The 54,980-nt window shown below is 68.7% G+C and carries 58 protein-coding genes, 2 tRNA genes and 1 other RNA gene (2 of these 61 only partly in view); 38 read left to right on the forward strand and 23 right to left on the reverse strand.

Annotated elements, in window-relative coordinates; translation table 11 throughout:
- The 3 genes in view from OIE13_RS30875 to OIE13_RS30885 are tightly spaced (at most 59 nt apart) and all read left to right on the forward strand, a layout consistent with a single transcriptional unit that may run on beyond the window.
- Positions 1 to 1,198 carry the 3' portion of a transglycosylase domain-containing protein gene (locus OIE13_RS30875; RefSeq protein WP_326829083.1) on the forward strand. Its footprint begins 1,529 nt before the window's first position, so the window shows 1,198 of its 2,727 coding nt (coding positions 1,530–2,727); its start codon lies beyond the left edge, outside the window; the stop codon is at positions 1,196 to 1,198.
- Positions 1,198 to 2,505 (forward strand): glycosyltransferase family 87 protein, encoded by a 1,308-nt coding sequence (locus OIE13_RS30880; protein WP_326646202.1) that lies wholly within the window; start codon positions 1,198 to 1,200, stop codon positions 2,503 to 2,505. The genes OIE13_RS30875 and OIE13_RS30880 overlap by 1 nt, the downstream gene beginning before the upstream one ends.
- 59 nt (positions 2,506 to 2,564) lie before the next feature.
- Entirely contained in the window at positions 2,565 to 3,698 is a 1,134-nt protein-coding gene (locus OIE13_RS30885; protein ID WP_326646201.1) for a hypothetical protein, read from the forward strand.
- A 95-nt stretch (positions 3,699 to 3,793) separates the two neighbouring features.
- On the opposite strand, the gene OIE13_RS30890 is transcribed toward OIE13_RS30885, so the two are convergent.
- Positions 3,794 to 4,552, reverse strand: coding sequence for a deoxyribonuclease IV (locus OIE13_RS30890; protein WP_326646200.1), 759 nt, complete (start codon positions 4,550 to 4,552; stop codon positions 3,794 to 3,796).
- Between the two features lie 94 nt (positions 4,553 to 4,646).
- On the opposite strand from OIE13_RS30890, the gene OIE13_RS30895 reads away from it, so the two are divergent.
- Entirely contained in the window at positions 4,647 to 4,829 is a 183-nt protein-coding gene (locus OIE13_RS30895; RefSeq protein ID WP_030919717.1) for a hypothetical protein, read from the forward strand.
- Positions 4,830 to 4,869: 40 nt separating this feature from the next.
- Here the strand turns inward: OIE13_RS30895 and OIE13_RS30900 are convergent, their stop codons facing one another.
- Positions 4,870 to 5,145 carry a hypothetical protein gene (locus OIE13_RS30900; RefSeq protein WP_326646199.1) on the reverse strand — a complete coding sequence of 92 codons (276 nt, stop codon included), beginning with the start codon at positions 5,143 to 5,145 and terminating at the stop codon, positions 4,870 to 4,872.
- A 258-nt stretch (positions 5,146 to 5,403) separates the two neighbouring features.
- Between OIE13_RS30900 and rpsF the strand changes: the two genes are divergently transcribed.
- The 7 genes from rpsF to OIE13_RS30935 all read left to right on the forward strand — a co-directional run bounded on the left by rpsF (position 5,404) and on the right by OIE13_RS30935 (position 9,941).
- A complete protein-coding gene (rpsF, locus tag OIE13_RS30905) occupies positions 5,404 to 5,694 on the forward strand; it encodes a 30S ribosomal protein S6 (RefSeq protein WP_326646198.1) in 291 nt (96 codons plus the stop codon).
- Between the two features lie 77 nt (positions 5,695 to 5,771).
- Positions 5,772 to 6,329, forward strand: a complete 558-nt coding sequence (locus tag OIE13_RS30910) for a single-stranded DNA-binding protein (RefSeq protein ID WP_326646197.1) — start codon at positions 5,772 to 5,774, stop codon at positions 6,327 to 6,329.
- 83 nt (positions 6,330 to 6,412) lie between these two features.
- Positions 6,413 to 6,649, forward strand: coding sequence for a 30S ribosomal protein S18 (gene rpsR / locus OIE13_RS30915; RefSeq protein WP_012895699.1), 237 nt, complete (start codon positions 6,413 to 6,415; stop codon positions 6,647 to 6,649).
- A 14-nt stretch (positions 6,650 to 6,663) separates the two neighbouring features.
- On the forward strand, positions 6,664 to 7,110 hold the full coding sequence (gene rplI / locus OIE13_RS30920; protein ID WP_326646196.1) for a 50S ribosomal protein L9: 447 nt from the start codon (positions 6,664 to 6,666) through the stop codon (positions 7,108 to 7,110).
- 225 nt (positions 7,111 to 7,335) lie between these two features.
- Positions 7,336 to 8,217 carry an ABC transporter substrate-binding protein gene (locus tag OIE13_RS30925; protein WP_326646195.1) on the forward strand — a complete coding sequence of 294 codons (882 nt, stop codon included), beginning with the start codon at positions 7,336 to 7,338 and terminating at the stop codon, positions 8,215 to 8,217.
- Between the two features lie 67 nt (positions 8,218 to 8,284).
- Positions 8,285 to 9,151: an amino acid ABC transporter permease gene (locus tag OIE13_RS30930; protein WP_326646194.1), complete on the forward strand. Its 867-nt coding sequence runs from the start codon at positions 8,285 to 8,287 to the stop codon at positions 9,149 to 9,151.
- 46 nt (positions 9,152 to 9,197) lie between these two features.
- Positions 9,198 to 9,941, forward strand: a complete 744-nt coding sequence (locus OIE13_RS30935; protein ID WP_326646193.1) for an amino acid ABC transporter ATP-binding protein — start codon at positions 9,198 to 9,200, stop codon at positions 9,939 to 9,941.
- Between the two features lie 70 nt (positions 9,942 to 10,011).
- Here OIE13_RS30935 and OIE13_RS30940 read toward each other — a convergent pair whose 3' ends face one another.
- Positions 10,012 to 10,803: an amino acid permease gene (locus OIE13_RS30940; RefSeq protein ID WP_326646192.1), complete on the reverse strand. Its 792-nt coding sequence runs from the start codon at positions 10,801 to 10,803 to the stop codon at positions 10,012 to 10,014.
- 172 nt (positions 10,804 to 10,975) lie between these two features.
- Entirely contained in the window at positions 10,976 to 12,295 is a 1,320-nt protein-coding gene (locus OIE13_RS30945; RefSeq protein WP_326829084.1) for an MATE family efflux transporter, read from the reverse strand.
- Between the two features lie 338 nt (positions 12,296 to 12,633).
- On the opposite strand from OIE13_RS30945, the gene dnaB reads away from it, so the two are divergent.
- Together dnaB and OIE13_RS30955 are read left to right on the forward strand one after the other, a co-directional pair.
- The gene (gene dnaB, locus OIE13_RS30950; RefSeq protein ID WP_326646190.1) at positions 12,634 to 13,989 is read left to right on the forward strand and encodes a replicative DNA helicase; all 1,356 of its coding nucleotides are present in this window, start codon (positions 12,634 to 12,636) and stop codon (positions 13,987 to 13,989) included.
- Between the two features lie 259 nt (positions 13,990 to 14,248).
- Positions 14,249 to 14,614: a DUF5335 family protein gene (locus tag OIE13_RS30955; protein WP_326646189.1), complete on the forward strand. Its 366-nt coding sequence runs from the start codon at positions 14,249 to 14,251 to the stop codon at positions 14,612 to 14,614.
- 58 nt (positions 14,615 to 14,672) lie between these two features.
- Here the strand turns inward: OIE13_RS30955 and OIE13_RS30960 are convergent, their stop codons facing one another.
- The 3 genes from OIE13_RS30960 to OIE13_RS30970 all read right to left on the reverse strand — a co-directional run bounded on the left by OIE13_RS30960 (position 14,673) and on the right by OIE13_RS30970 (position 16,582).
- On the reverse strand, positions 14,673 to 14,834 hold the full coding sequence (locus OIE13_RS30960) for a hypothetical protein (protein WP_326646188.1): 162 nt from the start codon (positions 14,832 to 14,834) through the stop codon (positions 14,673 to 14,675).
- A gap of 117 nt (positions 14,835 to 14,951) precedes the next feature.
- Positions 14,952 to 15,677, reverse strand: a complete 726-nt coding sequence (locus tag OIE13_RS30965; protein ID WP_326646935.1) for an ABC transporter permease — start codon at positions 15,675 to 15,677, stop codon at positions 14,952 to 14,954.
- A 5-nt stretch (positions 15,678 to 15,682) separates the two neighbouring features.
- A complete protein-coding gene (locus OIE13_RS30970) occupies positions 15,683 to 16,582 on the reverse strand; it encodes an ABC transporter ATP-binding protein (protein ID WP_326646187.1) in 900 nt (299 codons plus the stop codon).
- Between the two features lie 156 nt (positions 16,583 to 16,738).
- On the opposite strand from OIE13_RS30970, the gene OIE13_RS30975 reads away from it, so the two are divergent.
- The 3 genes from OIE13_RS30975 (at position 16,739) to dnaN (ending at position 20,126) form a co-directional block, all read left to right on the forward strand.
- Complete coding sequence (locus tag OIE13_RS30975) at positions 16,739 to 18,268, forward strand: sensor histidine kinase (RefSeq protein WP_326829085.1); 1,530 nt, start codon at positions 16,739 to 16,741, stop codon at positions 18,266 to 18,268.
- Entirely contained in the window at positions 18,265 to 18,924 is a 660-nt protein-coding gene (locus OIE13_RS30980; RefSeq protein WP_326829086.1) for a response regulator transcription factor, read from the forward strand. The genes OIE13_RS30975 and OIE13_RS30980 overlap by 4 nt, the downstream gene beginning before the upstream one ends.
- Before the next feature lie 104 nt (positions 18,925 to 19,028).
- Entirely contained in the window at positions 19,029 to 20,126 is a 1,098-nt protein-coding gene (gene dnaN / locus OIE13_RS30985; protein ID WP_326646184.1) for a DNA polymerase III subunit beta, read from the forward strand.
- 69 nt (positions 20,127 to 20,195) lie between these two features.
- Here the strand turns inward: dnaN and OIE13_RS30990 are convergent, their stop codons facing one another.
- The 5 genes from OIE13_RS30990 to upp form a co-directional block, all read right to left on the reverse strand.
- Positions 20,196 to 20,894, reverse strand: coding sequence for a FadR/GntR family transcriptional regulator (locus OIE13_RS30990; RefSeq protein WP_326646183.1), 699 nt, complete (start codon positions 20,892 to 20,894; stop codon positions 20,196 to 20,198).
- Between the two features lie 109 nt (positions 20,895 to 21,003).
- Entirely contained in the window at positions 21,004 to 22,362 is a 1,359-nt protein-coding gene (locus OIE13_RS30995) for a helix-turn-helix domain-containing protein (RefSeq protein ID WP_326646182.1), read from the reverse strand.
- Positions 22,363 to 22,503: 141 nt separating this feature from the next.
- A complete protein-coding gene (locus tag OIE13_RS31000) occupies positions 22,504 to 23,034 on the reverse strand; it encodes a PH domain-containing protein (protein WP_030919774.1) in 531 nt (176 codons plus the stop codon).
- 326 nt (positions 23,035 to 23,360) lie between these two features.
- Positions 23,361 to 23,591, reverse strand: a complete 231-nt coding sequence (locus tag OIE13_RS31005; protein ID WP_326646181.1) for a hypothetical protein — start codon at positions 23,589 to 23,591, stop codon at positions 23,361 to 23,363.
- A 184-nt stretch (positions 23,592 to 23,775) separates the two neighbouring features.
- Entirely contained in the window at positions 23,776 to 24,414 is a 639-nt protein-coding gene (upp, locus tag OIE13_RS31010) for a uracil phosphoribosyltransferase (RefSeq protein ID WP_326646180.1), read from the reverse strand.
- A gap of 179 nt (positions 24,415 to 24,593) precedes the next feature.
- Between upp and OIE13_RS31015 the strand changes: the two genes are divergently transcribed.
- The 4 genes from OIE13_RS31015 (at position 24,594) to OIE13_RS31030 (ending at position 26,186) form a co-directional block, all read left to right on the forward strand.
- Positions 24,594 to 25,103 (forward strand): tRNA adenosine deaminase-associated protein, encoded by a 510-nt coding sequence (locus OIE13_RS31015; RefSeq protein WP_245651776.1) that lies wholly within the window; start codon positions 24,594 to 24,596, stop codon positions 25,101 to 25,103.
- Positions 25,104 to 25,119: 16 nt separating this feature from the next.
- Positions 25,120 to 25,611, forward strand: coding sequence for a tRNA adenosine deaminase-associated protein (locus OIE13_RS31020; RefSeq protein WP_326646179.1), 492 nt, complete (start codon positions 25,120 to 25,122; stop codon positions 25,609 to 25,611).
- Positions 25,612 to 25,628: 17 nt separating this feature from the next.
- Complete coding sequence (gene tadA, locus OIE13_RS31025) at positions 25,629 to 26,072, forward strand: tRNA adenosine(34) deaminase TadA (RefSeq protein ID WP_326646934.1); 444 nt, start codon at positions 25,629 to 25,631, stop codon at positions 26,070 to 26,072.
- A 24-nt stretch (positions 26,073 to 26,096) separates the two neighbouring features.
- Positions 26,097 to 26,186, forward strand: a tRNA-Ser gene (locus tag OIE13_RS31030).
- A 131-nt stretch (positions 26,187 to 26,317) separates the two neighbouring features.
- Here the strand turns inward: OIE13_RS31030 and OIE13_RS31035 are convergent.
- The 3 genes from OIE13_RS31035 to OIE13_RS31045 all read right to left on the reverse strand — a co-directional run bounded on the left by OIE13_RS31035 (position 26,318) and on the right by OIE13_RS31045 (position 27,169).
- The gene (locus OIE13_RS31035) at positions 26,318 to 26,620 is read right to left on the reverse strand and encodes a type II toxin-antitoxin system VapB family antitoxin (protein ID WP_326646178.1); all 303 of its coding nucleotides are present in this window, start codon (positions 26,618 to 26,620) and stop codon (positions 26,318 to 26,320) included.
- A 105-nt stretch (positions 26,621 to 26,725) separates the two neighbouring features.
- Complete coding sequence (locus OIE13_RS31040) at positions 26,726 to 27,007, reverse strand: neutral zinc metallopeptidase (RefSeq protein WP_326829087.1); 282 nt, start codon at positions 27,005 to 27,007, stop codon at positions 26,726 to 26,728.
- A 73-nt stretch (positions 27,008 to 27,080) separates the two neighbouring features.
- Positions 27,081 to 27,169, reverse strand: a tRNA-Ser gene (locus tag OIE13_RS31045).
- A gap of 82 nt (positions 27,170 to 27,251) precedes the next feature.
- Here OIE13_RS31045 and ffs point away from each other — a divergent pair.
- The 7 genes from ffs to OIE13_RS31080 all read left to right on the forward strand — a co-directional run bounded on the left by ffs (position 27,252) and on the right by OIE13_RS31080 (position 33,980).
- Positions 27,252 to 27,347, forward strand: an RNA gene (ffs, locus tag OIE13_RS31050) — signal recognition particle sRNA small type.
- 31 nt (positions 27,348 to 27,378) lie between these two features.
- On the forward strand, positions 27,379 to 29,538 hold the full coding sequence (locus tag OIE13_RS31055) for a DNA polymerase III subunit gamma and tau (protein ID WP_326829088.1): 2,160 nt from the start codon (positions 27,379 to 27,381) through the stop codon (positions 29,536 to 29,538).
- A gap of 529 nt (positions 29,539 to 30,067) precedes the next feature.
- The gene (locus OIE13_RS31060) at positions 30,068 to 30,421 is read left to right on the forward strand and encodes a YbaB/EbfC family nucleoid-associated protein (protein ID WP_326646175.1); all 354 of its coding nucleotides are present in this window, start codon (positions 30,068 to 30,070) and stop codon (positions 30,419 to 30,421) included.
- A gap of 3 nt (positions 30,422 to 30,424) precedes the next feature.
- Positions 30,425 to 31,024: a recombination mediator RecR gene (recR, locus tag OIE13_RS31065; protein ID WP_326646174.1), complete on the forward strand. Its 600-nt coding sequence runs from the start codon at positions 30,425 to 30,427 to the stop codon at positions 31,022 to 31,024.
- Positions 31,017 to 31,550 (forward strand): DUF5063 domain-containing protein, encoded by a 534-nt coding sequence (locus tag OIE13_RS31070; RefSeq protein ID WP_030919805.1) that lies wholly within the window; start codon positions 31,017 to 31,019, stop codon positions 31,548 to 31,550. Before recR ends, OIE13_RS31070 begins: the two co-directional genes overlap by 8 nt.
- Positions 31,551 to 31,641: 91 nt before the next feature.
- On the forward strand, positions 31,642 to 32,916 hold the full coding sequence (locus OIE13_RS31075) for an aspartate kinase (RefSeq protein WP_326646173.1): 1,275 nt from the start codon (positions 31,642 to 31,644) through the stop codon (positions 32,914 to 32,916).
- On the forward strand, positions 32,913 to 33,980 hold the full coding sequence (locus OIE13_RS31080; protein ID WP_326646172.1) for an aspartate-semialdehyde dehydrogenase: 1,068 nt from the start codon (positions 32,913 to 32,915) through the stop codon (positions 33,978 to 33,980). Before OIE13_RS31075 ends, OIE13_RS31080 begins: the two co-directional genes overlap by 4 nt.
- A 65-nt stretch (positions 33,981 to 34,045) precedes the next feature.
- Here the strand turns inward: OIE13_RS31080 and OIE13_RS31085 are convergent, their stop codons facing one another.
- Complete coding sequence (locus OIE13_RS31085) at positions 34,046 to 34,804, reverse strand: hypothetical protein (protein ID WP_326646171.1); 759 nt, start codon at positions 34,802 to 34,804, stop codon at positions 34,046 to 34,048.
- 565 nt (positions 34,805 to 35,369) lie between these two features.
- Between OIE13_RS31085 and OIE13_RS31090 the strand changes: the two genes are divergently transcribed.
- Entirely contained in the window at positions 35,370 to 35,990 is a 621-nt protein-coding gene (locus OIE13_RS31090; RefSeq protein ID WP_326829089.1) for a TetR family transcriptional regulator, read from the forward strand.
- 81 nt (positions 35,991 to 36,071) lie between these two features.
- Positions 36,072 to 36,839, forward strand: coding sequence for a bestrophin-like domain (locus tag OIE13_RS31095; protein WP_326646169.1), 768 nt, complete (start codon positions 36,072 to 36,074; stop codon positions 36,837 to 36,839).
- Positions 36,840 to 36,917: 78 nt separating this feature from the next.
- Here OIE13_RS31095 and OIE13_RS31100 read toward each other — a convergent pair whose 3' ends face one another.
- Positions 36,918 to 37,751 (reverse strand): hypothetical protein, encoded by an 834-nt coding sequence (locus OIE13_RS31100; RefSeq protein WP_326829090.1) that lies wholly within the window; start codon positions 37,749 to 37,751, stop codon positions 36,918 to 36,920.
- Between the two features lie 196 nt (positions 37,752 to 37,947).
- Here OIE13_RS31100 and OIE13_RS31105 point away from each other — a divergent pair, with 196 nt between their 5' ends.
- The 3 genes from OIE13_RS31105 to OIE13_RS31115 all read left to right on the forward strand — a co-directional run bounded on the left by OIE13_RS31105 (position 37,948) and on the right by OIE13_RS31115 (position 40,843).
- Positions 37,948 to 38,916: an LLM class F420-dependent oxidoreductase gene (locus tag OIE13_RS31105; RefSeq protein WP_326829091.1), complete on the forward strand. Its 969-nt coding sequence runs from the start codon at positions 37,948 to 37,950 to the stop codon at positions 38,914 to 38,916.
- A 3-nt stretch (positions 38,917 to 38,919) separates the two neighbouring features.
- Complete coding sequence (locus OIE13_RS31110) at positions 38,920 to 40,335, forward strand: amidase (RefSeq protein ID WP_326646166.1); 1,416 nt, start codon at positions 38,920 to 38,922, stop codon at positions 40,333 to 40,335.
- A gap of 169 nt (positions 40,336 to 40,504) precedes the next feature.
- Positions 40,505 to 40,843, forward strand: coding sequence for a YkvA family protein (locus tag OIE13_RS31115; protein WP_326646165.1), 339 nt, complete (start codon positions 40,505 to 40,507; stop codon positions 40,841 to 40,843).
- Here the strand turns inward: OIE13_RS31115 and OIE13_RS31120 are convergent.
- Positions 40,824 to 42,020: an amidohydrolase family protein gene (locus OIE13_RS31120; RefSeq protein ID WP_326646164.1), complete on the reverse strand. Its 1,197-nt coding sequence runs from the start codon at positions 42,018 to 42,020 to the stop codon at positions 40,824 to 40,826. The genes OIE13_RS31115 and OIE13_RS31120 overlap by 20 nt on opposite strands.
- Before the next feature lie 148 nt (positions 42,021 to 42,168).
- On the opposite strand from OIE13_RS31120, the gene OIE13_RS31125 reads away from it, so the two are divergent.
- Positions 42,169 to 42,855 carry a hypothetical protein gene (locus tag OIE13_RS31125; protein WP_326829092.1) on the forward strand — a complete coding sequence of 229 codons (687 nt, stop codon included), beginning with the start codon at positions 42,169 to 42,171 and terminating at the stop codon, positions 42,853 to 42,855.
- A gap of 132 nt (positions 42,856 to 42,987) precedes the next feature.
- On the opposite strand, the gene OIE13_RS31130 is transcribed toward OIE13_RS31125, so the two are convergent.
- Complete coding sequence (locus OIE13_RS31130; protein ID WP_326639485.1) at positions 42,988 to 44,559, reverse strand: IS1182 family transposase; 1,572 nt, start codon at positions 44,557 to 44,559, stop codon at positions 42,988 to 42,990.
- 117 nt (positions 44,560 to 44,676) lie between these two features.
- Positions 44,677 to 45,531, reverse strand: a complete 855-nt coding sequence (locus OIE13_RS31135; RefSeq protein ID WP_326646162.1) for an SURF1 family cytochrome oxidase biogenesis protein — start codon at positions 45,529 to 45,531, stop codon at positions 44,677 to 44,679.
- Positions 45,532 to 45,737: 206 nt separating this feature from the next.
- On the opposite strand from OIE13_RS31135, the gene OIE13_RS31140 reads away from it, so the two are divergent.
- Together OIE13_RS31140 and OIE13_RS31145 are read left to right on the forward strand one after the other, a co-directional pair.
- A complete protein-coding gene (locus OIE13_RS31140) occupies positions 45,738 to 46,391 on the forward strand; it encodes a VC0807 family protein (RefSeq protein ID WP_326646161.1) in 654 nt (217 codons plus the stop codon).
- Positions 46,392 to 46,660: 269 nt separating this feature from the next.
- Complete coding sequence (locus OIE13_RS31145; RefSeq protein WP_326646160.1) at positions 46,661 to 47,257, forward strand: TetR/AcrR family transcriptional regulator; 597 nt, start codon at positions 46,661 to 46,663, stop codon at positions 47,255 to 47,257.
- A gap of 55 nt (positions 47,258 to 47,312) precedes the next feature.
- Here the strand turns inward: OIE13_RS31145 and OIE13_RS31150 are convergent, their stop codons facing one another.
- Complete coding sequence (locus OIE13_RS31150; RefSeq protein ID WP_326646159.1) at positions 47,313 to 47,627, reverse strand: hypothetical protein; 315 nt, start codon at positions 47,625 to 47,627, stop codon at positions 47,313 to 47,315.
- A 137-nt stretch (positions 47,628 to 47,764) separates the two neighbouring features.
- Between OIE13_RS31150 and OIE13_RS31155 the strand changes: the two genes are divergently transcribed.
- Positions 47,765 to 49,216 carry a DUF7059 domain-containing protein gene (locus OIE13_RS31155; RefSeq protein ID WP_326646158.1) on the forward strand — a complete coding sequence of 484 codons (1,452 nt, stop codon included), beginning with the start codon at positions 47,765 to 47,767 and terminating at the stop codon, positions 49,214 to 49,216.
- A gap of 313 nt (positions 49,217 to 49,529) precedes the next feature.
- On the opposite strand, the gene OIE13_RS31160 is transcribed toward OIE13_RS31155, so the two are convergent.
- The gene (locus OIE13_RS31160) at positions 49,530 to 52,637 is read right to left on the reverse strand and encodes an AfsR/SARP family transcriptional regulator (protein ID WP_326646157.1); all 3,108 of its coding nucleotides are present in this window, start codon (positions 52,635 to 52,637) and stop codon (positions 49,530 to 49,532) included.
- A 333-nt stretch (positions 52,638 to 52,970) separates the two neighbouring features.
- Here OIE13_RS31160 and OIE13_RS31165 point away from each other — a divergent pair, with 333 nt between their 5' ends.
- Entirely contained in the window at positions 52,971 to 53,456 is a 486-nt protein-coding gene (locus OIE13_RS31165) for a hypothetical protein (protein ID WP_326646156.1), read from the forward strand.
- 256 nt (positions 53,457 to 53,712) lie between these two features.
- Here OIE13_RS31165 and OIE13_RS31170 read toward each other — a convergent pair whose 3' ends face one another.
- The gene (locus OIE13_RS31170) at positions 53,713 to 54,357 is read right to left on the reverse strand and encodes a GNAT family N-acetyltransferase (protein ID WP_326646155.1); all 645 of its coding nucleotides are present in this window, start codon (positions 54,355 to 54,357) and stop codon (positions 53,713 to 53,715) included.
- Positions 54,358 to 54,670: 313 nt separating this feature from the next.
- Between OIE13_RS31170 and OIE13_RS31175 the strand changes: the two genes are divergently transcribed.
- Positions 54,671 to 54,980, forward strand: the 5' portion of a protein-coding gene (locus OIE13_RS31175; protein ID WP_326646154.1) for a ribonuclease HII. The gene runs 359 nt beyond the window's last position; 310 of the gene's 669 nt are visible here — the first part of the coding sequence; its start codon is at positions 54,671 to 54,673; its stop codon lies off the right edge, out of view.

Consider the following 54,980-nt stretch of genomic DNA (forward strand, 5'->3'; position numbering starts at 1 on the left):
GTTCAAGCCCTATGTGCTCGCGGCCTGGCTGGAGAGCGGCAGGTCGCTCGACAGCTACGTCGACGGCATGGCCACGATCAAGATGCCCGGCACCACTCCGATCAGCAACTCGGGGAACACCGCGTTCGGGGTGATCAATATGATCAAGGCCATGGCCAGCTCGGTCAACACGGTCTTCGTGCAGATGGGTGAGGCCGTCACACTCTCCGAGGTGGCGAGGATCGCCAAGGAGGCGGGGGTCGGCGAGACCGCCAAGTACAACCCCTCCTACAAAGGCAAGAACGCGGTCGACTACGCGGTCGACGAGCAGAAGTACCAGGTCACCATCGGCAGCGCCTCGGTCACCGCGGTCGAGCAGGCCGCCGGTTACTCGATCTTCGCCAACGAGGGCAAGCACGTCGACTGGCACACTGTCACCAAGGTGACCAAGATCGACGGCTCCCCGGTGCTCGCGGAGCAGGCCGCGGTGCGGAATGTCATCAGCCCCGAGTCTGCGGCCGACGCGACGGTCGCGCTCCAGGCCGTGGTCAAGGGCGGCACCGGCGGTGCCGCCAACATCGGCTCACGGCCGGTGGCCGGCAAGACCGGCACGAACAACGGCTACAAGGACGCCTGGTTCGTCGGGTTCACCCCGCAGATCGTCACCGCGGTGGGCATGTCCAAGGACGTGCCCTACAACAAGCCGCGTGACGCCGAGGGAAGGCGCAAGCTCAAGGTCGACAAGTACGGCCTGCCGAACCGGAAGATCAAGGTCGTGCACTGGGACGAGGAGTCCATGCCCTCCTTCATCGGCGGCGGTGGCACCCCGACCCAGATCTGGCACGACTACATGCAGGCCGTGACCGCCAAGGACGAGGTCGTGCAGTTCCCGCCGAGGGCCAACGTCGGCTCGCAGAGCAACCTGGCCACGCCCAAGCCGACGCCCACCGCGACGCCGACGATGGAGGACAACCCGTTCCCCGACGACGACGGCGGCGACGGTGGCTGGCCCGACGACGGTGGCGGCGAGCCGGACAACCCCGACGGCCGTGAGTGCCTGCCCTGGGACGGTTCCTGCGACGTCGGTGACGACGGCTCGGTCGACGGTCCGCCGAACGGTGAGATCACCGAGAACGGTGCCCCCGGCGTGGTCGGGGCGCCCGGTGCCCCCGGCGCGGCGATCATGCCGACACCCACCGCGAACGGACGACGCCCCTGATGAAGAACCTCCTGTCGTCGCGGCGCTCGCTACCCGAGTTCGGCACCCGGGCCATCCCGTATGTGCCCCTGGCCCTGTTCGCGGGGCTGGGGGCGATCCTGGCCTGGTTCTGGAAGTGGCCGTGCCGCGTCGACGGGGCGTGGAACGACGGGACCCTGCAGTTCACGAACTTCTGTTACACCGACATCTATCCTCTGTGGTGGAACGAGAAGCTCAACGAGGGCAAGATCCCCTACTTCGACTACCCGGTCGAGTACCCCGTCGGTATCGGCGGGATCATGGAGTTCTTCCGCCGGATCGTCGCACCCCTGACCGACCAGGGGACGGCGTTCTACGACCTCACGGTCATCCTCATGGCGCTCTGCCTGGTCGTCGGCGTGCTGCTGATGGCCGCGCTGGCCGGTCCGGTCAGGCGCTGGGACGCGCTCTGGTACGCCTTGGCCCCCGGGCTGATCCTCACCGCGTACATCAACTGGGACCTGGCGGCGGGCGCCCTCGCGCTGGGTGCGCTGCTGGCCTGGTCGAAGCGGAAACACCTGCTCGCGGGTATTCTGCTCGGCCTGGCGATCGCCACCAAGTTCTACCCGCTGATGTTCCTCGGCCCGCTGTTCCTGCTGACACTGCGTACCGGCAGCTGGGTGCCGTTCCTCAAGATGCTCGGCGGCGTCGCGGGATCCTGGCTCGTCGTCAACGTGCCGATCATGGTGTTCGCCTTCGACGGCTGGAAGAGGTTCTACGTCTTCAGCCAGGAGCGGGGGGCCGACTGGGGCTCGCTCTGGTACTTCTTCAACCAGAAGCAATGGCCGATCCTCGGTGACGCCGAACTCGTCGACAGGCTGGGCGTCGTCTCCCTCGCCGGGTTCTGCCTGGCGATCGCCGTGCTCACCGTGACGGCCAGGACCCGCCCGCGCCTGATGCAGCTCTGCTTCCTCACCCTGGCCGCGTTCATGCTGACCAACAAGGTGTGGTCGCCGCAGTACGTGCTCTGGCTGATCCCCTTCGCGGTGCTGGCCAGGCCGAACTGGAAGCCGATCGCGCTCTGGCAGCTCGCCGAGTGCTGGTACTTCTTCGCGATCTGGCTCTATCTGGTCGGTATCCAGCCGGGCAACGAGGCGCTGGGCATCGCCGGCGACACCTACTTCACCGCGGTGTGGGCCCGCGCGATCACCATTCTGATCATGATGGCGTTCGTGGTGAGGGACATCCTCGTCCCCGACAAGGACGTGCTTCGCCAGGACGGGACCGACGACCGGGCGGGCGGCGTCTTCGACGGCGCACCCGACCGTTTCCGGCTCGCGCTCTCCTAGCGCCGGGAAACGGCGTGAGTCTGGCGGCCGGTCGAGATGATCCGCGACAATCCCAATTTGTGATCAATCCTGTCGAGCCCCCGCGCGACACCGCGAAGGAAGGGCTGCTGCTCTGGCTGGCCTCCAGGCTGGGAATCGTCGCACTGGTCGTCGTCGGCACCCAGGCGATGATGGAGGGGGACGCGGTTCCGCCGCCGTTCCTGGAGCGCTGGAAGCACTGGGACGCCGGCCTCCTGGCCACCATCGCCGAGCACGGTTACGGTGGTGCCCCCGGCAGCGAGCCTGACGAGGGGCTGCCCGCCTTCTTCCCCGGGATGCCCCTGGCGCTCCGCGCGGTGCACCTCGTGGTCGGCGACTGGACGGTCGCCGGGCTGCTGATCTCCTTCGTGGCCGGCGCCGTCGCGATGATGGCGCTCGCCAGGCTGGCCGAGTTCGAGGGGCCGCCGGGGACCGGCCGGCGCGCGGTGCTGGCGCTGCTGCTCTGGCCGATGGCGGTGTTCCTGTTCGCGGGCTACAGCGAGTCGCTCTTCCTGGCATTCGCCGTCCCCGCCTGGCTCGCGGCGCGCAGGGGACGCTGGCCGCTCGCCGCGGCCCTGGCGGCGGGCGCCTCCTGTGTGCGCATCACCGGCCTGTTCCTCGCCCTCGCGCTGATCGTGGAGTTCTTCGCCCGGCGGCGGCCCGTACGGCAGCTCGTGCGGCAGGCCGGCTGGCTGGCGCTCCCGTTCGTGCCGCTGGTGCTCTACTCCGCCTACCAGCACTCCCGCACCGGCGACTGGCTGGCCTGGAAGAGCGCACAGGAGGCCGGCTGGGGCCGGCACATGGTGTGGCCCTGGGAGTCGCTGATCACGACCTGGAACTCGGCAATGGGCGAGGGGCGGTTCGCCTGGGCGTTCCGGCTTGAGATCGCGGGGGCGATCGTCGGGGTCGTGCTCGTACTGGTCCTGCTCTACCTGCGGAGGTGGAGCGAGTTCGTCTACGTGGGGCTCCAGGTGGGTGCCCTGCTCTGCTCCGCCTACTACCTGTCGGTTCCGCGCTCGGCGCTGCTGTGGTGGCCGCTCTTCATCCTGATCGCGAAAGCGAGCGGCGGGCAGGCACCGTGGCGGCAGTGGATCATCGTCGTCTATGCCCTGGTGGTGGGCCCGCTGATGGTCCTCAACGCGCTGATCTTCGCCGACGGCGCCTGGGTGGGCTGAGCGTCGGGAGCAGCTCCTTACCCATTTCCGAGGAAAAGTAATCCCACCAAGTTATCCACAGGCTGTGGACGGACTCTCCCGTCCAAGGTTTCGCGCTAGAGCTTCGACCTGAGAAAGGCGATGTCGGCGGCCTGGCCGTCAAAGGGTGTCTCCACCACGATCGGCGCGTTCGCGCTCCGGCACACGCTCAGGATGAGCTCGGGGTCGATCTGGCCCGCTCCGAGGCTCGCGTGCCGGTCGGCGCCGGAGTCGAAGGCGTCGCGAGAGTCGTTGCAGTGGATCAGGTCGATCCTGCCGGTGATCGCCATGACCCGCTCGACCACGTCCACCAGATCCTCGCCGCCCGCGTGGGCGTGGCAGGTGTCGAGGCAGAAGCCCACATCGAAGCCGTCGAGCACGTCCCAGAGCCGGGCGATGCGCTCAAGCTTGCGCGCCATCGCGTTGCCGCCGCCCGCGGTGTTCTCGATGAGCACGGGGATCCGGTGCTCCTCCAGGCGCTCGAACACCTTGCGCCAGTTGTCGAAGCCCTTCTGCGGGTCGTCTCCGGCCCCCACGTGCCCGCCGTGGACGATCAGCCCCCTGGCGCCGAGCTCGGCCGCCGCGGCGAGATGCGAGCCGAGCAGCTTGCGGCTGGGGATGCGGACCCGGTTGTTGGCGGTCGCCACGTTGATCACATAGGGGGCGTGGACGTAGACCTGCACGTCCGAATCCTTGATCTCCAAGGTCTTCTCACCGATGACCGGCCCCTTCCAGCCCTGCGGGTCACCGAGGAAGAACTGCACGACCTCGGCGCCGCGCGCCCTGGCGTGCGCCAGCGGGTCGTCCTGGTCGACATGAGCTCCGATAAGCGGCATGTATCCGAGCCTAGCCGTTTCAACGGCGAGGCCCTGGGCAGTCGCAGGTCGCGCCCTACCACCCACCCCCACGGGCCGAACACAAGGAGTCCACGTGGCCTACTACCGCAGAGGGATCAGTCTCATCGGCCTCATCTACATTCTGGTCGGCCTCTACGTCGCCTGGGTGTACGACTACATCACTCCCGCGCTCCTGAAGGACGTCGCCGAAGCTCTGCTGGCGGTCTTCCTGTGGTTCCTCGTCCTGCTCGGCGTGGACCTGCGCCTGAATGGTTAGCCGTCCCGGTGCCGGGGCGGCCCTCGCCTGATTCGGGGCCTCACGGGAGGAAGCCTCCGTGATAGATGCCGAAGGCCACACCGACGAACGAGGCCACGATGCCCACGATGTTCAGCGCGCGCTCCGGCGTCGTCGCGGAGACGTACTGCGAGTAGAGGCCCCCGCAGAATCCCAGCACCCCCGCCCACGACGCGACGACATGCGCGGAGGGGATCAGCCCGGTGGCGAAGGCGAGCAGCCCGCAGCCGATCGTGACGACGCTCAGCACGTTCTCGACCTTGTGACGACGTCCGTCGGTGTTCAGCGTGAACCGCAAGGGCCTGTTCCGGGCATGTCCATGAGCACGAGGCATTTTCACCGCCTCCTCTTTCTCCTGCGACAGGACGTGCCCGGCGAGGCGACGGCCCAACCCTTGACGGACTGGTACGCTGGCACGGCTACGTCGAATGGGTGTGTTATCGCCCACCCTCCACCCCGAGCGCCGAAATGGGCGCCCGAGGTGAAGCACGTCAGCGTCCTCCTGTCACGGCACGGTGTCGTGACCGCAATAGTCCAGAGGAGGTTGGAAGTCAGCATGCGCCGTTACGAAATGATGGTCATTCTTGACCCCTCGCTCGATGAGCGTACGGTCGCCCCTTCCCTCGACCAGTTCCTCACGGTCGTCCGCAACGACGGCGGCACCGTGGAGAAGGTCGACGTGTGGGGTCGCCGCAGGCTGTCCTACGACATCGCGAAGAAGCCCGAGGGCATCTACGCCGTCATCGACCTGAGCGCCGAGCCCGCCACGGTCAAGGAGCTCGACCGGCAGATGAACCTCAACGAGGGAATCCTGCGCACCAAGGTTCTCCGCCCGGACGTGCACTAACTCCCGGCATTTTGTCGGACGGCAGCCGTACTCTGAGCCGATAACCAGCGAAGGCCGCAGGAAGGGCAGCGCTAGCCATGGCAGCAGGCGACACCACGATCACCATCGTCGGCAACCTCGTCGACGATCCGGAGCTGCGCTTCACCCCCACGGGGCAAGCGGTGGCCCGGTTCCGCATCGCATCCACTCCGAGGTTCCTCGACAAGACGACCAACGAGTGGAAGGACGGCGAAGGCCTGTTCCTGACCTGCAACGTGTGGCGGCAGGCGGCGGAGAACGCCGCCGAGAGCCTCCAGCGTGGCATGCGGGTCATAGTTCAGGGACGGCTGCGCCAGAGGTCTTACGAGACCAAGGAAGGCGAGAAGCGCACGGTCTACGAGGTTGAGGTCGACGAGGTCGGCCCCTCCCTGAGGAACGCGACCGCCAAGGTCAACAAGACCGCCCGTCAGGGCGGTGGCGGTGGCTTCGGCGGTGGCCCGGCCAACGACCCGTGGGCCTCCGCGGCGCCCGCCGCACCGCAAGGTGGCGGTGGCTTCGGCGGCGGCGGCAACAACTACGGGGGCGGCGGCCAGCAGCAGCAGCAGGGGGGCGGCGGCTTCGGCGGCGGCGACTTCAGCGACGAACCGCCTTTCTAGGGACGACGGTCCTCCCGCAGTCCCAGTCCATATCCGCAGCGACCATTCCCGCCTGACGGCGGGGCTCTGAAAGGAGCACCACGATGGCCAAGCCGGCACTGCGCAAGCCCAAGAAGAAGGTTTGCCTGTTCTGCCACGACAAGATCTCCTACGTCGACTACAAGGACACGGCGCTGCTTCGGAAGTTCATCTCCGACCGCGGCAAGATCCGTGCCCGCCGGGTGACTGGCAACTGCACCCAGCACCAGCGTGACGTGGCGACCGCTATCAAGAACGCTCGTGAGATGGCGCTCCTGCCGTACATGAGCACCGCGCGCTAAGGAGGTCCGGACAGATGAAGCTCATTCTCACCAGTGAGGTCACCGGCCTCGGTGCCCCCGGCGACATCGTCGAGGTCAAGGACGGCTACGGCCGCAACTACCTGCTTCCCCGCAGCTTCGCGATCCTCTGGACGCGCGGCGGCGAGAAGCAGATCTCCTCGATCAAGAAGGCTCGCGACGCCCGCGAGATCCGCGACCTCGGCACCGCCAAGGAAGTCGCCGGCCGGCTGCGGGCACTGAAGGTGGTTCTGAAGACGAAGGCCGGCGAGTCCGGTCGCCTCTTCGGCTCCATCACCACGGGTGACGTCGCCGAGGCCGTCAAGGCCGCCGGTGGCCCCGTGCTCGACCGCCGTCGCATCGAGATCGCCTCCGCGATCAAGAGCCTCGGCTCCCACCGGGTCAGCGTCAAGCTGCACCCGGAGGTCTCCGCGTCCCTCGATGTCGAGGTCGTCGCGGTCTGAGAGGCCCAGTGAGACAAGGGCTCCTCCCCGTTCGCGGGGAGGAGCCCTTGTTCTTTCGCAGCCGTTGTGTTGCTTCTCCGCGGCCTGACCGCCCGTCGGGATATCGGCGGGGGTGTGGAAAGCTCTTCGTTCGCGAGAAGAGGCTCACATGCCGAGACCGTGTTACTCCAGGTCATCGCTGATACGTACAATTCGGAAATCGTTGCTTCCCCTGGAGGTCTTGTCATGGTCCGTCCTTCGATGCTGCTCGCGCTCGGTGCCCTCGCGGCGACCGCGGTGGCCTGTGCGCCGGCCTCGGAAACGACGACCCAGACGAGCTCTGCGGCCCCGAGCGCCTCCGGAGCCGCCGCAGGCGCCTGCGCCAAGGACGGCCTCGCGCTGAAGACCCCCGGCAAGCTGACCATCGGTACGGACAAGCCCGCCTACGAGCCGTGGTTCAACGGCGACGACCCGTCCAACGGCAAGGGCTTCGAGAGCGCTGTCGCCTACGCCGTCGCGGGCCAGATGGGCTTCGCCGAAGGCGATGTCACCTGGGCCACCGTGAAGTTCGACTCCGCGTTCGCGCCGGGCGCCAAGCAGTTCGACTTCGACGTCAACCAGGTGTCCGTGACCCCCGACCGGGCCAAGGTCGTCGACTTCAGCAAGGGCTACTACACGGTCAAGCAGGCGGTGGTCGCGCTGGACGGCTCGAAGGTCGCCGCCGCCACGGGCCTGGCGGACCTGAAGGACGCCAAGATCGGCGTGCAGGTCGGCACCACCTCGCTGCAGGCGGTCAAGGACGTCATCCAGCCCTCGGCCGAGCTCAACGTCTACAACGAGCAGATCGACGCCGTCAACGCGCTGAAGAACAAGCAGGTCGACGCCGTGGTGGTGGACCTGCCCACCGCGTTCTACGTGACCGCCGCCCAGGTCGAGAACTCCAAGATCGTCGGCCAGTTCGGCACCGCCTCCGGCGTTCCCGAGGTCTTCGGCGCGGTGTTCGAGAAGGGCAGCCCGCTGGTGAGCTGCGTCAACGAGGCGATCGACAAGCTGACCGCCTCCGGCGAGCTGGCGAAGATCGAAACCGAGTGGCTCGGTTCCGCCGCGGGCGCGCCGGAGCTGAAGTGATCCCGGAGCCCATGTCCTCGGTCCCGCCGCGGGCACGGAGCGCGTACGGTTCGCGCCGCGACGCTCGATGAGGAACGACGAGAGCCTGGGACTCCCCGCCGGCTGGACGAAGAGCGAGCGGCAACTCGAGCGGGAGCGGCTCCGTAGGAAGTCGTCTCTCCGTTCGGGCTCCGTCGCGACGGTCTCGACGATCATCGTGATCGTCCTGCTGCTCTGGCTCTTCACCGCCTCCCCGGGCTGGCCCCGGGTGCGAGACACGTTCTTCGACCCCGAGCAGTTCGCCAAGGCGCTGCCGGACGTGTTGAGCGGGTTCCTACTCAACATCAAGATCTTCCTGATCGCCGAGCCGCTGATCCTCCTTGTGGGCCTGCTGGTCGCGCTGGCCCGCAACCTCACGGCGCCGGTCTTCTTCCCGCTGCGCGCCCTGGCGGTGGTCTACACCGACGTCTTCCGCGGCGTGCCCACGATCCTCATCATCTACCTCGTCGGCTTCGGGCTGCCCGCGCTCGGCCTGCAGGGCACACCGACGGATCTTGCGACGCTGGGCATCATCGCGCTCACGCTCTCGTACGGAGCGTACGTGGCGGAGGTCTTCCGGGCGGGTATCGAGTCGGTGCATCCCAGCCAGCGAGCCGCCGCCCGGTCTCTCGGCCTGAGCCACGGCCAGACCATGCGCCACGTGGTGGTGCCACAGGCCGTGCGCCGGGTGGTGCCGCCGCTGCTCAACGACTTCGTCTCGCTGCAGAAGGACACCGCGCTCGTCGCCACGATCGGCCCGCTGGAGGCACTGAGGCAGGCGCAGATCCACGTCGCCGGCAACTTCAACTACACCCCCTACCTGGTGGCGGCGCTGCTGTTCATCCTGCTCACCATTCCGATGGCCCGCTTCACCGACTATCTGGCGGCCCGCTCGCAGAGGCGGCGGAGCCAGTGAGCGGGCGGACCGGCGCGCACGGCACCGTGAAGGAACAGGAGGGAACATGAGCCTGCTGACCATCGAGGGCCTGTGGAAGAACTATCGGGGCCACAGCGTGCTTCGCGGTATCGACCTGGAGGTCGAGCCGCACGAGGTGGTCTGCCTGATCGGTGCCTCGGGATCGGGCAAGTCCACGCTGCTGCGCTGCGTGAACCTGCTGGAGACCGCCGACGACGGCACGATCCGCCTGGACGGCGAGGAGATCACCGACGCCCGCGCCGATCTCAACGACGTGCGCAAGCGCATGGGCATCGTGTTCCAGGCCTTCAACCTCTTCCCGCACATGACCGTGCTGGACAACATCACACTGGCCCCGCGGAAGGCGCACGGCGTGGGCAGGAGGCAGGCCGAGCAACAGGCCCGCGACCTGCTGTCCAGGTTCGGCCTGCAGGACAGGGCGAGCGCCTATCCCGATCAGCTCTCCGGTGGCCAGCAGCAGCGCGTCGCCATCATCAGGGCCCTGGCCACCCAACCCCGCCTGATGCTGCTGGACGAGGTCACCTCGGCGCTGGACCCGGCGCTGGTCAAGGAGGTGCTCGGGATCATCCGGGAGCTCAAGGAGGGGGGGATGACCATGGTCCTGACCACACACGAGATGGGTTTCTGCCGCGAGATCGCCGACACCGTCTGTTTCCTCGACGGTGGCGTGCTCCTGGAGCGCGGCACCCCTGAACAGATTTTCACCGATCCCCGTGAGTCCCGTACCAGGGAGTTCGTGCAGAGCGTGATCGACGCCCGGCGCCTCTGACGTTCTCAGGCCTCCCGGGAGGCGGGATTTTCGAAGGATGGGGCCCGCGCTCCGGCCGCTCGCCGAGATCTCAGCGCCGGTGCTTGCCGCGGAACCCGGTGCCGGGACCGCCGGGACCTCCAGGAGGGCCAGGGAGGCCGGGAGGGCCGAACCAGCCGAAGGCGCCCGTCTGGCCGAAGACGATGCCGAGCAGCGGGGAGTTCAGGGCTTTCTCGGCCTTCTCGGCGGGCACCGGAGGCACCGGGATGGCCGCGAGGTTGCGCCGGTCGAAGTGGAGGGCACCGACCACGATGACCGCGCCGACGGCCAGCAGTTTGGCGATGACGATGATCCACAGGGCGCGCAGTCCGACGCGGGCGCCCAGGGCCACCACGGCCGTCAGGATCACCAGGATGAGCAGCGCGAAGAGGTCGAAACCCGTGTGCCTGCCGACCATCCCCGCGACCACGTCGGGAAGGCGTACCCCGAAGTCGGTGAGCATCTGGGCGGCGTAGAGCGACCATGCGCGGGCCACCGTCGCCGTGGCCAGCAGAAGCTCCATGATCAGAGCCCAGCCCACGACCCAGGCCCAGACCTCGCCGAAGATGACGTAGGTGAAGGTGTAGGCGCTTCCCGAGGTCGGCATGGCGGAGGACAGTTCGGCGATGCAGAAGGCCACGAGCAGGCTGGTGATTCCCGCGATCATGAAGGAGAGGACCACGCCGGGTCCGGCCATGGTCGCCGCCTGGCGGCCGGCAAGGCTGAAGATGCCCGCACCGATCATGACGCCGATACCGAGGACGACGAGGTCGGCCCTGCGATAGGCCATGGGCAGTCCGTGGCGTGCGCCGGTCCACCGGTCTGTGGCATGGCTCGGAGGCATGCGGCGCACGATCGACGGGGGAGGACCTTCGGGCACGGCCTGGCCAATCGTGGTGGGTTAAATATCCTTATTGTCGGACTCGTTTCACGGTGCCGCAGGAGGGTTACGCGGGACAAGGGCTATCCGGTCACGTCGTGGACACCACAGTGTCACGCCCGGATTACCCGCCCGATCAGCTGCCGACCACCAGCCACGCCGTGCCGTACGCGCGCACGGAAAGGGTGATCAGCCGGGCGGTCATCCACAGCCCGAACGCCAGCCAGAGCATCACCAGGCCGCCGCCCCAGAGGTCCACCAGCAACGCGGCGGGCAGGTAGGCGATCGTCGTCAACACCCCCGCCCAGGCCAGGTAGCGCCGGTCGCCGGCGCCGATCAACACGCCGTCCAGCACGAACACCACTCCGGCGATCGGCTGCAGGACGGCGACCACCCAGAGCAGGTCGAGCAGTTCGGTGGCGACGACCGGACTCGCGTCGAACAGAGCGGGTACGAACGGCCTGGCCACCACCACGGCGAGGCCGAGCAGCACGCCGGAGCCCGCTCCCCAGATCACCATCCTCCAGGTCGCCCCGCGGGTCCCCGCCACGTCGCCGGCGCCCAGGGCGCGACCGGTGATCGCCTGTCCGGCGATCGCGATCGCGTCCAGGGCGAACGCCATCAGGATCCAGATCCTGATGGCGACGGTGTAGGCCTCGATCTGGTCCGCGCCCATGCGGGTGGCCACCGTGGCGGATACGGCCAGCACCGTCTGCAGGCACGCCGTGCGGATGACCAGGGCGATCCCGGCCGCGCCCGCCGCCCGTACACCCGCCGGGTCCGGGCGGAACGGCGCGCGGTAACGGACGAAGATCAGGGCGAGATAGACGACGGCGGCGAGCGACTGGGCCAGCACCGTACCCCAGGCCGAGCCGGCGATCCCCCAGCCCAGTCCCAGGACGAACGCGACGTTGAGCACCGCGTTCAGCGCGAAGGATCCCACCGACACCAGCAGCGGAGTCACGGTGTCCTGCATGCCACGCAGCACGCCCGTGCCCGCGAGCACCACCAGCATGGCGGGAACGCCGAGCAGGCTGATCCGCAGGTAGGTCACCGCCTGCCGGGCGAGCTCCCCCTCGGCACCGATCAGGTGAACCAGCCAGGGTGCCAGGGGCCAGACGACCACGATGATCGCCAATCCCACCCCGGTGGCCAGCCAGAGGCCGTCCACCGCCTGTCGCAGTGCCCGCCCTGTCTGGCCCGCCCCGATCTGCCGGGCCACCGCCGCGGTCGTGCCATAGGCCAGGAACACGCACATCCCCACCAGGAAGCTCAGCACCGTGCTCGCCACCCCCAGGGCGCCGAGCGCGGGGGCGGGCAGGCGGCTGACGATTACGGTGTCCGTCAGCAGGAAGAGCGGTTCGGCCACCAGGGCACCGAACGAGGGCAGTGCCAGCCGCAGGATCTGCCTGTCGTGGTCGCGACCGGATGGGCCGGGTCGACGGGTAAGAGTCACAGCTCCATTTTGCCTCTTACCTCTCAGCGGATCTTCAGCGGGATGAACCGGTCGGGTCATACCATCTAAGGCGACTCCCGGCGTGTCGCCCCAACTTTCTTTTCTCCACAGGCAGTGGATTACGTTTCCCCTGGTCAGAAAGGTATCCACAGCTGTGGACAACAGTTATCCACAGGACTGTCCCCAGGCTGCCCACACCTCTGGGGAAGAAGTGCACAGCTTATCCACACCTCTGTCGACAGCCCGCGTTGCCAGTCGGGGCGCGGAGCCGCGAAACTGTCACACCGGTCGGCTAAAAATAGAGATAGCGTAACTGTGTTCGAAAGAGGGGGTGTGTGGTGAGCATCGCGGAGCCACCGGTCTTCGAGCCAGGTTTCGAGCGCACCCCGCCGAACAACATCGAGGCCGAGCAGTCCGTCCTGGGCGGCATGCTGCTGTCCAAGGACGCCATCGCCGACGTGGTCGAGATCCTGCGATCCGACGACTTCTACCGGCCCGCCCACCAGATCATCTACGACATCATCACCGACCTCTACGGCCGCGGTGACCCCGCCGACGCCGTCACCATCTTCGACGAGCTGCAGAAGCGAGGCGAGGTCGCCCGGGTCGGTGGCGGAGCCTACCTTCACACGCTGACCGCCGTCGTGCCGACCGCGGCCAACGCCGGTTACTACGCGAGGATCGTCCGGGAGCAGGCCATCCTCCGCCGCCTGATCGAGGCGGGCACCCGTATCGTCTCCTACGGCTACGGCGGGCAGGACGAGGAGGTAGACGACCTCGTCGACCGTGCCCAGGCGGAGATCTACAAGGTCACCGAGCGCCGCACCTCCGAGGACTACATCCCCCTGGCCGACATCATGCCGGGTGCCCTCGACGAGTTGGAGGCCATCGGCGGCCGAAGTGGTCAGATGGTCGGTGTCCCCACCGGTTTCCAGGACCTCGACTCCCTCACCAACGGCCTGCACCCCGGCCAGATGATCGTCGTGGCTGCCCGCCCGGCCATCGGCAAGTCGACTTTGGGGCTGGATTTCGCCAGATCCGCCGCTATCAAGCATGGCATGACGACCGTGGTGTTCTCGCTGGAAATGTCGCGTAACGAGATCACTATGCGCCTGCTGTCGGCCGAGGCGCGGGTGTCGCTGCAGGCCATGCGCTCGGGCACGATGACCGACGACGACTGGGCCAAGCTGGCCCGGCGGATGGGCGAGGTGGCCGAGGCGCCACTGTTCATCGACGACTCGCCCAACATGTCGATGATGGAGATCAGGGCCAAGTGCCGCCGTCTCAAGCAACGCAACGACCTGCGGTTCGTCATCATCGACTACCTGCAGTTGATGTCCTCGCCGAAGAAGACCGAGAGCCGCCAGAACGAGGTCTCGGAAATCTCCCGGGCCATCAAGCTCCTCGCCAAGGAGCTGGAGGTGCCGGTGATCGCGATCTCCCAGCTCAACCGCGGTCCCGAGCAGCGAACCGACAAAAGGCCCATGGTTAGCGACCTCCGCGAATCCGGAAGCATCGAGCAAGATGCCGACATGGTCATCCTGCTGCACCGGGAGGACGCCTACGAGCGCGAGTCGCCCAGGGCGGGCGAGGCCGACCTGATCGTGGCCAAGCACCGTAACGGCCCCACCGCCACGGTCACCGTGGCGTTCCAGGGCCACTACAGTCGCTTCGTCGACATGGCCCCCCACTAGTCGGCACCCTTCTGGCCGGCTAATTCGTCCCAAGCGCGTCTTCATAACCTGTGACCATGCTCGGTCACCACCGAAAGTGAGCCGGCGCCGAAAACCGTACAGTCCCCCGGCCGCTTGCCCTGCCCGGCCGTATGGCGTTCGGGATCCTGCTGCCCCGACAGGGGGATTCCTACTCGATCGGGTGATGTGGCGCGGTCTCGGGATCGCTAAGAATGGGGCCGACGCAGCCTACGGGCTTCGACCGGGAGGGAACCATGACATGAACCAGCAGCGGCCGGAACTTACGCGTGAGGAGTGGCATGAGTTCTTCGACAACATGACGCGCAACTACGAGGGCACCGAGGTGACGATCGAGGTGATGAGCAAGGAGTTCGGGGATCTGCTGGAGGCCGAGAAACTACCGCTGGCCTACCTGGAGTACGACGCCAAGGACGATCAGTTCTCGGCCGGGGTGGGGGGCCGTGACGGGCGCTATCCGGTGGTGCTGCGCCATACCGTCGACCACCCGCAGAGGATCCTGACCGACACCATGCAGCAGGGCACGATGCGAGTGTTCGACGTCTTCGACGCCGATGGGGGTCAGACGATCGTGACCCTCTACCTGACCTCGGTCTCCTCAGCGTAGCCACGCCCTCCCTACGCCCGGGAGACAACCGTTTCACCTTCTGCCCGTTTTCGGAGAACTACTCGCGGTGCCGGCAAGAAACCTGCGGGATCCGGCCGTCCGCGCCGACCCGTGCGATCGCGGCGTCGATCTCCGCCAGAGCCGCGTCCGTCGAGAGCGGTCGTCCGGCGAAGGTGGTGCTCGCCGCGGTGTGGGCGTGGTCGACGATGACGGCGACCACGTACGTCGAACTCCTCCCGGGGAGGGAGACGGAAAGAAGCCGTGGCTCGTCCCTGCCCCTCGCAAGGGACGAACCACGGCGGACTGTGCGGGCGTACGCGGATCAGGCCCCGGGCCGCTACTCCCAGCGGAACAACCACGCGGCCAGTCCACCTGTGGCCAGCACGGTCACCGCCATCACCAGCAGGTGCAGCGGCTGCGGCGCGTGCCCCGCCCACGCGGCGCGGAGTGCGTCGGCGAACGGGGCCATCGGCAGGAAGTCGCCGATCCGCCGCACCAGGTCCGGCATCAGTTCGCGGGGAATCCACATCCCGGCCATGAACAGCAGCGGGAACATCAGCAGCGAGCCGATGCCCGGCGCGGACTTCGCGCTGGGTGCCACGGCGGAGATCAGCAGCCCCAGGCCGAATATCGAAGCCGTGCCGAGCACGAACACCCCGGCGAAGACCAGCGGGCTTCTGGGCGGGATCGAGCCGAGAACGAGATAGCCGAGGCCGATGAGGAGGACCGTGGCGACGATCGCCACCGCGAGGTTGTTCACCACCTGGGCGACCAGCAGCCGGACCGGGCTGACCGGGGTGGTGGACAACCGGCGCAGCACGCCGCTCTCCCGGTAGCCCACCAGCGTTCCCGGCAGGACGGTCAGCGCCATGGTCACCACGGACAGGATCACCATCATGCTCGGGAGCTGAGTGTCGATCATCCGCTCCCCGCCCAGGTCGGGGGTCGCCTCCTGGAGGCCGGGGATGCTGCCCAGCACGAGCAGCAGCACCAGGGGCAGCAGCACCGCGAAGATCGGGCCGCCGGGGTCCCGAAGGAAGAGCTTGGCCTCTGTCGGGATCATCTTGTTCACGAGGAGATCTTCTTTCCGGTGAGGCGCAGGAAGGCGTCGTCGAGGGTTGCCTGCTCCACACGCAGGTCGGCGGGTACGACGTCGGCGGCGGCCAGGGCGGTCGTGATCGCGAGCAGCAGGTTGCCGGTACCGGTGACCGCGACCTGTCCGCCGCTGCGGTTCACCCCGGTGACCTCGGGCAGTGCCCTGAGCACCGAGTCGTCGAGCGGGTGGGAGGGCCGGAACCTGATGGTCTGTTGCCCGCCGACCCTGGCGATCAGGCCCGACGGGCTGTCCATCGCGACCACCTGGCCGGAGGCGATCAGCGCGAGCCGGTCGCAGAGCCGCTCGGCCTCCTCCATGAAGTGGGTGACCAGCAGGATCGTCACACCGTCGTCGCGTACCTGTTCGATGAGCTCCCAGGTGTCCCTGCGGGCCTGGGGGTCCAGCCCCGTGGTCAGCTCGTCCAGGATCGCCACCCGAGGGTTGCCGACCAGGGCCAGTGCGATCGAGAGCCGCTGCTGCTGGCCGCCGGAGAGCTTCCCGTAGGGGGTGTCACGCTTGTCGGCGAGCCCGACCCGCTCCATCAGCGTGACCCAGTTCGCGGGGGCCCGGTAGAAGGACGCGTACAGGTCGAGCGCCTCCCACACCTTGAGCTTCTCCGGCAGCGTGGAGCTCTGCAACTGGACGCCCAGCTGTTCCTTGAGCCCGGTACCGGTCAGGCCACCGAGCACGCTGACGGTACCGGAGTCGGGGACGCGCAGGCCGGCGACACACTCCACGGTGGTCGTCTTGCCGGCGCCGTTGGGGCCGAGAACTCCAAAGATCTCGCCCTCTTCCACGGTGAACGAGACGTCGTCCACCGCCAGGTGGTCGCGGTATCGCTTGCGGAGGTTGTTGACCTCGATGACCTTCATGCTCACCGACGCTAGGAGCCGTGCCGTGCGGGGAGAATCCGTCTGGGTCCCCGGAGGGGGCAGGCCAGGCACCCGAAGGCGGTGTGGCTACCTCCACCCCCGGACGGCGTTCACCACCACTGGGCAGGTCCGGGCCGGATCGCCGACACTTGACCCATGAGAACGTACGCGGTGGCGGTCGGCAGGGCACTGGCTCTGGGAGCGATGGCGCTGGCGGACGCCGTGCTGGTGGCGCTGACCCTGGTCGCGTTCGTGCTGACGTTCGGGCTGGGGATGGTCTTCATGTTCCCCCCGCTGGTCCAGCTGATCAGGCACCGTACGGCGCTCGCCAGAAGGTTGACCGGCAGGTGGCTCGGGACCGCGGTGCAGGCTCCCTACCTGCCGCCGCCACTGCCGTCTCGGCCCCAGCCCGACGGCTGGTACCGCTACGAGCGCCAGCTCTACAAGACGCCGCGCTGGCCCGACTGGAACAACCGCTGGAAGTGGATGATGGGCGACCCGGCCACCTGGCGGGACGGGGTCTGGCTGTTCCTCAATCCGGTGATCGGTGCCGCTCTGTTGCTGCTACCCCTCAGCCTGGCGGGAGGCGCCGTCCTGGCGTCCCGGTTCGCCGTCCCGGTGACCGTGCCCCTGGCTCTGGGATGCGCCGCCGCCGTCGCACTGGTCGCGACGCCCCGCCTGCTGCGGGGGTACGCGTGGTGGAACTGCCTGCTGCTCTCTCCCACCGCCAAGTCCGTGCTCGCGGCGCGGATCCAGCGGCTCGACCAGGCGCGCCTGGCGACCGTCGACTCCCAGTCGGCCGAGCTGCGGCGGATCGAGCGTGACCTGCACGACGGCGCGCAGGCGAGGCTCGTCGCGATGGGCATGACGCTGGGCGCGGTCGAGGAGCTGATGGACAAGGACCCGGCCGCGGCCAAGGCCCTGCTCGGCAAGGTCAGGGAGGCATCCTCCGCCGCGCTCGTCGAGCTGCGCGACCTGGTCAGGGGCATCCACCCGCCGGTCCTGGCCGAGCGTGGCCTCGGCGACGCGGTGCGCGCTCTGGCGCTGGACAGCCCGTTGAAGGTCACGGTCACCGTGGACCTGGACACCCGCCCGGACTCGCCCGTCGAGTCGGCCACCTACTTCTCGATCAGCGAGCTGCTCACCAACGCGGCCCGTCACGGTGGCGCCGAGCGGGCATGGATCGACATCAGCGGCAATGACCACGCGCTGCGGGTCGTGGTCACCGACGACGGTTCCGGGGGGGCCGACCCCTCCCTGGGCAGTGGCCTGCGAGGCATCGAGCGCAGGCTGGCGGCCTTCGACGGGGTGCTCGCGGTCAGCAGCCCGCGCGGTGGCCCGACCACGGCCACGTTCGACCTGCCCAACGCGCTCGCCGAGAAACGCACCGACAGCAAGTCCCTGCCCCGTGGAAAGGCCATCATCGTCGGGATCTGCTGGGGGCTCGGCTGGCTCCCGCTCTTCCCGCAGGGGCTGGTGACGATGGTCATGAAGCTCATCGACACCGAGCACCTCAGCTGGTTCCTCGCGCTCTACCTGCCCGAGCCCGTGCAGTGGCCGCTGATCGTCTTCAATATCCTGCTGGGCCTGTCCATGTACGCCGCGGGCATGCTCATCCCCGTGATGCACTCCCGCCGGCAACGGTTGGCGGAGGTCGGGCCGGCCCGCCTATGGTTGGGCCGATGAGTCTCCGAGTCGTTATCGCCGAGGACCTGTACCTCCTGCGAGACGGTCTGGTCCACCTGCTCCAGGCGCATGACTTCGAGGTCGTGGCAGCGGTCGAGTCCGGGCCCGAACTGCTGAAGGCGCTGATCGAGCTCCGGCCCGACGTGGCGGTGGTCGACGTGCGCCTCCCGCCCACCTTCACCGACGAGGGGCTCCAGGCCGCGCTGGCGGCGCGCGGGGCCGTCCCCGGTCTGCCGGTGCTCGTCCTGTCCCAGCACGTCGAGCAGCTGTACGCGCGCGAGCTCCTGGCCGACGGCTCGGGAGCGGTCGGCTACCTCCTCAAGGACCGGGTCTTCAACTCCGAGCAGTTCGTCGACGCGGTCCGCCGGGTCGCCGCGGGAGGCACCGCGATGGACCCGGAGGTGATCGCCAAGCTGCTGGCCAGCACTGTCCGCCACCAGCCGCTCGGCGCGCTGACCCCGCGCGAGCGCGAGGTGCTGGAGCTGATGGCCGAGGGCCGCTCCAACGCGGCCATCTCCCAACGCCTGTTCCTCAGCGAGAGCGCGGTCGGCAAGCACACGGCCGGCATCTTCGCCAAGCTCGACCTTGCCCCCTCCGACGACGACAACCGTCGTGTGCTCGCCGTCCTGACCTATCTCAACGCCGCCCGAGGCTGATTTCCCCAGGCCCGGGCCCTGTTCTGTCGGTCTTGGCGGATAACGTGCTGTCGAAGGACGGTTTCCGCACGTGGCGGTGCCGTTCGGGACGAAGGGATGATCAGGTGAAGTTCCGGGTGAACCGTGATGTCCTGGCCGACGCGGTGGCCTGGGTGGCCCGGGTGCTGCCGAGCCGACCGGCCATTCCCGTGCTCTCCGGCCTGCTTCTGGAGGCCGACGACGATCTCGTGCTGTCGGTCTTCGACTACGATGTCTCCGCTCGCGTTTCGATCGAGGCCGTCGTGGCGGAGCCCGGCAGGGCACTGATTCCGGGCCGGATTCTCGCGGAGATCACCCGCAGCCTGCCCGGCGACGTGGTGGAGGTCGCCACCAGCGGTTCCGAGGCGGTTCTGACCTGCGACAGCGCGGAGTTCGGCCTGTTGACCATGCCGGTTGACGATTTTCCCTCCCTCCCCAAGATGCCGCCCAAGATCGGTGCTGTCGGCGGTGGGATCTTTGCGGCCGCGGTCGGCCAGGTGGCTCCGGCGGCCAGCCGCGACGAGACCCTCCCCATGCTGACCGGCATCCGGGTCGACATCTCCGGCGACGACGTGACCATGGCCGCCACCGACCGCTACCGCATCGCGGCCAGGGAGTTCGGCTGGCGCCCCGAGCGGCCGGGTACCACGGCCGCCGCCATGGTGCCCGCGCGGGTGCTCGTCGAGGTGGCCAAATCGATGCGCGGTGGCGAGGTGTCCGTGGCGCTGGGCGACGGCATCGCCGGTTTCGAGAGCGTGGGCAGGTCAACCACCGTCCGCCTGCTCGACGAGCAGTTCATCGACTACCGCGCGCGGCTGACCGACGACTGGTCGATCAGGGCCGATCTGCGGGTGGCCCCGTTCATCGACGCGATCAAGCGGGTCGCGCTGGTCGCCGAGCGCAACACCGCGGTCCGGCTCTCCTTCGGTCAGGGGCAGGTTCTCATCCAGGCGGGTGGCGGCGACATCGGCCGCGGCACCGAGGTCGTCGCCGCGGAGCTGTCCGGCGACGACATTCAGATCGCCTTCCAGTCCCACTTCCTGCTCGACGGCCTGAGCGGTGTCGAGACCGAGTTCGTCCGGCTCAACATGGAGTCGCCGAGTCGCCCGGCCCTCATCACCGAGGTTCCCGGCGGTGCCGACCCCACTTTTCGCTACCTCGTGATGTCCCTGCGCCTGACCTGAGCGCTTCCACGCCCCGCCCACCGGCCGGTGGGCGGGGCCCCGCACTGTGAGAAGGATGGGCGGGAGATATCAGGCGGAGAGACCCTCATCCGTCAGGGCGATCAGGATGTGCTCCATGCACGCGTGTCCCGCGTGTTCGGCGGCGGCGGCGTCACCGGCGGAAATGGCGCGGGCGATGGCGTCGTGCGGGATGTAGGTGGTGTTCAGGGTGCTGCTCAGCGAGGTGCCCGCGGCGGTGATGCTGGCACGCAGCGCCGCCGAGAAGTCCTCGTAGAGCTCGATCAGCACCAGGTTGTGGGTGGCACGGACCACCGCGATGTGGAAGGCCAGGTCGGCCTCGACGAACGCGTTGGGTTCGCCCAGTTCCCAGGCATGATCCCGCTCGGCCAGCGCCGCCTCGATTGCGACGATGTCGGCGTCGGTGCGCCTGGTGGCGGCGAGCCTGGCGGCCTCCACCTCCAGCGCACGCCGCACCTCCAGGATCTCAAGCTGCTCGGCGGAGCGTAGCCGCCGCAGCATGGCCCCGGAGAGCTCGCTCGTGGCGCGAACGTAGGTCCCGTCACCCTGGCGGCACTCCAGCAGGCCGGCGTGTGTGAGCGCCCGCACCGCTTCGCGCACGGTGTTGCGACCGACCCCGAGCTGTTCGGCGAGCACGGTCTCGGTAGGGATCTTCGCGTGCATCTGCCAGGAGTTAGAAGTGATCTGCTCCCTGAGTTGATCGATCACTTGGTCGACGAGGGATGCTCGCTGCGCCGTACGCAGACTCACCGTCCGCCTCCTCCGGAGAAACCAATCATCCTATGAATCAATGACTGGTAGACCCTAGTTATTCCAGAGGTGCGAAAACAAATCTGGAACCTTTTAAGCGAAACCGGCCTTACCGGACCAGAGCCGAGTCGACGGTCACGCCCACCAGCGCATCACGCACGCCAGCGGTTTCGAGAGCCCTACGATACGCGCTGGTCTGGTCATCACGTGCACCGACCTGGCCGTACAGGTCCCCGAGGTCACGCCAGACTCGCGCGGCCTTCCGGTCGGGACCGGAAAGCTCGTACCGGACGCCGTTCAGCAACTGTCTGGCGGTGTTCAGGACGGTCATGACGCCGCTTCGGCCGTCGGCCAGCGCGATCCGGGCGAGAACCAGCTGCGCGGTCGCCCCGATGGCGCCCGCCTGGCCGCCCGGCAGATCGAGGGCGGTTCTGGCCAGACCCGCCGCACCCTGAACGTCGCCGGTCGCCAGCCGGACCTGGGCGAGTACGACGATGCTCCTGACGTACTCGTGGATGCGCTCGGGGAGCGCCGCGAAGACCTCGCTGGCGCCGGTCGCGAGCTCGTGGGCCTCATCGAGTGACCCGTCGCCCGTGGAGGCGGCGAGACGTGCCCAGTCCATCGCGATGAGGGCGAGTTGCGACGCCATCCGTGCCGGGCGTCCGGTCGCGATCGCGTCGTCGGCGAGGCGGACGGCCAGCGCCGAGTCCTCGCCGTTGGAGGCGGTGACGCTCGCCTGCCAGAGGGCGTGGATCTCCGCGATGCGGTTGACCGCGGTGGGGACGCCATTGGCCGACAGGACGTGCCGGACGTAGGACATGCTCTGTGAGCCGGGCCCGAGGGGGGCTTCGGCCTCCATCAGGGAGGCGGCCAGTTCGACGGCGATCTCGCCCTGCGACAGGGGCAGCCGGTTGACCTCGCTGAGCGCGTGGGCGGCCAGGTCGCGAGAGCGAGGGATGTCTCCGGCACGCTGGTAGCAGCGGCTCAGCGCCACCGTCAGCGGCAGGTCGGCCAGGCGCTCGGGGTGGGCGGCCGCCTCACGGCGGAGTCGCTCGAACGCCTCCAGCGCCGGACCGACCCTGCCCTGGGCCTCCAGTGCGCGTGCACGGCCGAGCCGCGCGTGCGCGGCCAGCATCACGTTCTCCTCGCCGGCGACCTTGACGATCTCACCGAAACGATCCGCCGCGACGGACGGGTCGCCGTGGAGGAGCTCCAACTCCGCGTGGCGCAGACCAAGCTCGGTGTCGATGCGCTGGCGTGGCTCGATCCCATGCAGCAGGAACTCGGTGGTGCACCCCAGTCGCTCGGCCAGCAGACGGGCGACCACGGGGGTCGGCGTCCGCTTGCCGGACTCGATGAGGGAGACGTAGCTGTCGGAAAGGTCGGGTCCTGCCAGCTGGGCCTGGGACATGCGCCTACTCAGTCGCAGCCTGCGGACGCGGTCACCGATGGTTCCCTGACTCGGCATCTGATCTCTCAGGGCGGGGGGTGGTCAATGTTCCCGCCATGATTGCATGAAGCAGTCGAATCGGGTAACCCCGCGTGAAAAATCCTCACCAGGGAGTGTAGGCAGCCACTATGTCATTGCTGTCATTGTGGACATAGAGCGCTAATCATCCGAATCATTGCCCCCTGGGAAGAGCATCTGGCAGACCTCCAGGTAGAGGGTCTCCGGGTACGGGATGTAATTAACCCTCGACAGAGCCTGGTCCTGACCGGCCGACTCCAGGACGAACTCGCCGTAGCCCAACATGCGGCCGAGGATCGAGCGCTGGAAGCTCATGTCGGTCACTTTGCCGAGCGGCATCATGTCGACCTTGCGGGTGATCAAGCCGGTGGTGAGCAGCATGCGCTTGGAGGTGACGACGAAGTAGTCGACCGACCACTCCGCGACCTTCCAGACGAAGCGGATCAGCAACAGCAGCCAGGCCCACCAGACGATGACGAGCACCCCGCCGCCGCCCTGGTCGCCGAACCACTTGCTCAGCAGTCCGGCGAGGATCAGGCCGCCGAAAACCTCGGCGACCGCGCGAAGCAGCACGGCTGGGTGGCGCCGCACCATGATGACCTGGTGTTCGTGGGGGAGTAGGTAGCGGTTGACCGACGAGGGAGCCGAGTCCCCGTGGGTCACGAGCCTCATGACAGATGTGAGACGAATTGGGCCAGAGAATCGGCCGCCGTGTAAACCGTGTCCATGGCACCCCTTACAGCGTTGGCTGCGTCACCTGGTCGGGTGAACAGGAAAAACGCCACAAAACCGACAGCGCTATACGATAGGACTTTCTTGACCTGCACCTTGGCCTCCCACTACCACTCACCCACTGCACCCGCCATATACATTACCCAGGGCCGTGCCGAGGTAAAGCGCATCGGCTCATTCGGTCTCGTACGCGTCGCGAGGATCCTGTGCGAATCCTCGCGGGGCACATCCAGCCCGTCCGTGCGCCTCGTCACCCGTCACCTCTGTCACCCGCGCTCGCTCGCGACCAGTGCGAGGACTTCGAGGTGCTTGCGAGCGATCCGCTCGACCAGCGTCGGATGGGCGTGGCCGACGACCTCCAGCGCTCCGTAGTGAGCCGCCTCTATGCAACGGGTCACCGTGGTCGCCGGATGGATCTTTGAGAACTCGTCCCTGAGCGCGGCGCTGAAGTCCGCGTAAGGGTCGGGCTCGGTGTCCGGGATGATTCGCTCGCTCATGGTTCTCCCTGGTGTGCGCCCGCGGCCTCGGCGGACCGGGGACACAGAAGAGATGTCTTCGCGACTCTTCGTACCCGCACGACAGCTTTATGTAACGATCGACAGGTAGAAGAACCGTCCTTCAAGAGAAAAGGATGGTTCTGAAATCCCGGAGCATTCGGGCCGGCGGCGATGCGGAGAGTGCTCAGACGACGCCGTAGAGGCGGTCTCCGGCGTCGCCCAGCCCTGGGACGATGTAGCCCTGCTCGTTCAGGCGCTCGTCCAGGGCCGCGGTCACCAGGCGGATCGGCTTGCCGCTGCCTGCGAAGACCTCGTCCATGTAGGCGATGCCCTCGGGGGCGGCCAGCAGGCAGAGCGCGGTCACGTCGTCGGCGCCCCGGTCGAAGAGGAACTGGATCGCAGCGGCGAGGGTGCCGCCGGTGGCCAGCATCGGGTCGACCACGTAGACCTGACGGCCGGAGAGGTCTTCGGGCAGCCGGGTGGCGTAGGTCTCCGCCTGCAGCGTGGACTCGTTGCGGATCATTCCCAGGAAACCGACCTCGGCCGTCGGCAGTAGCCGGGTCATGCCCTCCAGCATCCCCAGTCCCGCGCGCAGGATCGGGACCACAAGCGGGTAGGGCTGTGCCAGCCGCACGCCCTTGGCGGGGGCCACGGGCGTCTGTACCGACCACTCGGTGACGCGGACGTGCCTGGTCGCCTCGTAGGCCAGCAGGGTCACCAACTCATCGGCGAGACGCCGGAAAGTGGGCGAGTCCGTGCTCGCGTCCCGCAGCACGGTCAGCTTGTGGGCCACCAGAGGATGGTCGACGACCAGGGTTTCCATGGTGGCCAAAGATATCCTGGACATTCGGTCGGCGACAGGCCGGGGGGACGAAGGGCGGTACCTGTTCGACATCACCCGCTCACTCGGATTTGATCACAATTTGGTCGGAGAGACCCACGTCCGGGTCTCGCTTCTGAAAGCATTGACATCCGTAGAGAAAGCATTCGGTGGGGATGGCCATGTCAGACGAAGACTCGCTGGACTTTGCCATCGTGATCTACCGCGAGGACGACGGCTGGGAGGCGGAGATGCTCCCCGTGGCCCTCACATCCGACCTCGATGGCCTCATCCACGCCCTGCGCCAGCAGCCGAGCATGAACGGCACGATTGGCCTGGTCGCCGTTGGGGATGAGTTCTTCGTGGCGCTACGGGTGTTCGGCGAGAGGGTCGAGGTCTTCCTCTCCGACATCGCCGCGTCCTGGGATTTCCCGCTCGCCCGGCAGGCGCTGGAATACCTGGACGTGCCGGTTCCCGACGAGGACGAGCTCGACGCGATTCTTCAGGACGAGGAGACGGCGCTCCCCGCGGGCGATCTGTCGATCTTCGCGGACCTGGGCCTCGACGAGATGGAGCTCGGCATCCTGTCAGGCGACATCGACCTCCTGCCGGAGGACGTCTTGTCCAGCATCGCCGCGCGGCTGGGGTTCTCCGAGCCGTTCGAACGCGCCATCGACTCTGTGTTCGGCTGACCTCGGGAGATCGGCCATGCCCTCCAGACCACCCGGTAACAGCGTTTTCTCTGCGGCCTTCGTCCGTACGACGGACGGTTGGAAGGGCGCGGAGGTCGACCTCGGTGAGGCCGAGATCGTCGACGATCTCGGCGACGCCGTTCAGGAGCATCTGGGGCTCAACGGCGACGAGCTTGCTCTTCTGTGCGTGGAGGTGGAGGACGAATGGTTCGCGATCGTCCGATACCAGGGCGACCTGGAGCCGCGCACGTTCCTGTCCGACGCCCATGCGGGGCTCTCCGACGGCCTCGGTGAGCTCTTCACCGAGCTCGCCGGGGTGGCGGTCGACAAGGACACCCCCGACCTGGGCGTGCGGCCGGCGGGCGACTTCGAGTTGCTGGACGACCTCGGGCTGAGTTCCGACGAGCTCGTCGAGCTCAGCATGGAGGAGGGCGCGCTCCCCGGTGACACGCTCTCGGTGATCGCCGAGCGGCTGGCCTTCGCCGACGAGCTCGACCGGTTGCGTTGACGGCCTACGTCGGGGAGATGAGGCTCGCCCTGGCGCAGGCCGCCGAAGCCGGAGCCCGCGGTGAGGTGCCCGTCGGTGCGGTGGTCATCGGCCCGGACGGCTCCGTGCTGGCGCGCGCGGGAAACAACAGGGAGGCCTCGGCGGACCCCACCGCACACGCCGAGGTGCTCGCGCTGAGGCAGGCCGCGAAGGCGTGCGGGCGGTGGCGGCTGACCGGCTGCACGCTGGTGGTCACCCTGGAGCCCTGCACCATGTGCGCGGGAGCCGCCGTGCTCGCCCGGGTCGATCGTGTCGTCTACGGTGCCGTGGACCCCAAGGGCGGAGCGGCGGGGTCGCTCTGGGACGTGCTCAGAGACCGCCGCCTCAACCATCGGCCCGAGGTCCTGCCGGGAGTCCTGGCCGATGATTGCGCGGCGGTTCTCACCGAGTTCTTCACCGCTCGCCGGATGCGCGAGCAATAGCGGTTATCCGGTAGGCTGCTCCGCGGTGGAGTCGCCTAGTGGCCGAGGGCGCACGCCTCGAAAGCGTGTGATGGGGCAACCTATCCGTGGGTTCAAATCCCACCTCCACCGCCACACGGATAGGGCTCCCGCGATCGCGGGAGCCCTATCTCGCGTCCTGCCTCCTGCGGTCTTTCCCCTGCCGCCCCATCCCTTTTGCGAGCCCGGCGGATCCCGTTGCGGATCCCCTTGTCCCACCCGGGGGCTCAGCTCTCCGTGGGTAGTTCCAGGACCCGGGCGTGTAGCACCGAGCGCTGGTGCAGGGCCGAGCGCAGGGCTCGGTGCAGGCCGTCCTCCAGATAGAGGTCGCCGCGCCACTGGACCACGTGTGGGAACAGGTCGCCGTAGAACGTGGAGTCCTTGGCAAGCAGGGAGTGCAGGTCGAGCACCGCTTTCGTGGTGATCAGCGTGTCGAGCCGGACCTGTCGCGGCGGTATCTGCGCCCACTCGCGATGCGAGAGACCGTGCTCGGGGTAGGGCCGTCCATCGCCGACCAGCTTGAAGATCACAGTACGTAGTTTAGAAGAGAATCCGGCCCCTCGCCGGTCCGGCCTTCATCGCCGCAGGTCGGAGGCCATCTTTCGGACGCACCCGACTCAGCGCCGCCGGAGTTCTCAGATGCCACCGGAGAACATGTCGCACCTGCCGGGATCGCCGTTCCGGTAGCCGGTGGTGCACCACTTGACGCGCTGCTTGACGCGCTGCGCGAACGTTTCGTGGGTGAAGCCCGCGGGGGTGATGCGGCCCTGGGTCCGTTCCTGGATGTTGTCGTCGCCCACGGCGGACGCGGCGCTCAGTGCCTTCTCGATTCGATCTGCTGAGGGCGCTTCCCCTGCCCCGAGATGAGCTTGACATGTCCGCACGCGGACGAAGGCATGAGGTTCGGCGGTGAACATCTGAGAGCTGGAACGTTTGAGAGCTGGAACGTCGAAGGGGCCGGACGGCGTGTACCGTCCGGCCCCTTCGAGGTGGCGGAGGATAGGAGATTCGAACTCCTGAGGGGTTGCCCCCAACACGCTTTCCAAGCGTGCGCCCTAGGCCAACTAGGCGAATCCTCCGTGGAGAAGCTTACCCAACTTTCGAGGTGCGCGGACCACGGATTTCCGACCCCGAGCACTCGTATCTGAGGCTAGACTGAGGGTCGACCCCTCGCGCGGCGTCATCCTGTGAACCTCCCCAGGGCCGGAAGGCAGCAAGGATAAGCGGGCTCTGGCGGGTGTGCGAGGGGTCTCTTCGTTTCAGGACCCCTCGCAGCTGGGATCGTCGCATGAGTCTTGCGCTGTACCGCAAGTACCGGCCCGGAACCTTCGCCGAGGTCAAGGGGCAGGAGCACGTCACCGATCCGCTCCGCCAGGCGCTGCGCAGCGGACGCATCAACCACGCTTACCTGTTCAGCGGGCCCAGAGGATGCGGCAAGACGTCCAGCGCGCGCATCCTCGCCCGCTCCCTGAACTGCGAGAAGGGCCCGACCCCCGACCCGTGCGGGGAGTGCGAGTCCTGCGTGGCGCTGGCGCCCACCGGCCCCGGCCACCTCGACGTCATCGAGATCGACGCCGCCTCGCACGGCGGCGTGGACGACGCCCGCGACCTGCGCGAGCGGGCCTTCTTCGCGCCGGTGTCGTCGCGTTTCAAGATCTACATCATCGACGAGGCGCACATGGTGACCCGCGAGGGTTTCAACGCGCTGCTCAAGCTCGTCGAGGAGCCTCCCCCCCACCTGAAGTTCGTCTTCGCGACCACCGAGCCCGAGAAGGTCATCGGGACGATCAAGTCCAGGACCCACCACTACCCGTTCCGGCTGATCCCGCCGGCCGCGCTGCGCGCGCTCATGGAGGAGATCCTCACCTCCGAGAACGTCCCGTTCGAGCCCACCGCGCTCCCGCTGGTGGTCCGGGCGGGCGCGGGTTCCGCCCGCGACTCGCTCTCGATCCTCGACCAGCTGTTCGCCGGGTCGGACGAGACGGGCATCACGTACGCGCGCGCTGTCTCCCTGCTCGGCTACACCGACGGTGACCTGCTCGACGACGTGGTCGCGGCCTTCGCCGGCCGCGACGGTGCGCTGGTGTTCCAGGTGGTGAACCGGGTGATCGAGGGCGGCCACGACCCCCGGCGGTTCGCGATGGACCTGCTGGAGCGCTTCCGCGACCTGGTGATCCTGGCCAATGTGCCGGAGGCGGCCACCAGCGGGCTGCTCGACCGGCCGGGCGACGAGTTGGAGCGGCTCCAGTCCCAGGCGGCCTCGATGGGCCCGGCCGAGTTGACCCGTGCCGCGGAGATCCTCAACGCGGGCCTGATCGAGATGCGTGGTGCGGCCTCGCCCCGGCTGCTCCTTGAGCTGATGTGCGCCAGGATCCTGCTTCCCGGCGCGGCGCAGGGCGAGGCGGCGCTGCTGGCACGCCTGGAGCGGCTGGAGAAGGGCGGGGTCGTCGTACATGCCGCTCCGCAGGTCGCGGCTCCGGCACCGGTGGTTCACGCGGCGCCCCCGCCGCAGGCGGAGCGGCCCGCACCGCCCGTCGTCAAGGCACCCGCCGAGCCGTCCGGTGGCCAGGGCGACGACTGGCCCGTGGCGGTCAGGCCCGGCGCGCCGGCTTCGGGACAGCAGGCTCAGGCGCCCGTCCAGCAGGCTCCGGACATGCCCGCACCGGTCGATGTGGCGGCAGCGCCCGTGGCGGCGTCCGGTTCCCGGGGCGGGGCTGTGCAGCAGGCGTGGCCCCAGGTGCTCGCCGCGCTCAAGCGGCGCAGCATCGTCGTGTGGGCCAACGTCAACACCAACGCCCAGATCGTCGGGGTCGAAGACAAGATCGTAACTCTGGGGTTCGCCCAGGTCGGCGCGATGAAGAACTTCACCGGGGGCGGCAAGGACGCGGTCGTCGCCGCGGTGCTGCAGGAGGTCCTGGGCGGGACCTGGAAGGTCGAGGCCGTCGTCGGCAACGGGCCCGCGCCGTCGGGCGGTGGCCGTGCATCGGCCCCGAGACAGTCTCCGGCCCCCCGGCAGCCCACGCCCCAGCCACCGCAGGCGCAGACGCAGGCGCCCACCCCCGTTGCTCCGCCCGCGCCGCAGGCGGAGCGGGAAACCCCGGCGCGTCAGGCCCCGCCCGCGACGGACGATTCCTGGCCGGACGCCCCCATGCCGGAGGACCCGGGCTCGCCTCCTCCGCCGATCTCCGGGTCCGGTCCCGGCCTGGCCGCCGCTCGCTCGGCCGCCAAGGCCGCGGCTCAGGCCGGCCCGCGGGCCGTGGCCAAGACCGGCGCCAAGGCGGCCTGGCCCGACGCGGTGCCCGCCCGCGGTAATCGCGGCGCCGCCCCCGACGCCGACGAGGTCGACCCGCTGAACGACGCGGACGCCGACGTCGACGCGCTTACCGGGATGGCCCTCATCCAGCGCGAGCTGGGTGGCCAGATCATCGGCGAGATCGACCACACCTGACGGGCTCCGCGCCGAGCTCGCCATCCGTGCCACCCGGGGTCAGGTTCGCCGACGGCATGCGGCCGTCGCCTCCCCGGCGGCTGCGAGGTAGCGCTCACCCGGAGCTTCACCGTTGATCAGAGCTTCGTGCAGGCGTCGCAGCCGTGACGCGTAGGAGTCGAGATCGGCTGTCTGGGCAGCTCTCATGTGGCTGTCGCGCACATATCCCCCCGGAATAGAGCCGATGGCCGAAGCATCGGGGCTCAAGGACCCCGCACGCAACCCGTTCGATCAAAGAGAGTGTGCGAAACGTGAGTGAACGATCGCAACGTGTGTGCAACCTGTGGGCGGTTACCTTTCGATCACACGTCGCCGTGTGCGGCCGCTCCGGGGCGTGTCATGTCGGGCCTCGGACGTCTGGAGGGGGCCCGGGGCCCGACGGAGGTTTAATCCCCATCCTCAGGGAACCCGTGCTCACTTCAGTACAACACCCGGCTCGGAACCCGTAGGCTCGTGACGACCGATGTCACGAATGAGGAGCACAACGACGGTGAACCCAGGGGATGTCAACCTGCAGCAGCTGCTGGAGCAGGCACAGCTCATGCAGCAGCAGCTTGTGAGCGCCCAGCAGGAGCTGAACGAGGCGGAGGTCCAGGGCTCCGCGGGCGGCGGCCTGGTCGTGGCCACGGTCAACGGCGGGGGCGAGTTGCTCGAACTCGAGATCAGCGCCGAGGCCATCGATCCCGGTGATCCTCAGGAGACGGCGGACACCATTGCCGACCTGGTCATCGCGGCCATCCGCGACGCCGTGCGTGCCGCGGCCGACCTGCAGCAGGAGAAGCTCGGTCCCCTCGCACAGGGGCTGGGAGGCGGGGGCGGGCTCGGCCAGCTTCCCGGGTTCTAGGTCATGTACGAAGGGGTCGTCCAGAACCTGATCGACGAGCTGGGGATGCTCCCCGGCGTCGGTCCCAAGAGCGCGCAGCGCATCGCGTTCCACCTGCTGGCAGCGGAGCCGGCCGATGTGAAACGGCTCGCGCACGCTCTGCTGGAGGTCAAGGAGAAGGTCCGCTTCTGCCGGGTCTGCGGCAATGTCGCGGCGGAGGAGGAGTGCCGGATCTGCCGTGACACCAGGCGCGATCCCCACGTGATCTGCGTCGTCGAGGAGTCGAAGGACGTCGTGGCCATCGAGAAGACCCGCGAGTTCCGAGGCCGTTACCACGTGCTGGGCGGGGCGATCAGCCCGATCGACGGTGTCGGCCCCGACGACCTGCGCATCAGAGAGCTCGTGACCCGCCTGGCGGACGGCCAGGTCACCGAGCTGATCCTCGCCACCGACCCCAACCTTGAGGGGGAGGCGACGGCGACCTATCTCGCCCGTCTGGTCAAGCCGATGGGACTGAAAGTGACACGACTGGCCAGCGGTCTGCCGGTAGGCGGTGACCTCGAGTACGCGGACGAGGTCACCTTGGGCCGCGCGTTCGAGGGAAGGAGGCTCCTCGATGTCTGATGACGCGTGGAGTGCTCTCGCGGAACGGATCGCGGAGCACGCGAAGAACTACATCGACGGCCTGACCCGCCTGGCGGGTGGTGAGGGCGGCGACGCCATCCTGCCCCTGCTGCTGGTGGAGGTCGCGCAAGTCAGCTCGGCCGGCGCGCAACTTGGCGCGAGCCAGGACGTGATCCTGTCGGGCAACTGGGAACCGCACCTGGGCGAGGACCCGGACGTCGACGCCGTCCGAACGGCTCTGGCCGAGCGGCTGGGTCCGGTCGACGACTACGCCGAGGTCTTCGACCCCTACAAGGACACCGTGGTCACCCCGTACCGGCTGTCGGACGACCTGACGGCGGTGGCCGCCGACCTCCTGCACGGTCTGCGACACCACAGTGCGGGTCGCCCGCTGGAGGCTCTCTGGTGGTGGCAGTACTCCTATTTCAATACCTGGGGAAACCACGCTGGAGCGGCGATGCGGGCACTTCAGGCCCTTGTCGCCCATACCCGGCTTGATGTCGCCGAGGAGCGCACAACCGTGTGATCGTCCACATACTGAGCCACATCAGAAGGTCTCAACTAGGGCGCCAGTAGACTGTGAACTCCACAGCCCTAGATTGCTTCGGAGACATCTCGTGGCGCTCGTTGTTCAGAAGTATGGTGGTTCGTCCGTCGCCGACGCGTCCTGCATCAAGCGGGTCGCTCAGCGGATCGTCACGACGAAAAAAGCCGGCAACGACGTCGTGGTGATCGTCTCGGCCATGGGCGACACGACGGACGAACTACTCGACCTCGCCAAGCAGGTCTCGCCGCTCCCGCCTGCCCGGGAGCTCGACATGCTGCTCACCTCGGGTGAGCGCATTTCGATGGCGCTGCTGGCGATGGCGATCGCCAACCTCGGCCAGGAGGCGCGCTCGTTCACCGGCTCCCAGGCCGGCGTGATCACCGACTCCTCGCACGGCCGCGCGCGCATCATCGACGTGACGCCCGGCCGGATACGCGGGGCGCTCGACAGCGGCCAGGTCGCGATCGTGGCCGGGTTCCAGGGTGTCTCCCAGGACACCAAGGACATCACCACGCTCGGCAGGGGCGGTTCGGACACCACGGCGGTCGCGCTCGCCGCCGCCCTGAACGCCGACGTGTGTGAGATCTACACCGACGTGGACGGCGTCTTCACCGCCGACCCCCGCATCGTCCCGACCGCCCGTAAGATTCCCAGGATCTCGTACGACGAGATGATGGAGATGGCGGCCTGCGGTGCGAAGATCCTGCACCTGCGCTGCGTTGAGTACGCTCGCCGTTTCGGCCTGCCGATCCACGTCAGAAGCTCGTTCAGCACCAAGGAAGGCACGTGGGTCGTCTCCGACCCCGACAGCGAAGGAACAGAGATGGAGCAGCCGATCATCTCCGGCGTCGCGCACGACCGGAGCGAGGCCAAGATCACGGTTGTCGGGGTGCCCGACAAGGTCGGCGAGGCTGCGACGATCTTCAAAACGCTTGCCGACGCTGAGATCAACATCGACATGATCGTGCAGAACGTGTCGGCGGCGACGACCGGCCGGACCGACATCTCCTTCACACTGCCCACGAGTGACGCCTCCGCGGCGCTCACCGCGCTGAAGAAGATCCAGGAGCGCATCGGCTTCGAGTCGTTGCTCTTCGACGACCAGATCGGCAAGGTCTCGCTGATCGGAGCGGGCATGCGCTCGCACCCCGGCGTCACCGCGACGTTCTTCGCCGCTCTCGCCGACGCGGGGGTGAACATCGAGATGATCTCCACCTCGGAGATCCGTATCTCGGTGATCGTCGGACAGGACGAGGTGGACACGGCGGTCAGCGCCGCGCACCGCGCGTTCGACCTCGACGCCGACCAGGTTGAAGCCGTGATCTATGGAGGTACCGGGCGATGAGCCGCAAGCCCACCCTTGCCCTGATCGGCGCGACCGGTGCCGTCGGCACCGTGATGCGCGACATCATCTCCGGCCGTGAGAACGTCTACGGGGACATCAAGCTCGTCGCGTCCGCCCGCTCGGCGGGCAAGGTCCTGCGGGTCCGCGGCGAGGACCTCGTCGTCCAGGAGCTGACCCCCGAGGTCTTCGACGGCGTCGACATCGCGATCTTCGACGTGCCGGACGAGGTCTCCGCGACGTGGGTGCCGATCGCCGCCGAGCGCGGCGCCGTCGTCATCGACAAGTCGGGCACCTTCCGGATGAACCCCGAGGTCCCGCTGGTCGTGCCGGAGGTCAACCCCGAGGCCGCGCGTGAGCGGCCGCTGGGAATCATCTCCACCCCCAACTGCACGACCCTGTCGATGATGGCCGCGATGGGCGCCCTCCACGAGGAGTACGGCCTGCGCGCGCTGGTGGTCGCCTCCTACCAGGCGGTCTCCGGCGCGGGCGTGGCGGGCTCGGCACGCCTCTACGACGAGGTCGAGGCCCTGGCGGGCGACCGCACGGTCGGGCAGACCGCCGGTGACGTGCGCAAGGCCCTGCAGAACAAGCTCGGGGACGCCGAGTCGCCCTTCCCGGCGCCGGTGGCGTTCAACGTGGTGCCGTGGGCGGGCTCGCTCAAGGACGGCGGCTGGGCCTCCGAGGAGATCAAGCTCCGCAACGAGTCGCGGAAGATCCTCGGGATCGGTGATCTGAAGGTCTCGGCGACCTGCGTCCGCGTCCCAGTGATCACCACTCACTCGCTGGCCGTGCACGCGACCTTCGAGCGTGAGATCACCGTCGCGGACGCCCATCGGATCCTGGAGGCCGCTCCGACCGTGGTCGTCATGGACGACCCGGCCAACGGTGTCTTCCCGACCCCGGTGGACGTCGTCGGAACCGACCCCACCTACGTGGGCCGAATCCGCCAGGCGCTCGACTTCCCCAACACCCTCGACCTGTTCGTCTGCGGCGACAACCTTCGCAAGGGCGCGGCCCTGAACGCGGCGGAGATCGCCGAGCTGGTCGCGGCCGAGTTCGGGTGACCTTCCCGGCCGTGTGGCGGCACCGGATGCCGCCGCACGGCCCTTTGCGGCAAAGGACTCGCGGGTCAGCGGAAGAGGATGTCCCAGTGGTCCGTCTCGCGGGCGTAGAGGGTGCCCGAGGTCGCCGATTCGCCGTACAGGGGGGCTCCGTCGCCTCGCACGCCCTGTGATGGATGGTTCTTCGTGATGTAGCGGTTGATGCACGCGTTGGGTTTGATGTCCAGCTTGTAGCCCGCGTAGTGGCTGTAGGGACCCGGGGCATGACCCACCTCGGTGCCGCCGGTGACGACCAGGGGACAGCAGCTGCGGCGCTTCAGCTCGATCACGTCGGAGACGGTGGCGGCCCGGACCGCCTCCAGCGAGGTGCAGTGTTGGTTGCGGCGGTTCGCGCATTTACCTGAGGAGCTCCAGGTCAGGCCCGCCGCCCGCAGGCGCTGTTTGGCGTCGGCCTGTGCCAGCCGCACCGGCTGGCGCTGCTTGGCCTGCCGCGCCTGAGGGGGGTGGGCCTCGGCCGCGTTCTTGGGGGCGGAGGGGGCCTGCTCCGCGAAGGTCTCGGGGCGGGACCGTGCCTGGAGGGCCCGGGTCTCCCGGGGGCTCTGAAGTGTGGTTTCGGGGATCAGGGGGGCAGCCTGTTCCGGTGGTGTGCCCGCCCGGGCGATGTCCCTCGCCTGGAGGGAGAACGCGGCCTTTCCGCCGTGGCGGACTGTCCGGTGGTAGAGCCCTCGGACGTAGCCCTGGGCGGTTTCCAGAGTGCCGATGTCGTACGATCCGATGATCGTGGACCGGCGTGCCTCCGCCGGGCCGGCCGTGATCGGCCGGCTCACGATCGTGACGGTGGCCGGTGCGTGTCCGCTCTCCGCGGTCGCGCTGTCGTCCTGGGCCGATGCGATGAAAGATATCTGCAGAGCGAGCAGTGCCCCAGCGGTAAACCGGGCAGCTCGCCGTCTACAGGGACGTGTCCCCATTATGTATCCCTTGTCGCGGGAGCCCTTCCGCCAAATGGATCAATCCCACCCCCGAACCCGGATGATCCCTACCGAAGGGTTGTTTTTGCCCGGTAATGGGGATCATCGTGCGGCTCGATGACCTGCTGAGGCGGGGGCGTACGGTGATCGGCATGATCGGGTCCGCCGTGGGCGGCTGCCGCCGGGCGCACGGAGATGAGAGCGGTGTGGCAATAGTTGATATGAGTGGCGGGGACAATGTGGCGCGCCTAGTGTCGTCGACTGGGGCTTCTCCCTGGTGACGCGGGACGGATGATCTAGGGTTCGTCCAGTGGAGAGAGACCAGCCGAGCCCGTTCTCCCAGCTCCAACCGATAGGTGACAGGTGCTCTATGGCCGAGCCGCCCCCGAGAAGCCGTGGATCAGACAGGACCCGTGAGGTCATCGTGGAGACGGCCCTGCGGCTTTTTCGCGAGCGAGGGTACGAGGCGACCACGATGCGGGCCATCGCCGCCGAGGCCGGGGTGTCGGTGGGCAACGCCTACTACTACTTCGCCTCGAAGGAGGTCCTGGTCGAGGCCTATTACGACCGGGCTCAGGCCGAGCACGAGGCCGCGTGCGAGAAGCTGCTGGCCACCGAGCACCGATTCGCCGCACGGTTGGAAGGTGTGCTGCGGGAGTGGGTGCGGGTCTCCGAGCCCTACCACGAGTTCGCGGTGAAGTTCTTCAAGCACGCTGCCGAGCCGAGCAACCCGCTCAACCCGTTCAGCGCCGAGTCCTCGCCCTCCAGGGACGCGTCGATCGAGATCTACCGGCGGGTCGTGGAGGGATCCTCCGGCCGGATGGACGCCGAGTTGCGGGCCGAGCTGCCCGAACTGCTCTGGCTGATGTCGATGGGCGTCGTCCTGTTCTGGGTGCACGACGACTCGGCGGGATGCCGACGGACATATCGGTTCATCGAGCTCATCGTGCCGCTGGTGGATCGGTTGGTGGGGCTCTCGCACCTGCCCGGCCTGCGCGGGGTCGCCCGTGACTTCATCGCGGGGGTTCACGAACTCCGCGAGTGAATACCGGCGGAACTCCAGGAATCATCGTGTCGATCTGATTACTCTGAGTGGCTGATTCGATGACGGATTCAAGGGAGTCCCATGGGTTGGGTAGCCGTGCTGGTGGTGCTGTCCGTCGCGATCCTGCTGATCGCGTTCCGCGTGCTGAGGAGGAAGGGGCGGGATGACGACGGGCACGGCTCGTCGTCCATCGACTTCTCCGCCAACCTCGCCCTCGCCGTCTATCTGCTGGTGCTGGCCTACGCCGCGGTCCTGTGCCGGGACGGGCTCTGGACGACGGAGGCCGACGTCCAGGCCGAGGCCGAGAGTCTCACCGAGATGTACTGGTCGGTGGCACCCATCCCCGAGGCGGCGCCCGTCAGGACCCAGATCCGCCAGTACACCGCGCAGAGCATCGACCTCGACTGGCCGCTCATGGCCGACCGTGAGATGTCCCCGCTCCCCGGGCAGACCCTCGCCGACATGCGGGCCTCGGTGCTCCGGCTCCAGCCGATCGGTGACGCGAGCAAGAACCTCCAGCAGGACGCGCTCGACCGGATCTCCGAGATCTCCCACGCTCGAACCGTAAGGAGTGACGACGCGAGCACCGGCCTGGAGGGCATCTTCGTGGCCTTGCTGATCCTCTCCGGGCTGCTGGTGATCGCGCTGCCCTGGACGCTCAGGGTGCGTCCCACGTTCCCGTCGATCATCGCCGATCTGGTCCGGGTGGGCGTGGTCGTCATCGGGGTGTGCTTCATCATCCTGATCAGCCACCCGTTCAGCGGTCTCGGCGCCGTCGAGCCTGACGCGTTCAAGGCCGCGCAGCGGCAGTACGACCAGATCGACGGCCGGTTTCCCGACCAGCCGTAACTCGGCGCGTCCAGAATCGGAGACGCCCGCCGGTGGATCTTCCACCGGCGGGCTCGGCCGTCCCAGGTGCCGCCCGCGCTATCCGCGGCCCCTGTGGTTGAGGGCGGCGACCGCGGTGACCGAGATCACGCCGGTGAACATCACCAGGAGGACGAGCCTGCGGTCGGTGCCCTTGCGCCGCTCGGCGTAGCGGTCCAGCACCAGTCGCTGCCGCAGCAGGGGGGGAGCGCTGTGGCGCGTCGCCGGTGCGGGCCGCGGGGGGCGGGTCCGGGGTGGCGTCGGCGTGACGACCGCCTTGGGGACGTAGGCGGGCGGGGCGGGCGGGAGGGGCCGGGGCCGGGTCGGTGAGGGAGAGGGGGGCGGCGGGGTCGGTGAGGGCGCTGTGGGCGTCGGCGACTCCGGTTCGGGCTCGGGTGTCGGCTTGGGCTTGGGTTTTGGCTCCGGTTCCGGCTTGACTGGAATGTCTGCCGGATAGCCCGGTTTCTTTGGCGGCTCCTTCGGATGATCGGTCTCCGGCGGGAACACCGTTGGATAGTCCGGTTCGGGTTTCACCTTGATGGGAAACGCGACAGGATCCCCGGGCTCCCGGTTCACCCGGGGAGGTGCTGTCGGGTAGTCGGGCTCGGCTTTCATCTCGGGTGGCGGCGTGGCCGGGTATCCGGGCTCCCGGCCGGCCTGGGAGGCAGTCGTCGAGTAGTCCGTCTCGGGTTCCGGGTGTGCTGATCGGCCGGAGGCCGAGATCGGCTTCCCGGCGTGCTGGACGACCTGCGGGGCGGGCGGGCCGACGCCGCCCGTCGTCGAGAGCGCCGAGAGGGGGGGCGCCCAGGCCAGCATGGGGGCCGCGACACAGGTCGCGAGGACCGCCGCGTTGAGCAGGCCCCGTCGTTCGTTCCTCCACCGATGCGTCGTCACGCAAAGTTTCTAACATAACACGGAAGGTGATGGGAGGGTAAGTGGGGAGCCGACATAGATCAGTACCCTGTCGGCATACCGTCTGGTTGGTACAGCTAACCTACTGACGCCCCCCGGTCGGGTGCGGCAAGCTACATTAGAATGTCGTTCTAGGGGAAGGCTCTGGGGCGGCGACCACTGACACGGAGGCGGCACGATGGCTACGGGCCCACGCTGGGGTATGACGATTCCCTTCAACGACCGCTCACTGGCCGATTCCAAGGATCTGATCGCCGAGCTCCCCGGACTCGGCTACACCGATGCCTGGTCCGCCGAGATCAACGGCGTCGACGGCTTCGTGCCCCTGGCGATGGCCGCGGAATGGGCGCCGGGGGTGCGAATCGGCAGCGCGATCGTCCCGGTCTCCACCAGAGGTCCCGGCCTGCTCGCCATGTCCGCCGCGACGCTCGCCGACCTCGCCCCCGGACGCTTCGTCCTGGGCATCGGGGCCTCCTCCCCGGCCATCGTGGAGCGCTGGAACGCCGGGGAGTTCGTCAAACCCTTCGCCAGGACCAGAGACACCCTGCGTTTCCTGCGCAAGGCCCTCGCGGGCGAGAAGGTCACCGAACGGTACGAGACGTTCGAGGTCAAGGGTTTCAAGCTGGAGCGCGCCCCCAAGATCCCGCCGAAGATCGTACTCGCCGCGCTCCGCCCCCGCATGCTGCACCTGGCCGCCGACGAGGCCGACGGCGCGATCACCAACTGGCTCTCGCCGCAGGACGTGCTGAAGGTCAGGGCCGAGGTCGGCCAGGAGACCGAACTGATCGCCCGGCTGTTCGTGTGCGTCAGCGAGGACGCGGAGAAGGTGCGCGAGCTCGGACGCTGGATGCTCGCGAGTTACCTGACGGTCCCGGTCTACGCGGCCTTCCACGACTGGCTGGGGCGCGGGGAGACACTGCGGCCGATGCACGAGGCCTGGGCGGCCGGTGACCGGCAGGCGGCGCTCAAGGCCATCCCCGACGAGGTGGTGGACGCGCTCATCGTGCACGGCGACGCCGCCACGTGCCGGGCCAGGATCAGGGAGTATGTGCGCAACGGTCTGAACACCCCGGTCCTCGCACTCATCCCCGGGGGCGAGGTCCCGATCACGCAGGCCGTACGAGATCTGGCCCCCGTCGAGGAGTGACTCTTGCACGACCTGCTGAAGTTGGACGCACTCGGACAGGCGCAGGCCGTGTGGAAGGGAGAGGTCTCACCGAGGGAGCTCGCCGAGGCGGCGATCGCGCGGATCGAGGCGTGTGACGGCGCGATCAACGCGGTGGTCCACCGCAGGTTCGAGCGGGCGTTGGAGGAGGCGGACAAGGTCGAGGTCGACGCTCCCTTCGCGGGGGTGCCGACGCTGCTGAAGGACCTGGGATGGGGCATGGCCGGCGAGCCGTACCGCGCGGGATCGCGCACCCTTGACGGGATCTCGGCGGAGCGCGACGGCTACGCGGTGGCCAAGCTGCGCCGGGCCGGGTTCACGATCCTGGGCCGGACCAACACCCCGGAGTTCGGCACCGCGATCACCACCGAGCCGGTGGCCTTCGGCCCGACCCGCAATCCGTACGACCTCCGCTACAGCAGTGGCGGGTCGAGTGGAGGGTCCGCGGCGGCGGTGGCGGCGGGCATGGTCGCGGTGGCCACGGCCAGCGACGGCGGCGGATCGATCCGGATCCCGGCCAGTATGTGCGGGCTGGTCGGGTTGAAGCCGGGCAGGGGCCGGGTCAGCTCGGGGCCGTCGGCGGGCGAGCCCTGGGCGGGCTTCTCGGCCGCGGGCCTGCTCTGCCGTACGGTCAGGGACAGCGCGGCGACCCTCGACGTGATCGCGGGGGCGATGCCGGGCGATCCGTACGGCGCGCCCGCCTGGCGGCGCCCGCTCGCCGAGGAGGTCGGAGCCGACCCCGGGCGGCTGCGGATCGGTTTCCTCGCCGAACACCCGGACGGGACCTTCCCGGCGCAGGAGGACCTGGTGGCCGCGGTGACCGGGGCCGCCGGGCTGTTGGAGGCGCTGGGGCACGACGTCGAGCCGGGGGGACCGCCCGCGCTCGCCGAGGACGGCTTCGCCGCGCACTTCGGCACGGTCGTCGCCGCCCACGTGGCCGCCGACCTGGAGGACATCGGGCGCTGGCGTGGCAGACCGGTGGAGCTGGACGAGCTGGAGACGCGCAACCGGATCCTGGGCGCGGCGGGTCGCGAGCTCGGCGCGGTCGGCTATGTGGCCTCGCGCGACTGGATCGACGGGTTCCGGCGGCGGATGGCCGCCTGGTGGGAGTCCCACGACCTGCTGCTCATGCCGTCCCTGGGGGTGGCGCCCTTCCGCCTCGGCCGACTGCCCGCGGACGACGTCAGCCTCTCGCGGGGCCTGACCAACCAGGCGGTGGCGTTCACCTCGCCGATCAACGCCACCGGGCAGCCCGCGATCTCCCTGCCGCTGCACCGCACCGCGGACGGTCTGCCGGTGGGGGTGCAGCTGGTCGCCGCGGCGGGGCGGGAGGACCTGCTCATCCGGGTGGCCGCCCGGATCGAGGAGGAGCGGCCCTTCCAGCACCTGGCGATGTACTAGCGTGCCGGCTGGAGCCGCGGGGGTGTCCGTCGACAGGTGGCCGGGAGAGGCTCGTGATCGTTTCGGCGGTGGCGGTGTCCGGGAACCTCACCGGAAAATCACGCGTTATATCGTGAAAAGGTAGGGTAATACGCCAGCAGGCGAACCTGCTTTGCGAGGAGGATTCCCCATGGCGAAGGCGGCGCGTGCGGCACAGGCGTGGCGGACGTACAGAAGTGTGTCGAAGCCGGGAACGCCCGGTCTCGGCGCTCGCCTGCGTGCCCTCCCCAAGATGATCGGCGCGGTCATGCGGGGGCGGTATCCCGGTATGAGCAAGGGCAAGCTGGCCATGATGGGCCTTGGCGTGCTCTACATCATCTCGCCGATCGACGTCATCCCCGACTTCCTGGTTCTCATCGGGGTGGCCGACGACTTCGGCCTCTTCCTGTGGCTGATGAGCTCCCTGCTCGGCGAGGGCGGGCGCTACGTCGACTGGGAGCGCGAGCAGGTCAGAGCTGTTCCATCCTGAGCCAGGCGCGAGAGGGCAGCGGGTGGCCGAACAGGCGGGCGGCGTTGCCGTAGGCCACCCGGGCGATGTCGGCGGGCGGCAGGTTGCCGAGGTTCGTCGCGATGGCCTGCTGGGTGTCGGGCCAGGTGGAGTCGGAGTGGGGGTAGCCGCTCTCCAGCAGTACGTGCTCCAGCCCGACGGCGAGCCGCACCCCGGACAGGGCATGATCGTTGAGCGTGCCGAAGAAGAAGTTTCTACGCAGGACCTCGCTGGGCTTCAGGCCCCCCTCCCAGGACGCCTCGCCGGCGACCGGGTGGTCAAGCGCGTAGTCGGCTCGCTCGGCGAGCATCGGCAGCCAGCCCACGCCCCCCTCGACGATGAGGATCCGTAGCGCGGGGAAGCGCAACGGGATGCCCGACCAGAGCCAGTCGGCACAGGCGAACATGGCGCTCGTCGGCATCAGCGTGGTGATCGCCTCGATCGGGGTGTCCGGCGAGGGGACGGGGGCCCAGGAGCCGGCGCCGGCGTTCAGGCAGACGACAGTGCCCGTCTCCTCACAGGCCTGGAAGAACGGGTCCCAGTGGTCGCTGTGGATGGACGGCAGGCGCAGCCGGGTGGGGAACTCGGGGAAGAGGACCGCCTTGAAACCGCGCGCCGCGTTGTCGCGGATCTCCTTGGCGGCGATCTCGGGGTCGGTCAGCCAGGGCAGTTGCAGGGCGATGATCCGCTCCGGATAGGTGCCCGCCCAGACGTCCACGTGCCAGTCGTTCCACGCGCGCAGGATCGCCAGGCCGAGCTCCTGGTCGCGGGTCTTGGCGAAGACCATGCCCGACTGCACGGCCAGCATGCCGGGGAAGCAGAGCGCGGCCCAGACACCGGCACGGTCCATGTCCTCGATCCGGGCCTCGATGTCGTGGCAGCCGGGACGCATGTGTTCGAACCGCACCGGGTCGAGCGTCCACTGCTCGCGAGGCAGACCGGCGCCCACGTCGAGCGCGGCGCAAGGGTAGGTGGCGCCGCCGTAGCGCCAGACCTGGTGACCTGAGTCGGTCTCGACCACCTTGGGAGCCAGGTCGGTGTATTTCTCCGGCAGCCGGCCGTCGAACATGTCGGGCGGCTCGATCAGGTGGTCGTCGGCTGAGATGATCACATAGTCCCGCCGCCTGGGCTCGGGGTCGGGGAGCAGCGGCGTAGTCACACGGTCAACCGTATGACGCTGGAATCACACTGTTCAAGCTACAAGGTCTCCGGTTGGTATCTCTGTCTCCCAAGACGTCTCTTACAGGCGTCCTACGGGGCCACCGGCTAGCCTGTCTGGCGGTGGGTCTCGTGTGACGGGGGCAGAGATGCGAGTGGTGGTTCCGGCACGGGGCGACATACCGTACGGCGTGCGTCTGGCACTGCTGTTCGTGCTCGCGCTCTCCACGGTGGTCGTCCACCTCAACCAGGCGCCACCCCTGCGGCCGGCGTCGGAGCTCATCTCGGACCTGCGGGCGGGCGGGGTGACCAAGGTCGTCTACGATCGCAACTGGCCCGCCTACGGCACGCTGACGTGGTCGCACGGGCCGCTCTCCTGGAGCCAGGCCCGCTTCGACCAACCCGACGACGTCTGGGACCCCGAGACCACCCGGCTGGTTCCCGAGGCCCTGGAGCGCAGCCAGGGGGCCTTCCTGGCCCAGGTACGCGCCGCGGCCGACCCCGGTGTGGAGATCGTGCGCACCGAGGGCTTCGGCGGCCTGGTGGGCTCGTCCGCCTACGGGCGCTGGTGGGAACCCTTCGGGCCGGTGGCGGTGGCGGCGGAGGTGCTGGCCTGGTTGTTCATGCTGACCCGGCCGAACCCCCGCTACGCCAGCCGCTGGGCATGGTTCTGGATGTTCCTCACCGGTGGCTCGTTGCTCTACGTCCTGCTGGAGCCCCGTCCCCTGTGGCGCGGACCGTACGAGGTGCTGCCCGCACCGGCCAGAATCGACGGCACGCGAGGGTTCGCGATCGCGGTGGCGGTTCTTTTCGGCATGGCGATGGTCAACGCCTGACCATTGGGTCCAGGGCCCGCTGATCTGGCGCGAGATCGGCCCGGAGACGCTCCTGGCGGGCCCGGCCGCCTAGAAGTGCACTGAAGATCTTGGTTTGAGTGGATATCGGCGCGGAGCAGGCGCCCCGGCGGCTTATGCAGTGGCGGGGTTCAGTGCCCAGGCGCCGCCTGTGTGGGTGAGTCCGAGGTTGATGAGGCGGCGGAGGTTGAGTGCGGCAGCGCGGTTGTGGAGCCAGATGTTGTTCTTGAGGACGCCGCGGTAGGGAACGCGACGGTTGCCTTTGGCGACCAGCCAGGCGATGGCGCGTTCGACGGGTGGTCGCCAGCGGCGGTACTCCTGCTGCCATCGCTGACTGGTGGCGGCCTGCTGCCGGGCGGTTTTGAGGAGGTCATAGTGGGGGTGGACGTTGAAGGTGCGTCCGGTCTTGGACGTGGTGCAGCGTTCGCGCAGTGGGCAGGTGCGGCACAGGATCTTGAACTGGGCCTGGCGGTTACCACCTGCCAGCGGGCGGCCGAGGGTTTTGGTGTGGCCTGCCGGGCAGGTGACGCGGCCGGTTTGGGTGTCGACCTGGAAATCGTCGGTGGTGAAGCCGCCGGGGACGGCTTGGCGTAGCGGCGGCGGCTTGATCACCAGGGTGTGGCCGTCGGCTTGGAGGGTCTGTCGCAGGTCGCCGGTGCCGTAGGCGGTGTCGCCCAGTACCGTCAGGGCATCGTCGTCGCCGGCGAGGAGGCTTCGGGCGACGGCGGCCTCGTGGTTGTCCGCGCCGCTGCCCGCGGTGAGGGCGACCTCGGTGAACAGCCCCGCCTCGGGCTCGAACGCGGCATGTGCGCGAAAGCCGTCCTGGTGGCGGGTGCGGTTCTTGTGGATGTGGCGGGCCTCGGGGTCGACCGTGGACACGATGCGGTCGTGGGCGGTGCGCCGGGCGATCCGCCATCGGCCGTCGGAGCCGTCGGCGGGCTCGACGTCTTGTCCTGCGACCAGTGCCAGCAGTCCGAGGGCGCCTGCCGCCGTCTCGCCGAGCGGTTGGCCGGGCACGTGAGCGATGAGATTAAGGGCGTCGGTGACCAGGGCGTCGACCAGTGTGTCCCGCGCCTGCTGGTCGTTCCAGGCGATCTTCGGCTTGCCGGGGTCGGTGTAGTCGTGGGCGGTGCACCACTGGGCGGCGACCGGCTCGGCGCCGGGGACGTCGCGGATGACCCGGCGGATCGCGGCGATGAGCTGGGTGACGGTGTCCTGGGTGGCGACCGCGTCGTCCAGCACGGTGGAGTCCAACGCCCGGCGCTGCCTGCCTTTGAGGACGCCGGTGGCCGCGACGACTTCCCTGACCTTGGTGAACAGCCGGTTCGGATCGGCCGAGCGCTGCAGGCGCCGTCGGAAGTAGGTCAACAGCGACGGGTCGAACGCGGTGTCGTACAGACCCAGGCCGCAGGCGGCCTTCCACCTCAGGTCACAACGCAGTTCCTGAACCGTCTCGAAGTCCGACAGCCCGTGCAGGCTCTGCAGGACGATCACTGTGGCGAGCACCTGCGGCGGCATGCTCGGCCGCCCGTTCGCCGAGGGATACATGTCCGTGAACATGTCTGCTGGGAACAGCGTCTGCCGATGTTCGGCCAGGAACGCGAAAACGCTCCCGGCTGGGATCAGCTCCCGGCAGGTCTGCCACACATCCGGCCCTACCGGTTCTCCAGCCCATTCACCCTGCACGCAACGAGTCTGGCCCCGAATCATCCGAGGCGGGACCAGAACGCAAGATTTTCAGTGCACTTCTAGAGGTCTCCTTCGCCGGGTGCCGGGTGCCGGTGTTCCTGAGGGTTCTCCCGGTCAGGCCCCGGCACGTCCTGCCGGCGCGGTCCGCTCGGGGCCGTCCGGGAGTTCGGCGGGGTCGTCGGGCTCCGGGCCGCCGGTCGTGGTCGGCGCGGCCGTGGCCGCGGCCTTGAGGTCGGCCGCCTCCCTGCGGATCAGCAGTGCCCAGCCGCCGATCGCGATCCCGATGAACAGCCACCACTGCACGCCGTACGCCAGGTTGAGCCCGCCTCCCCCGCCGACGTCCGGCGCGGGGACGGGTTCCGGCGCGGCGGTGGCCGCGGGCGACTGCTTGGTCAACTCGACGTACCCGCCGAGAAGCCTGTACGGCAGGCGGCTGCCGATCGCCTCGGTGTTGATCAGCAGGACCTGGCCCGTGGGCAGGCCCGCCCGGTCCCGGATTCCCGAGGTCTCCTCGGTCTCGGTGGGCCGTAACCTGCCGGTGACAGTCACCTCACCTGAGGGCGGCGCGGGGACCTCGGGGAGGGCGTCCGCCGTGGCGCCCGCCTTGACCCAGCCCCGGTTCACCAGCATGCCGGTGCCGTTCGGCGAGATCAGCGGGGTCAGCACGTAGAAGCCGACCGTCTTGTTCTGGGTGCGGCGTCTGACCAGGAGCTGGGCACCCGTGTCGTACCTGCCGCCGACCGTGACGGGGCGGTATTTGTCCTGCACGGAGACGGTGCCGCCGGGCGAGGTCAGCTGTTCCACGGCGACGGGGGCGGTGGCGAGGTTGCGCGTGATCTGGTCGCTGCTGGTGGATCTTTCCGTGAAACGCCCGAACTGCCACTGGCCCAGCAGCACGAAAGCGGGGATGACCAGCAGCACCACCACGTGGAGAGCCACCCATCGGGGAGTCAGCAGAAACCGGTACACGCTCTCAAGAGTAGGCACCGGGAGCGCCGCCCCGTCCTCCGAGTGCGCTTTTGGGAGTGGCGGAGGGTGCCTTGGAGCGTAGTAAGGTGCCCGGAACCGCTCGTCCGTCGGATGTCATGGAAAAGTCCATAGGACACTCCGGATATCGCATATGGTCGGCTGAAATATCCCCTGGGACGTTCCATCACCTTCGGAGCCCGCTCCTGATGACTGTGCTCACGCCCGCTCCCACGGCTCCGATCGCACTTCCCCCTCTCGGTGCTCTGCTGCGGCACGCCGCCCCCAGGGTGTTCGAGAGCATGATGCTTCCCGTTCTCGTCTTCTACGTCGCGCTGATCTTCACCAACTCGCACGTCGCGCTGGCGGTGGCGGCGCTCTGGGTCTACGGCGGGGTCGCCTGGCGACTGGTCAGGCGTAGCGAGGCACCCGGCACGCTCATGCTGGCGGCGGGCACGATCACCGTCAGGGTGGTGCTGACCGTGGCGACGGGCAACCCCATTGTGTTCTTCCTGCAGCCCTGCCTCGGGGTGTTCTGCGTGAGCATGGGTTTCCTGCTCACCGCGCCGTTGCGGAGGCCGCTGATCCGGCGGGTGGTGGCCGATCTCGTGCCGCTGCCCGACCAGGTGACGGAGCATCCGAGGATGCGCCGCTTCTTCGTGTCGCAGTCGGTGCTGTGGGGGTGCGCGCAACTGCTGAACGCGGCGCTGAGCCTGTGGCTGCTGCTCAGCCAGACTCTGGAGACCTACCTCCTCGTGCGCACCTCGGCGGTCGCGGTGCTGCTCGGCGGTGCGGCACTGATCTCGGTGCTCAGCCTCCGGCACTGCCTGCGGGGGCTGGAGACGCGGGAGTCGGAGGGCTGAGGCGTATGCCGGGGCCGGGAAGCGGGGTGACCTCTCTCGGCCCGGGGACCTCACGCCCGGGGACGCCGTCGAGGTCCGGCCCGCGCGGCCGGATGACGAGGAGCGGGTCCGTCGCTTCCTCGGAGGGACGCGAGAGGGGTCGCTCCCCTGCGGGCGGAGCGTCCGGGGCGGTGGTGCGGTATCACAATCAAGGCGGTAAGATCGGCGTGGTGCAAGCTGTTTCCCGAACAGTTTGCGGAACAAGGTTCTGGTGCCCCACCATTGGAGTCGTGAAGACCGCCAAGAACGGACGCGACGGCCGTACCAGGATCGTCGAGGGCGCCCTACGACGATTCAGCCAAGACGGTGTCTCGGCCACCACGCTGGCCAGCCTCCGTGAGGAGAGCGGCGTCAGCGTCGGCAGCTTCTACCACCACTTCGCCAGCAAGGACCATGTCTTCGGCGTCCTGTACGCCGAGACCCTGCGCATGTACCAGGACGCGTTCCTCGCCGAACTCAACCGCCACGAGGGGGCGCGGGAGGGCATCGAGGCCATCGTCGCGTTGCACATGTCCTGGTGCGGCGAGCATCGCGAGCGCGCCCACCTGCTGATCAGTGAGCGGCCGCCCAGGCGCGAGGAGCCGGGCGGCACCGAGGTGTCGGAGTCGCGCAGGGCGTTCTTCAGGAAGGTCTCCGACTGGTGGCGCCCGCACATGAAGAACGGGCTGCTCCAGCCCGTCCACCCGACGATGTGCTACGTGCTCTGGCTCGGACCGGCCAACGAGATGTGCCGCCTGTGGTTCGCCGGGGCGCACCAGCCCACCTCCGACGAGATCGGCGGCCTCTGCGAGGCGGCCTGGCAGAGCCTGCGGCAGCAGGGCTCCTGACCGCCGTCACCGGTCCTCCCCGGTCGGAGCGGGGTCCTCCCCGGCCGGAGCGGGTTCAGTGCGTGCCCGCCAGCTGGCGCATCCGCGTCGACACCCGCCAGACGTCCTCGTCCAGCGAGATGTCCAGTCGCAGGTCCTGACGCCTGCGCCGCAGGCCGGGCACGCGCACCCGGTCGGAGACGTCGAACCTGCCGCGCCTGGCGTAGCCGAACCCCAGCTCTCCGGGGAAGACTCGCAACTCATCCTGATTGCCGCATCGCGGGCAGGTCCAGGCGACCAGATCCTTGCCTCGGCAGTAGTCGTGGCAGGCGCGAAAATACTCATCAGGGTTAAAACGGGACTCGCAGGCGAAGCAGGGAATCAGCATCATGGATCCTTTGGAGCAGATGGTGCAGCTACCAAGAGGTACCGCCTCCCGGTTGAGGTCCGCTTGCAGAATGCTTACCCCGGTGCGTAACGGTCTCATCACCCGGGGCGGCCGGACGTGCCCGGTGCGAGGATTACCCGGTGAACGATCTGCTGGACCGGCTCAGAGAGCTTCTGCTCGACACCGGCTACACCATCGACGGCGTCCGCGAGCGACTCGGTGACGTCGCCGCCACCGCGCTCTCTCGCGAGGAGACGGTGCCCGCCCTGCGCGCCACCGGCCAGGGTGACCCGCTCGGCATCCTGATCCGGCTGTGGTGGCTCGGCATCCCCGTGGAGGCGAGAGGGGCACCGGCGGGCCTGGCGGTGGAGGAGTTGGCCGCCGCAGGCCTGGTGACCGTCAAGGACGGCCGGGTCACCTCCACGGTCCACCTTCAGCCCTGGGAGACCGGTGGTTACCTGGTCTCCGACCGCAAGGTCAGGCCGGGTGACCCCGCCCTGCGCCCGGACCACGTCGTCGGCGCGGGCGGGGCCTCGGCGAATCTCGCCCAGCTGGCCGCACATCGCCCGGTCGAGCGTGCTCTGGACCTCGGTACCGGGTGCGGGGTCCAGGTTCTCCATCTGAACGGCCACGCCGAGAAGATCACGGCCACCGACGTCAACCCGCGCGCGCTGGAGCTGGCCCGGTTGAGCTGGGCGCTGTCCGGGATCACCGGGGTCGAGGCGCGGCAGGGGTCCATGTTCGGTCCCGTCGAGGGCGAACGCTTCGACCTGGTCGTCTCCAACCCGCCGTTCGTGATCTCCCCTGCCGGACGGTTCACCTACCGGGAGTCGGGCTTGTCCGCCGACGACTTCTGCCGCGATCTCGTACAGCGGGTGCCGGGCCACCTTGCCCCCGGCGGCACCTGCCACCTGCTGGCCAACTGGCTGCACGTCGGCGGCGAGGACTGGCGTGACCGGGTGGGCGGCTGGCTCACCGGGACCGGCTGCGACGGCTGGGCGGTCCAGCGCGACGTGCAGGATCCCGCCGAGTACGTCGAGTTGTGGCTGAGGGACGCGGCCGAGCAGGGCACCCCGCGCTACCGCGAGCTCTACGACGACTGGCTCGGCTGGTTCGAGTCCGAGAACGTCACCGGGATCGGTTTCGGCTGGATCACGCTGAACGACTCCGGGAGCCTTGACCCGGTCGTGCGGGTGGAGGAGTACGGCCTGCCGGTGGAGTTGCCGGTCGGCGGATATGTGGACGAGGTGCTCGGCGCGATCACCACGGCGCATCGGCTGACCGACGCCCAGCTGCTGGGCGCCAGGCTGGCGGTCGTCGAGGGGGTGCTGGAGGAGCGGATCGGGCCGCCCGGCGCCGAGGACCCGGCGCGGATCGTGCTGAGGCAGACCGGGAGACTGCGCCGCAGCGCGCGGGTCGGGACCGTGGAAGCCGCCCTCGCGGGGGTCTGCGACGGTGACTATCCACTGGCCCCGCTGCTCGCCGCGATAGCGGAACTCACCGGGGAGGATCCCGATGACCTGTGTTCCAAGGCCCCCGCCATGCTCCGTCCGCTGATTGCCGAGGGGTTTTTCCACATATCCACAGGGTGATTATCCACAGGCTGTGGATGTCGCCGCTATTGTCCGTCAATCGGATGGCAAACCTCGCGGAGGAAGCTCTGGTCGTGGGGCACGGACCCGGGGGGTGAAGGGTCCGTGCAAAGCCCGGCCGGCCGCCACAGTGAGGCGGCCGGCCCGCGGGTGACGTACCGGATGACCGGGCCCCCTACGCGTCGCCCGGGGCCAGGTGGCCGGCCGGGCCTCCACGCTCACTCCGGGACGCGGACCGACTTCGAGGGGTATGCCAGTGATCAACCATGTTTGGATGACGCGACTTGACGATGATCTTTATGATGATCTTGGGTCAGCTGTCGACCTGGTCGCGCTCCAGCAGAAGGCGCAGATCCTCGGCCTCGGGTGCCCCGAGCCTGGTGAACAGGTCGTGGGCGCGTTCGAGGCAGTCGCGACCGCGGCCGGTGCTACCGAGGCCGTTGAGCGCCTTGCCTAGCATCCACAGAGCCTGCGCCTCACCGTACGGGTGGCTGATCTCCCGGCTCACGGTAAGCGCCTGCTCCGCGTGACGGGTCGCGTCCGTGAAGCGGCCCGCGTGGATGAAGGTCTCGGCCAGCCGGGCACAGACCCGCTGCTCCCAGACCCGCTGCCTGCTGGCCCGGAAGAAGGCGAGGCACTCGGCGTGGTGGTGGACCGCCTCGTTCAGCCGGCCGACCCGCGACAGGATCATCCCCAGGTGGTAGCGGGCCCTGGCGGTGCCGGCGCTGGAGCCCATCTCGATGAACAGGGCCAGACCCTGCTCGGCGGCGGCGATCGCCTCCTGCGGCTGCTCCAGGAACAGGTGGTCGCGGGCGGAGTAGCTGAGTGTCAGCGCCTCCCCGCCCCGCGCCCCGACCTCCCTGAACGCCTCGCGCGCCGAGCCGAACCAGGCCAGGGCCTCCACATGGCGGCGCCGGCGCCCGGCCACGACGGCCAGCGCGTTCAGCACCTCGCCGACAACGATGCGCTCGCCCCCGGCCGACAGCTCCAAGGAGGTACGGAACTCCTCCTCGGCCTCGGCCAGCCGGTTGGTGCCGAACAGCACCCGGCCGAGCACGTAGCGGCAGCGCAGCTCGCTGGAGACAGCGCCGAGCCGTCGCGCCACGGCCAGCATCTCCCGCGTCCGGCCCTCGAATTCGCGGCCGTGACTCCCCGACTCCAGCAGCGGCTCCATGGCGAGCAGCAGGTCGGCTCCCGGCAGCAGTGCCCCGGCCTCGTTCGCGCGGGCCACCTGGGCGATCGACGCGAACAGCGACTCCGCCTCCACCGACAGCCAGGCCACAGCCTCGTCGGCGGAGGCGAAGGCGTGGCCGGTCCCGGCGACCCCCAGCTGGTCGGCGATCGTGCTGCCCTCGTAGGCGAGGCGGTGCGCCGAGCACGCGGACGCCAGGTAGAAGTCGAGCAGCCGGCGCAGCGCCTCCTCGCCCTCCCCGCCGATGGCCACGCTCACTCCGGACCCGCGTCGCTCTCCGCCGTCCTGACCGCCATTCCCCGCAGCCGGGCTCTCGGCCCGTTCCGCGACACGGCGGGCGAAGAGTTTGAGCAGGTCGTGGAAGCGGTAGCGGCCAGGGGCCGGGGCCTCCAGCAGGCTGGCGTCCACCAGGGACTCCAGGACGTCCTCGGTGTCCATCGCCTCCAGCGCGAGCAGCCCGGAAGCGGCCCCGATCGAGATGTCCGGGCCACCGGGCAGGGAGAGCAGCCGGAACGCGCGGGCCTGAGCCGGGCTGAGCTGGCCGTACCCGAGGGCGAAGGTCGCCTCCACCGCGAGGTCTCCCACGCGCATCTCGTCCAGGCGGCGGCGCTCGTCGGCCAGCCGGGAAACCAGGGAGGCGACGGTCCAGGACGGCCGGGAGGCCAGGCGCGCCGCCACGATTCGCACCGCGAGCGGCAGGAAACCGCAGGCGGCGACCACGTCCATGGCGGCGGCGCGTTCCGCTTCCACCCTCTCGGCGCCGGCGACGGTGCCGAACAGCGCGAGGGCCTCCTCCGGCTCCATGACGTCCAGGTCGATCAGCCGGGCCGCGGCCAGGTCGGCGAGCTTGCCGCGGCTGGTCACGATCGCCGCGCATCCGGCCGAGCCGGGGAGCAACTGGCTCACTTGCGCGGCATCGCGGGCGTTGTCCAGCAGCACGAGCATCCGCCGGTCGGCCAGGAGCGAGCGGAACAGCGCCGACCGCTCGGCCAGGCCGTCGGGGATGGCGTCGGCGGGCAGGCCCAGTCCACGCAGGAACGCGGCCAGTACGGACTCGGGCGCGGTCGGCTCCACGCCGTACCCGCGCAGGTCGGCGTAGAGCTGGCCGTCGGGAAACAGGTCGTGCATGGCATGGGCGACGTGCACTGCCAGAGCCGTCTTGCCCACGCCGCCGATGCCGGAGATGGCCGCCACAGGCACGCCCTCGGAGCCCTCCTGGGCCGATAGCAGCGTGCGCAGCCGCGCGATGATCTGACGGCGCCCGGTGAAGTCGTTCACGGCGGCGGGAAGTTGCGCGGGGCGCGGCAGTTCCGGGGCCGCCGGTGTTCCCCGCGTTCCCGATGTTCTCGTCGCCTCCGGCTCCGGCTGCCGGCTCTGGGCCGGGGCGGCCGGCTGTGCGGCCTCGGCGGGCGCGGGCCGCGCCCGCCGGTCGACAGGGGCGCGTGCGAGGGCCGGGTCATCGGTGAGAATGCGCTGGTGCATGCTCGTCAGGTCGGGGCCGGGCTCGATGCCCAGCTCCTCGATCAACGTGGCACGGGTGTCGGCGAAGGCCGACAGCGCCTCCGCCCTGCGCCCGCAGCGGTAGTAGGCCAGCATCAGCTGGGCGCGGAGCCGCTCGCGCAGCGGGTGGTCGGCGGTCAGTGCGATCAGCTCGGACAGGGCGTCGGCGTGCCTGCCCAGCTCCAGGTCCAGGTCCATCAGGACTTCCAGCACGTTCATCCGGCGCTCGGCGAGCCGGTCGCGCTGGTGCTCGGCATAGGGGCCGACAGCTCCGGCCAGTGGCTCGCCGGTGCACAGCGCCAGGCTCGCGCGCAGGCTCTCCGCGGCTCTCGCCAGGTCACCCGCGCGGCGCGCGACCTCGGCCTCGGAGATACCGCTCTCGAAGAGAGCCAGGTCAAAGGCGATTCCGTTCAGCCGCAGCGCGTACCCCCTGCCGACGGAGGTGAGCAGCTCGGGGCGGGTGCGCGGGGACCTGCCCGGCTCCAGCACCGCGCGCAGCCGGGAGACGTAGGTGCGCAGGGCGCCGAGCGCGCGAGGTGGGGCGTCGTCCCCCCAGATCGCGTCGATCATCTCGGTCGGCGTCACCGCCCGCCCCTCCCTCAGCAGGAGCATCGCCAGGATGGAACGTTGCAGTGGGGTGCCCAGGTCGAGTTCGGATCCGTCACGCCAGGCCTGGACAGGACCGAGTACGGCGAACCGCAATCCGTCTCCGCTGCCCTGAACAGCCATTTCTTGAATCTCCGCCCGATGGGAAGTTTTATGGCCAAATGATAGATCCTCGCCTGCTTACTCAGTAGGTAGAGGGTTGCCAGTTCGCCGAGCCGTTGATCGCACGTCAATCGGCTGTTGAGTCGTGCCCGCAATGCTGTGGCTGTCGGGCATGGCCCCATACGGGGGCGGCCATGCCCGACATGTCGGTGGATTGCAGGTGTAGATAAAGGCGCTGTAAGTGTGATGAAGGCGGGCGGGTCTATCAATGAGCCATGGCTCCTGGAGGAAGTCGGGAGCCGTCCCCGGTTCCTGGAGGAAGTCGGGAGCCGTCCCCTCAAGGAGAGAACCATCATGCGCCGCTCGATCAGCAAGCTCCTCGGTCTCGCCGCCGCCACCGCCGTCATCGTGATCGGTGTTCCGGCCCTCGCCACCCCGGCCTCGGCCGCCACCCTCACCGCCGGTCCGGCCGCCTCCAGTGACTACGACGAGTCTTGGGGCTCCTACTACTCCAAGTACTACGACGACTCCCGCGCCAGCGCCAAGGGCCGCGTCTGGACCGACGACGACGACCGCGTCCACCTCCAGGGCAGGGTCTACGACAGGTACTCGCCGAACCGGCTCTGCGGCTACGTCCAGTTCAAGTTCGAGAACCACGACGGCGACGAGAACTACTACTGGGCCCGCAAGTGCGGCTCCCAGGGCTACACCCCCTTCCACTTCTCCGAGGAAGAGGTCGACAACCTGCAGGTCAGAGTCTGCTACTGGGACAGGAGCGACGCCAAGAAGACGCTGTGCGGTAGGTGGCGCTACATCTACGAGGTCGACGGCGAGGAGTGATTCCACCTCGTCCGGCGGACCCGCTCGGTGGTGCGGCGGACGAACGCCTCCCTGTAGGCCGCACTGGATGTGACCCATCGCGTGGGCCGCGCTGGATGTGACCCATCGCGCGAAGTCAGGCGAACACCAGGCCCGCCCGGAAGCCCGGGCGGGCCTTTCGTTCCATTAAGTAGTCAAAATGAGCTTTATTTGTTATGTGGTTTTTGTCTGCTTTGTTCTCTAATTCTCCCTGCAATGCCGTTTGTCTGGATGTGCCTCACGCGGCCTCGAACAGGCCCATCCGTGCGTGCAGCCGTTCTCGGACGATCGGCCATTCGTCGCTCAGGATCGAGTAGTACGCGGTATCTCGGACCGTGTCGTCGGCGCCTCGGCTCTCCGCCCGCCGCACACCGTCGAGGTGCGCGCCGAGGGCTTCGATGGCGGCCCGGGATCGTACGTTCCGTATGTCGGCCTTGAGGGTTATGCGGTGGACCTGCCAGGTCTCGAAGGCGAGGGAGAGCATCAGGTACTTGCTCTCGCGGTTGGCACCGGTCCCCTGCGCGGAGGCGGAGAGCCAGGTGTAACCGATGTCCGCCACGGACGGGACATCGCCCACCGCCCCACGAGTTCCCGGCGGCCAGGGCATGGGGCCCTGCCAGTACTCCAGGTTCATGAGACGGGTGGCACCGACCACGTGGTCGGTGTGAAGCCACCGGATGGCGAAGGGCATCGTGCGGCCCCCCGCCTGCTCAGCGAGAGCGGCCTTCACATAGGAGACCATCTCGTCCCGGCCATGGGGGACGCGAGTGAAGTCGTAGGTAGAACGGTCTTCACTCGCCGCGGCGACGAGGTCGTCGACGACCGCGAGGCTGAGCGGTTCCAGGCGCACGAGGCGCCCGGACAGGGTGACAGAAGCGGGCATGAGCACATGATGAGGGCTCTTTCCCCTTCTTGATGCCAAACGACACGAGACATCTTGATGAGCATCATGGGAAGCACCGGCTCCAGCGATTTCCACGGTAAGAAAGACCAGGTCAGCCATGCTGGCGCCACCTTGGGAAGGCGTGTCGCCGGGGCAGGGGGCCGGCCTCCGCTCACCCCGCCGCAGGGGTCGCGGTGAGTGGGGCGCGCATGTGCGGGCGGGACGGCCGCCAGGCTCCTCGCCGCCGACCTGGAGTCGGTCGAGCTCGTTCCTCGACAGCGCCTGGAGGGGCACGTCCCGGTAACGTCGGCGCATGCCTCCCTCCTACGCGCTCGAACGGTTGCTGAACGACGGTGGCTCCAAGCTGGTCGCCGGAGTGGACGAGGTCGGACGCGGAGCCTGGGCGGGCCCGGTGGCGGTCTGCGCCGTGGTCACCGATTTGTCGGAACCGCCCGCCGGACTCACCGATTCCAAACTGCTCACCCCCGCCCGCCGCGCCGCCATGGTCTCCGAGATCACCGCCTGGGCGGCCGGTATCGGGTACGGCGAGGCGTCCCACGAGGAGATCGACGCGCTCGGGATGACCGAGGCCCTGCGCAGGGCGGCCAGGAGGGCGCTGGCCG

Origin of the sequence: Streptosporangium sp. NBC_01810 (genome assembly GCF_035917355.1) — a bacterium.
GTDB lineage: Bacteria > Actinomycetota > Actinomycetes > Streptosporangiales > Streptosporangiaceae > Streptosporangium.

Bases quoted from the DNA above. Each gene is read 5' to 3' on its own strand.
- OIE13_RS30880 (WP_326646202.1), top strand. From the start codon at position 1,198: ATGAAGAACCTCCTGTCGTCGCGGCGCTCGCTACCCGAGTTCGGCACC.
- OIE13_RS30890 (WP_326646200.1), bottom strand. From the start codon at position 4,552: ATGCCGCTTATCGGAGCTCATGTCGACCAGGACGACCCGCTGGCGCAC.
- rpsF (WP_326646198.1), top strand. From the start codon at position 5,404: ATGCGCCGTTACGAAATGATGGTCATTCTTGACCCCTCGCTCGATGAG.
- OIE13_RS30910 (WP_326646197.1), top strand. From the start codon at position 5,772: ATGGCAGCAGGCGACACCACGATCACCATCGTCGGCAACCTCGTCGAC.
- rpsR (WP_012895699.1), top strand. From the start codon at position 6,413: ATGGCCAAGCCGGCACTGCGCAAGCCCAAGAAGAAGGTTTGCCTGTTC.
- rplI (WP_326646196.1), top strand. From the start codon at position 6,664: ATGAAGCTCATTCTCACCAGTGAGGTCACCGGCCTCGGTGCCCCCGGC.
- OIE13_RS30925 (WP_326646195.1), top strand. From the start codon at position 7,336: ATGGTCCGTCCTTCGATGCTGCTCGCGCTCGGTGCCCTCGCGGCGACC.
- OIE13_RS30930 (WP_326646194.1), top strand. From the start codon at position 8,285: ATGAGGAACGACGAGAGCCTGGGACTCCCCGCCGGCTGGACGAAGAGC.
- OIE13_RS30935 (WP_326646193.1), top strand. From the start codon at position 9,198: ATGAGCCTGCTGACCATCGAGGGCCTGTGGAAGAACTATCGGGGCCAC.
- OIE13_RS30940 (WP_326646192.1), bottom strand. From the start codon at position 10,803: ATGCCTCCGAGCCATGCCACAGACCGGTGGACCGGCGCACGCCACGGA.
- OIE13_RS30955 (WP_326646189.1), top strand. From the start codon at position 14,249: ATGAACCAGCAGCGGCCGGAACTTACGCGTGAGGAGTGGCATGAGTTC.
- OIE13_RS30965 (WP_326646935.1), bottom strand. From the start codon at position 15,677: ATGATCCCGACAGAGGCCAAGCTCTTCCTTCGGGACCCCGGCGGCCCG.
- OIE13_RS30970 (WP_326646187.1), bottom strand. From the start codon at position 16,582: ATGAAGGTCATCGAGGTCAACAACCTCCGCAAGCGATACCGCGACCAC.
- OIE13_RS30975 (WP_326829085.1), top strand. From the start codon at position 16,739: ATGAGAACGTACGCGGTGGCGGTCGGCAGGGCACTGGCTCTGGGAGCG.
- OIE13_RS30980 (WP_326829086.1), top strand. From the start codon at position 18,265: ATGAGTCTCCGAGTCGTTATCGCCGAGGACCTGTACCTCCTGCGAGAC.
- OIE13_RS30995 (WP_326646182.1), bottom strand. From the start codon at position 22,362: ATGCCGAGTCAGGGAACCATCGGTGACCGCGTCCGCAGGCTGCGACTG.
- OIE13_RS31000 (WP_030919774.1), bottom strand. From the start codon at position 23,034: ATGAGGCTCGTGACCCACGGGGACTCGGCTCCCTCGTCGGTCAACCGC.
- OIE13_RS31005 (WP_326646181.1), bottom strand. From the start codon at position 23,591: ATGAGCGAGCGAATCATCCCGGACACCGAGCCCGACCCTTACGCGGAC.
- upp (WP_326646180.1), bottom strand. From the start codon at position 24,414: ATGGAAACCCTGGTCGTCGACCATCCTCTGGTGGCCCACAAGCTGACC.
- OIE13_RS31015 (WP_245651776.1), top strand. From the start codon at position 24,594: ATGTCAGACGAAGACTCGCTGGACTTTGCCATCGTGATCTACCGCGAG.
- OIE13_RS31020 (WP_326646179.1), top strand. From the start codon at position 25,120: ATGCCCTCCAGACCACCCGGTAACAGCGTTTTCTCTGCGGCCTTCGTC.
- tadA (WP_326646934.1), top strand. From the start codon at position 25,629: ATGAGGCTCGCCCTGGCGCAGGCCGCCGAAGCCGGAGCCCGCGGTGAG.
- OIE13_RS31040 (WP_326829087.1), bottom strand. From the start codon at position 27,007: ATGTTCACCGCCGAACCTCATGCCTTCGTCCGCGTGCGGACATGTCAA.
- OIE13_RS31055 (WP_326829088.1), top strand. From the start codon at position 27,379: ATGAGTCTTGCGCTGTACCGCAAGTACCGGCCCGGAACCTTCGCCGAG.
- recR (WP_326646174.1), top strand. From the start codon at position 30,425: ATGTACGAAGGGGTCGTCCAGAACCTGATCGACGAGCTGGGGATGCTC.
- OIE13_RS31070 (WP_030919805.1), top strand. From the start codon at position 31,017: ATGTCTGATGACGCGTGGAGTGCTCTCGCGGAACGGATCGCGGAGCAC.
- OIE13_RS31080 (WP_326646172.1), top strand. From the start codon at position 32,913: ATGAGCCGCAAGCCCACCCTTGCCCTGATCGGCGCGACCGGTGCCGTC.
- OIE13_RS31095 (WP_326646169.1), top strand. From the start codon at position 36,072: ATGGGTTGGGTAGCCGTGCTGGTGGTGCTGTCCGTCGCGATCCTGCTG.
- OIE13_RS31105 (WP_326829091.1), top strand. From the start codon at position 37,948: ATGGCTACGGGCCCACGCTGGGGTATGACGATTCCCTTCAACGACCGC.
- OIE13_RS31115 (WP_326646165.1), top strand. From the start codon at position 40,505: ATGGCGAAGGCGGCGCGTGCGGCACAGGCGTGGCGGACGTACAGAAGT.
- OIE13_RS31125 (WP_326829092.1), top strand. From the start codon at position 42,169: ATGCGAGTGGTGGTTCCGGCACGGGGCGACATACCGTACGGCGTGCGT.
- OIE13_RS31140 (WP_326646161.1), top strand. From the start codon at position 45,738: ATGACTGTGCTCACGCCCGCTCCCACGGCTCCGATCGCACTTCCCCCT.
- OIE13_RS31150 (WP_326646159.1), bottom strand. From the start codon at position 47,627: ATGATGCTGATTCCCTGCTTCGCCTGCGAGTCCCGTTTTAACCCTGAT.
- OIE13_RS31160 (WP_326646157.1), bottom strand. From the start codon at position 52,637: ATGGCTGTTCAGGGCAGCGGAGACGGATTGCGGTTCGCCGTACTCGGT.
- OIE13_RS31165 (WP_326646156.1), top strand. From the start codon at position 52,971: ATGCGCCGCTCGATCAGCAAGCTCCTCGGTCTCGCCGCCGCCACCGCC.
- OIE13_RS31170 (WP_326646155.1), bottom strand. From the start codon at position 54,357: ATGCCCGCTTCTGTCACCCTGTCCGGGCGCCTCGTGCGCCTGGAACCG.